The sequence below is a fragment of the Pinisolibacter sp. DMC100 genome (assembly GCF_056313705.1).
Genome location: NZ_JBQUZT010000001.1, coordinates 225,425 through 278,768, shown reverse-complemented (window position 1 = coordinate 278,768; position 53,344 = coordinate 225,425). Strand labels below are relative to the sequence as shown.

At 70.7% G+C, this 53,344-nt stretch carries 58 protein-coding genes and 1 tRNA gene (2 of these 59 cut by a window edge); 24 read left to right on the top strand and 35 right to left on the bottom strand.

Annotated elements, in window-relative coordinates:
* Together ACT541_RS01365 and ACT541_RS01360 are read left to right on the top strand one after the other, a co-directional pair.
* Positions 1–1,966 carry the 3' portion of a uroporphyrinogen-III synthase gene (locus ACT541_RS01365; RefSeq protein ID WP_476133684.1) on the top strand. The gene continues 473 nt to the left of window position 1, outside the view, so only the last 1,966 of its 2,439 coding nucleotides appear in the window; the start codon falls outside the window, past its left edge; its stop codon occupies positions 1,964–1,966.
* Between the two features lie 10 nt (positions 1,967–1,976).
* Complete coding sequence (locus tag ACT541_RS01360; protein WP_476133683.1) at positions 1,977–3,632, top strand: heme biosynthesis HemY N-terminal domain-containing protein; 1,656 nt, start codon at positions 1,977–1,979, stop codon at positions 3,630–3,632.
* Here ACT541_RS01360 and ACT541_RS01355 read toward each other — a convergent pair.
* Positions 3,601–4,401: an arylamine N-acetyltransferase family protein gene (locus tag ACT541_RS01355; RefSeq protein WP_476133682.1), complete on the bottom strand. Its 801-nt coding sequence runs from the start codon at positions 4,399–4,401 to the stop codon at positions 3,601–3,603. The genes ACT541_RS01360 and ACT541_RS01355 overlap by 32 nt on opposite strands.
* A gap of 107 nt (positions 4,402–4,508) precedes the next feature.
* Between ACT541_RS01355 and ACT541_RS01350 the strand changes: the two genes are divergently transcribed.
* On the top strand, positions 4,509–5,939 hold the full coding sequence (locus ACT541_RS01350; RefSeq protein ID WP_476133681.1) for an aminotransferase-like domain-containing protein: 1,431 nt from the start codon (positions 4,509–4,511) through the stop codon (positions 5,937–5,939).
* A gap of 94 nt (positions 5,940–6,033) precedes the next feature.
* Here the strand turns inward: ACT541_RS01350 and ACT541_RS01345 are convergent, their stop codons facing one another.
* From ACT541_RS01345 to ACT541_RS01310, 8 genes are all read right to left on the bottom strand, one after another.
* Positions 6,034–6,507, bottom strand: a complete 474-nt coding sequence (locus tag ACT541_RS01345; protein ID WP_476133680.1) for a DUF1097 domain-containing protein — start codon at positions 6,505–6,507, stop codon at positions 6,034–6,036.
* 465 nt (positions 6,508–6,972) lie between these two features.
* Complete coding sequence (gene rplS, locus ACT541_RS01340) at positions 6,973–7,353, bottom strand: 50S ribosomal protein L19 (protein WP_476133678.1); 381 nt, start codon at positions 7,351–7,353, stop codon at positions 6,973–6,975.
* A 98-nt stretch (positions 7,354–7,451) separates the two neighbouring features.
* Positions 7,452–8,171 carry a tRNA (guanosine(37)-N1)-methyltransferase TrmD gene (gene trmD / locus ACT541_RS01335; RefSeq protein WP_476133676.1) on the bottom strand — a complete coding sequence of 240 codons (720 nt, stop codon included), beginning with the start codon at positions 8,169–8,171 and terminating at the stop codon, positions 7,452–7,454.
* Positions 8,168–8,737 (bottom strand): ribosome maturation factor RimM, encoded by a 570-nt coding sequence (gene rimM, locus ACT541_RS01330; RefSeq protein WP_476133675.1) that lies wholly within the window; start codon positions 8,735–8,737, stop codon positions 8,168–8,170. Before rimM ends, trmD begins: the two co-directional genes overlap by 4 nt.
* Before the next feature lie 32 nt (positions 8,738–8,769).
* Positions 8,770–9,123 (bottom strand): 30S ribosomal protein S16, encoded by a 354-nt coding sequence (gene rpsP / locus ACT541_RS01325; protein WP_476133673.1) that lies wholly within the window; start codon positions 9,121–9,123, stop codon positions 8,770–8,772.
* A gap of 123 nt (positions 9,124–9,246) precedes the next feature.
* On the bottom strand, positions 9,247–10,752 hold the full coding sequence (gene ffh / locus ACT541_RS01320) for a signal recognition particle protein (protein ID WP_476133671.1): 1,506 nt from the start codon (positions 10,750–10,752) through the stop codon (positions 9,247–9,249).
* Positions 10,753–11,014: 262 nt separating this feature from the next.
* On the bottom strand, positions 11,015–11,989 hold the full coding sequence (locus ACT541_RS01315) for a GyrI-like domain-containing protein (RefSeq protein ID WP_476133669.1): 975 nt from the start codon (positions 11,987–11,989) through the stop codon (positions 11,015–11,017).
* Positions 11,990–12,085: 96 nt separating this feature from the next.
* Entirely contained in the window at positions 12,086–12,700 is a 615-nt protein-coding gene (locus tag ACT541_RS01310) for a class I SAM-dependent methyltransferase (RefSeq protein WP_476133668.1), read from the bottom strand.
* Between the two features lie 97 nt (positions 12,701–12,797).
* Between ACT541_RS01310 and dapF the strand changes: the two genes are divergently transcribed.
* Genes dapF through ftsY form a run of 3 tightly spaced genes read left to right on the top strand, consistent with a single transcriptional unit; the run spans position 12,798 to position 16,127 of the window.
* Positions 12,798–13,688: a diaminopimelate epimerase gene (dapF, locus tag ACT541_RS01305; protein ID WP_476133666.1), complete on the top strand. Its 891-nt coding sequence runs from the start codon at positions 12,798–12,800 to the stop codon at positions 13,686–13,688.
* A complete protein-coding gene (mtaB, locus tag ACT541_RS01300; RefSeq protein WP_476133665.1) occupies positions 13,685–14,977 on the top strand; it encodes a tRNA (N(6)-L-threonylcarbamoyladenosine(37)-C(2))-methylthiotransferase MtaB in 1,293 nt (430 codons plus the stop codon). Before dapF ends, mtaB begins: the two co-directional genes overlap by 4 nt.
* 1 nt (position 14,978) lies before the next feature.
* A complete protein-coding gene (ftsY, locus tag ACT541_RS01295; protein WP_476133663.1) occupies positions 14,979–16,127 on the top strand; it encodes a signal recognition particle-docking protein FtsY in 1,149 nt (382 codons plus the stop codon).
* A gap of 46 nt (positions 16,128–16,173) precedes the next feature.
* Here the strand turns inward: ftsY and ACT541_RS01290 are convergent, their stop codons facing one another.
* Both ACT541_RS01290 and ACT541_RS01285 read right to left on the bottom strand, forming a co-directional pair.
* On the bottom strand, positions 16,174–16,581 hold the full coding sequence (locus ACT541_RS01290; RefSeq protein WP_476133661.1) for a carboxymuconolactone decarboxylase family protein: 408 nt from the start codon (positions 16,579–16,581) through the stop codon (positions 16,174–16,176).
* Positions 16,582–16,588: 7 nt separating this feature from the next.
* Positions 16,589–17,164 (bottom strand): AprI/Inh family metalloprotease inhibitor, encoded by a 576-nt coding sequence (locus tag ACT541_RS01285; RefSeq protein ID WP_476133659.1) that lies wholly within the window; start codon positions 17,162–17,164, stop codon positions 16,589–16,591.
* A 243-nt stretch (positions 17,165–17,407) separates the two neighbouring features.
* Here ACT541_RS01285 and ACT541_RS01280 point away from each other — a divergent pair, with 243 nt between their 5' ends.
* The gene (locus ACT541_RS01280; protein WP_476133657.1) at positions 17,408–17,992 is read left to right on the top strand and encodes a GNAT family N-acetyltransferase; all 585 of its coding nucleotides are present in this window, start codon (positions 17,408–17,410) and stop codon (positions 17,990–17,992) included.
* A gap of 79 nt (positions 17,993–18,071) precedes the next feature.
* Here ACT541_RS01280 and ACT541_RS01275 read toward each other — a convergent pair whose 3' ends face one another.
* The 12 genes from ACT541_RS01275 to ACT541_RS01220 form a co-directional block, all read right to left on the bottom strand.
* Complete coding sequence (locus ACT541_RS01275) at positions 18,072–18,851, bottom strand: succinate dehydrogenase iron-sulfur subunit (protein ID WP_476133655.1); 780 nt, start codon at positions 18,849–18,851, stop codon at positions 18,072–18,074.
* Positions 18,852–18,923: 72 nt separating this feature from the next.
* Positions 18,924–20,750, bottom strand: coding sequence for a succinate dehydrogenase flavoprotein subunit (sdhA, locus tag ACT541_RS01270; RefSeq protein ID WP_476133653.1), 1,827 nt, complete (start codon positions 20,748–20,750; stop codon positions 18,924–18,926).
* A gap of 4 nt (positions 20,751–20,754) precedes the next feature.
* Entirely contained in the window at positions 20,755–21,129 is a 375-nt protein-coding gene (gene sdhD, locus ACT541_RS01265) for a succinate dehydrogenase, hydrophobic membrane anchor protein (protein WP_476133651.1), read from the bottom strand.
* Positions 21,130–21,139: 10 nt separating this feature from the next.
* On the bottom strand, positions 21,140–21,550 hold the full coding sequence (gene sdhC, locus ACT541_RS01260; protein ID WP_476133650.1) for a succinate dehydrogenase, cytochrome b556 subunit: 411 nt from the start codon (positions 21,548–21,550) through the stop codon (positions 21,140–21,142).
* A 270-nt stretch (positions 21,551–21,820) separates the two neighbouring features.
* Complete coding sequence (locus ACT541_RS01255) at positions 21,821–22,873, bottom strand: MaoC family dehydratase (protein WP_476133649.1); 1,053 nt, start codon at positions 22,871–22,873, stop codon at positions 21,821–21,823.
* A 267-nt stretch (positions 22,874–23,140) separates the two neighbouring features.
* Positions 23,141–23,932, bottom strand: coding sequence for a DUF429 domain-containing protein (locus tag ACT541_RS01250; protein ID WP_476133647.1), 792 nt, complete (start codon positions 23,930–23,932; stop codon positions 23,141–23,143).
* Positions 23,929–24,843: a pyridoxal kinase gene (pdxY, locus tag ACT541_RS01245; RefSeq protein ID WP_476133646.1), complete on the bottom strand. Its 915-nt coding sequence runs from the start codon at positions 24,841–24,843 to the stop codon at positions 23,929–23,931. Before pdxY ends, ACT541_RS01250 begins: the two co-directional genes overlap by 4 nt.
* 38 nt (positions 24,844–24,881) lie before the next feature.
* On the bottom strand, positions 24,882–26,087 hold the full coding sequence (locus tag ACT541_RS01240) for an NAD(P)/FAD-dependent oxidoreductase (RefSeq protein ID WP_476133645.1): 1,206 nt from the start codon (positions 26,085–26,087) through the stop codon (positions 24,882–24,884).
* Complete coding sequence (locus ACT541_RS01235; RefSeq protein ID WP_476133644.1) at positions 26,084–26,608, bottom strand: hypothetical protein; 525 nt, start codon at positions 26,606–26,608, stop codon at positions 26,084–26,086. The genes ACT541_RS01240 and ACT541_RS01235 overlap by 4 nt, the downstream gene beginning before the upstream one ends.
* Positions 26,609–26,630: 22 nt before the next feature.
* The gene (locus ACT541_RS01230) at positions 26,631–27,134 is read right to left on the bottom strand and encodes a hypothetical protein (protein WP_476133643.1); all 504 of its coding nucleotides are present in this window, start codon (positions 27,132–27,134) and stop codon (positions 26,631–26,633) included.
* A gap of 141 nt (positions 27,135–27,275) precedes the next feature.
* Positions 27,276–28,529, bottom strand: a complete 1,254-nt coding sequence (gene rlmN, locus ACT541_RS01225) for a dual-specificity RNA methyltransferase RlmN (protein ID WP_476133642.1) — start codon at positions 28,527–28,529, stop codon at positions 27,276–27,278.
* Between the two features lie 133 nt (positions 28,530–28,662).
* Positions 28,663–29,241 carry an invasion associated locus B family protein gene (locus tag ACT541_RS01220; RefSeq protein WP_476133641.1) on the bottom strand — a complete coding sequence of 193 codons (579 nt, stop codon included), beginning with the start codon at positions 29,239–29,241 and terminating at the stop codon, positions 28,663–28,665.
* Between the two features lie 272 nt (positions 29,242–29,513).
* Between ACT541_RS01220 and ACT541_RS01215 the strand changes: the two genes are divergently transcribed.
* Entirely contained in the window at positions 29,514–30,488 is a 975-nt protein-coding gene (locus ACT541_RS01215; protein ID WP_476133639.1) for an NADPH:quinone oxidoreductase family protein, read from the top strand.
* A 4-nt stretch (positions 30,489–30,492) separates the two neighbouring features.
* Here the strand turns inward: ACT541_RS01215 and ACT541_RS01210 are convergent, their stop codons facing one another.
* Positions 30,493–30,864, bottom strand: coding sequence for a YkvA family protein (locus ACT541_RS01210; RefSeq protein ID WP_476133637.1), 372 nt, complete (start codon positions 30,862–30,864; stop codon positions 30,493–30,495).
* 171 nt (positions 30,865–31,035) lie between these two features.
* Here ACT541_RS01210 and ACT541_RS01205 point away from each other — a divergent pair, with 171 nt between their 5' ends.
* A complete protein-coding gene (locus ACT541_RS01205; protein WP_476133636.1) occupies positions 31,036–31,548 on the top strand; it encodes an N-acetyltransferase family protein in 513 nt (170 codons plus the stop codon).
* 212 nt (positions 31,549–31,760) lie between these two features.
* Positions 31,761–32,300: an inorganic diphosphatase gene (gene ppa / locus ACT541_RS01200; RefSeq protein ID WP_476133634.1), complete on the top strand. Its 540-nt coding sequence runs from the start codon at positions 31,761–31,763 to the stop codon at positions 32,298–32,300.
* A gap of 121 nt (positions 32,301–32,421) precedes the next feature.
* Here ppa and purH read toward each other — a convergent pair whose 3' ends face one another.
* The 3 genes from purH to ACT541_RS01185 all read right to left on the bottom strand — a co-directional run bounded on the left by purH (position 32,422) and on the right by ACT541_RS01185 (position 37,530).
* Positions 32,422–34,038, bottom strand: coding sequence for a bifunctional phosphoribosylaminoimidazolecarboxamide formyltransferase/IMP cyclohydrolase (gene purH / locus ACT541_RS01195; protein WP_476133632.1), 1,617 nt, complete (start codon positions 34,036–34,038; stop codon positions 32,422–32,424).
* 188 nt (positions 34,039–34,226) lie between these two features.
* A complete protein-coding gene (locus ACT541_RS01190; protein ID WP_476133631.1) occupies positions 34,227–35,912 on the bottom strand; it encodes a heparinase II/III family protein in 1,686 nt (561 codons plus the stop codon).
* Between the two features lie 151 nt (positions 35,913–36,063).
* Complete coding sequence (locus ACT541_RS01185; RefSeq protein WP_476133630.1) at positions 36,064–37,530, bottom strand: RsmB/NOP family class I SAM-dependent RNA methyltransferase; 1,467 nt, start codon at positions 37,528–37,530, stop codon at positions 36,064–36,066.
* Between the two features lie 138 nt (positions 37,531–37,668).
* On the opposite strand from ACT541_RS01185, the gene ACT541_RS01180 reads away from it, so the two are divergent.
* Positions 37,669–37,932 carry a DUF1674 domain-containing protein gene (locus tag ACT541_RS01180; RefSeq protein ID WP_476135996.1) on the top strand — a complete coding sequence of 88 codons (264 nt, stop codon included), beginning with the start codon at positions 37,669–37,671 and terminating at the stop codon, positions 37,930–37,932.
* A 10-nt stretch (positions 37,933–37,942) separates the two neighbouring features.
* On the opposite strand, the gene folD is transcribed toward ACT541_RS01180, so the two are convergent.
* The 3 genes from folD to ACT541_RS01165 all read right to left on the bottom strand — a co-directional run bounded on the left by folD (position 37,943) and on the right by ACT541_RS01165 (position 39,561).
* Complete coding sequence (folD, locus tag ACT541_RS01175) at positions 37,943–38,869, bottom strand: bifunctional methylenetetrahydrofolate dehydrogenase/methenyltetrahydrofolate cyclohydrolase FolD (RefSeq protein ID WP_476133629.1); 927 nt, start codon at positions 38,867–38,869, stop codon at positions 37,943–37,945.
* 66 nt (positions 38,870–38,935) lie between these two features.
* On the bottom strand, positions 38,936–39,271 hold the full coding sequence (locus tag ACT541_RS01170) for a DUF167 family protein (RefSeq protein ID WP_476133627.1): 336 nt from the start codon (positions 39,269–39,271) through the stop codon (positions 38,936–38,938).
* A gap of 2 nt (positions 39,272–39,273) precedes the next feature.
* Positions 39,274–39,561: a YggT family protein gene (locus tag ACT541_RS01165; protein ID WP_476133625.1), complete on the bottom strand. Its 288-nt coding sequence runs from the start codon at positions 39,559–39,561 to the stop codon at positions 39,274–39,276.
* A gap of 280 nt (positions 39,562–39,841) precedes the next feature.
* Here ACT541_RS01165 and ACT541_RS01160 point away from each other — a divergent pair.
* Positions 39,842–39,917, top strand: a tRNA-Ala gene (locus ACT541_RS01160).
* Between the two features lie 68 nt (positions 39,918–39,985).
* On the opposite strand, the gene ACT541_RS01155 is transcribed toward ACT541_RS01160, so the two are convergent.
* Positions 39,986–40,762 carry a thermonuclease family protein gene (locus ACT541_RS01155; protein WP_476133624.1) on the bottom strand — a complete coding sequence of 259 codons (777 nt, stop codon included), beginning with the start codon at positions 40,760–40,762 and terminating at the stop codon, positions 39,986–39,988.
* Between the two features lie 171 nt (positions 40,763–40,933).
* On the opposite strand from ACT541_RS01155, the gene ACT541_RS01150 reads away from it, so the two are divergent.
* Positions 40,934–41,374 carry an Rrf2 family transcriptional regulator gene (locus ACT541_RS01150; RefSeq protein ID WP_476133622.1) on the top strand — a complete coding sequence of 147 codons (441 nt, stop codon included), beginning with the start codon at positions 40,934–40,936 and terminating at the stop codon, positions 41,372–41,374.
* Here ACT541_RS01150 and ACT541_RS01145 read toward each other — a convergent pair.
* Positions 41,337–41,768 (bottom strand): RrF2 family transcriptional regulator, encoded by a 432-nt coding sequence (locus ACT541_RS01145; RefSeq protein WP_476133621.1) that lies wholly within the window; start codon positions 41,766–41,768, stop codon positions 41,337–41,339. The two genes, ACT541_RS01150 and ACT541_RS01145, sit on opposite strands and share 38 nt — an antisense overlap.
* Before the next feature lie 227 nt (positions 41,769–41,995).
* Between ACT541_RS01145 and ACT541_RS01140 the strand changes: the two genes are divergently transcribed.
* From ACT541_RS01140 to ACT541_RS01090, 11 genes are all read left to right on the top strand, one after another.
* The gene (locus tag ACT541_RS01140) at positions 41,996–42,865 is read left to right on the top strand and encodes a protein-L-isoaspartate O-methyltransferase family protein (protein WP_476133619.1); all 870 of its coding nucleotides are present in this window, start codon (positions 41,996–41,998) and stop codon (positions 42,863–42,865) included.
* The gene (locus tag ACT541_RS01135; RefSeq protein ID WP_476133617.1) at positions 42,862–45,483 is read left to right on the top strand and encodes a hypothetical protein; all 2,622 of its coding nucleotides are present in this window, start codon (positions 42,862–42,864) and stop codon (positions 45,481–45,483) included. Before ACT541_RS01140 ends, ACT541_RS01135 begins: the two co-directional genes overlap by 4 nt.
* Before the next feature lie 20 nt (positions 45,484–45,503).
* Positions 45,504–46,466 carry an alpha/beta hydrolase gene (locus ACT541_RS01130; protein ID WP_476133616.1) on the top strand — a complete coding sequence of 321 codons (963 nt, stop codon included), beginning with the start codon at positions 45,504–45,506 and terminating at the stop codon, positions 46,464–46,466.
* A gap of 85 nt (positions 46,467–46,551) precedes the next feature.
* Positions 46,552–46,881, top strand: a complete 330-nt coding sequence (locus ACT541_RS01125; RefSeq protein ID WP_476133615.1) for a cytochrome c — start codon at positions 46,552–46,554, stop codon at positions 46,879–46,881.
* Between the two features lie 65 nt (positions 46,882–46,946).
* Complete coding sequence (locus ACT541_RS01120) at positions 46,947–47,219, top strand: hypothetical protein (protein WP_476133614.1); 273 nt, start codon at positions 46,947–46,949, stop codon at positions 47,217–47,219.
* Between the two features lie 4 nt (positions 47,220–47,223).
* Positions 47,224–47,946 carry a ferredoxin gene (locus ACT541_RS01115; protein WP_476133612.1) on the top strand — a complete coding sequence of 241 codons (723 nt, stop codon included), beginning with the start codon at positions 47,224–47,226 and terminating at the stop codon, positions 47,944–47,946.
* Positions 47,943–48,371, top strand: a complete 429-nt coding sequence (locus ACT541_RS01110; protein WP_476133611.1) for a metallopeptidase family protein — start codon at positions 47,943–47,945, stop codon at positions 48,369–48,371. The genes ACT541_RS01115 and ACT541_RS01110 overlap by 4 nt, the downstream gene beginning before the upstream one ends.
* An 88-nt stretch (positions 48,372–48,459) precedes the next feature.
* Complete coding sequence (gene leuD / locus ACT541_RS01105) at positions 48,460–49,065, top strand: 3-isopropylmalate dehydratase small subunit (RefSeq protein ID WP_476133609.1); 606 nt, start codon at positions 48,460–48,462, stop codon at positions 49,063–49,065.
* A 92-nt stretch (positions 49,066–49,157) separates the two neighbouring features.
* On the top strand, positions 49,158–49,781 hold the full coding sequence (locus ACT541_RS01100; protein WP_476133607.1) for a LysE family translocator: 624 nt from the start codon (positions 49,158–49,160) through the stop codon (positions 49,779–49,781).
* A 20-nt stretch (positions 49,782–49,801) separates the two neighbouring features.
* Entirely contained in the window at positions 49,802–50,188 is a 387-nt protein-coding gene (locus tag ACT541_RS01095) for a RidA family protein (RefSeq protein ID WP_476133606.1), read from the top strand.
* Between the two features lie 43 nt (positions 50,189–50,231).
* A complete protein-coding gene (locus ACT541_RS01090; RefSeq protein WP_476133605.1) occupies positions 50,232–51,005 on the top strand; it encodes a bestrophin-like domain in 774 nt (257 codons plus the stop codon).
* A gap of 4 nt (positions 51,006–51,009) precedes the next feature.
* Here the strand turns inward: ACT541_RS01090 and tam are convergent, their stop codons facing one another.
* From tam to ACT541_RS01075, 3 genes are all read right to left on the bottom strand, one after another.
* Positions 51,010–51,786 carry a trans-aconitate 2-methyltransferase gene (gene tam, locus ACT541_RS01085; protein WP_476133604.1) on the bottom strand — a complete coding sequence of 259 codons (777 nt, stop codon included), beginning with the start codon at positions 51,784–51,786 and terminating at the stop codon, positions 51,010–51,012.
* Between the two features lie 110 nt (positions 51,787–51,896).
* Positions 51,897–53,063, bottom strand: coding sequence for a GGDEF domain-containing protein (locus tag ACT541_RS01080; RefSeq protein ID WP_476133602.1), 1,167 nt, complete (start codon positions 53,061–53,063; stop codon positions 51,897–51,899).
* A 142-nt stretch (positions 53,064–53,205) separates the two neighbouring features.
* A protein-coding gene (locus tag ACT541_RS01075; protein ID WP_476133601.1) for an aspartate-semialdehyde dehydrogenase crosses the window boundary here: on the bottom strand, positions 53,206–53,344 show its end. 899 nt of this gene lie beyond the right edge of the window; only the last 139 of its 1,038 coding nucleotides appear in the window; the start codon falls outside the window, past its right edge; the stop codon is at positions 53,206–53,208.

Genomic DNA, 53,344 nt, shown 5'->3' with positions numbered 1-53,344 from the left:
GGGCGTCGCCGACGACCTGCGCTCCGGTCGGATCGATGCCGTCGCCGTCTATTCGCCCAAGAGTGCGGAGATACTGGTCGACGCGCTGGCGGCACGCGGCATCACGGCGGAGACGTCGAGTTTCCGCATCCATGCCATCTCCGAGGCCGCCGCCGCGCCGCTTCGCAAGGCCGGCTTCGATCGCGTGGTCGTCGCCGCCAGACCGGACGAACCCGGTCTGCTCGTCACCTTCGTCCAATCCTCCGGCGTCTCCGTCGTCGCCGAGACCACCGTCCTCGAGGGAGCATCCGACATGACGGCCAAGCACGAGCCGGAGCGCACGCCCGACAGCGCCGCGACCGAACAGCCCGCGACCGAGGCGTCGATCGAATCGACCGCGGAAGCGACGGAAACCGTCGCCGCCGAGCCGGTGCCGGAGAGCCCCGTTGAGGCCGCGAGCCCCGAGACGCCGGTCGATGCGGAGGCCGAGCCCGTCGCGGCGGCGACCGATGCGGCGCTCGAGGCGGCGGTCGAACAGGCCGTCGAGCCGGAAGCCCCTGTGGCGACCCCCGAATCCCCCAAGCCCGAGACCCCGACCACCTCCGCCCCCGCCCGCCGCGGCATCGGCGGTGGTGCCCTGACCGGCGCGGTGGTGGTGGCGAGCCTCGTCGGCGGTGCCATCGGCGTCGTCGCGCCGCGCGTTCTGGCGCCGCAGGTCGATGCCCTCGTCGGCCCGGCCGCCCCCGCGGCGCCGAGCCCGGAACTGAAGGCCGCGCTCGACCGCGTCGCCGCGCTCGAGGCGCAGGCGAAGGCCCAGGCCGCCGCGAAGCCCGTCGATCTCGCGCCGCTGGAAACGCGCCTCGCGGCGCTCGAGACGGCGCCGGCGCTGAAGATCCCGGCCGATCTCTCCGCCCGCGTCGAGGCGCTGCAGAAGGCGGCGGAAGAACGTGCCGCCGCCGCCAAGACCTCGGTCGCCGAGAGCCTCGCCGCGCTGCCGACCGACGGCACCGCCCTCGCCCAGCTGGCGACGAAGGTCGATCAGGCGATCACCGCCGCCCGCGAGAGCTCGGCCGCCGAGATCGCGCGTCTGAAGACCGAGCTCGAGGCCACCCGCGCCGAACTCGCCGCCCGCGGCAGCGACATGGGCGCCGAGGCCAAGGCCGCGCTGGCGGACGCCGCCGCTCGCCTCTCGACCGAGGCCGAGAAGCGCAAGGCCGATCTCGACGCCGCGATCGACGGCTTCCGCAAACGTCTCTCGGGGATCGAGGGGCTGCGAGCCGAGGTCGACGGCCTCGTCGGCCGGCTCGGCGGCGTCGAGACCTCGAACGCCGAGGCCAAGGCCGACCGCGGCCGCATCGCCGAGACGCTCGACCAGACCAAGTTCGCCACCGAAGGCCTCGTCGGGCAGGTCGAGACCAAGATGGCCGCCATCGAGGCCGGCGCCAAGGCGGCGGAAGAGGCGCAGGCCCGCGCCGTCCTCGCCGTGGCGCTCGCGGACCTCAAGTCGGCGGTCGACGCCGGCCGTCCCTTCGCGAGCCAGCTGGCGGTCGCCCGCCGCGCCGCCGGCACCGGCGGTGTCGCCGGCCTCGCGGCCCTCGACGCCTTCGCCGACAAGGGCGTGCCCTCGGTGACCAAGCTGCGCGAGGAGCTGCCGAAGCTCACCCGCGCCATGGCGGATGCCGAGGAGAAGCCCGCCGGCGAGGAGAGTCTCTTCGATCGCTTCACCCGCAACGCGCTCTCCGCCGTGCGCATCCGCCCGGCGGGCGAGACCGCGGGCGAGAGCCTCGCCGCGAAGGTTTCGCGCGTCGAAGGCCGCATGACCGCCGGCGACCTCGCCGGTGCGCTCGCCACCTGGAAGGCGCTGCCCGACAAGGCCCGTGCGGCGTCCGCGCCGTGGGGCGCCGCCCTCGAGGCGCGCGTCGCCGTCGATGCCGCGCTCGCCGCCGAGACCGCGGCGGTCGTCTCCAAGCTCTCTGCTCCCAAGTGAGGTCCCGACGATGATCCGGTTGCTCGTCTTCCTCGTCGCCCTCGTCGGCCTCGCCTTCGGTTTCTCCTGGCTCGCCGATCACCCCGGCGAAGCCTCCGTCTCCTGGCTCGGCCAGCGGGTGGAGACCGACACGACCACGCTCGGCATCGGCCTCGTCGTCTTCGTCGTGGTGGTGATGATCGTCGTCGCGCTCGTCCGCGCGATCTGGAACCTGCCGGGTTCGATCGGCTCGTTCTTCGGCCGCCGCCGCCGTGACAAGGGCTGGTCGGCGCTGTCGCGCGGCATGATCGCGGTCGGCGCCGGTGATCTCGGCACTGCGGGACGTGCCGCCGGCGATGCCCGCCACCTTCTCGGCGACGAGCCGCTGGCGCTGCTGCTGGAAGCCCAGCACGCCCAGCTCCTCGGCGACCGCGGCACCGCCGAACGCGCCTTCACCGCCATGCTGGAGAAGCCCGAGACCCGGGTGCTCGGCATGCGCGGCCTCTATGTCGAGGCCGTGCGCTGGGGCGACGGCGTCGCCGCCCAGCGCTGGGCCGAGGCCGCCCATCGCGCCGCGCCGCGTCTCGCCTGGGCCGGTCAGGCCCTGGTCGAATACCGCACCCGCGGCCGCGACTGGCAGGGGGCGCTCGAGGTCGTCGACCAGAACCGCCGCAACGGCGTCATCGACAAGGCCGCCGCCCGCCGTCTGCGTGCCGTCATCCTGACCGCCGACGGTCTGGAGCGCGAGGCCTCCAAGCCCGAGATCGTCCGCGGCACCGCGCAGGAGGCCCACGGCCTCGCCCCCGATCTGGTGCCGGCGGCGACGCTCGCCGCCCGTCTCGCGGCGCGTGCCGGCGAGCTGCGCAAGGCGACCCGCATCCTGGAAGCCGCCTGGAAGGTCGCCCCGCATCCCGAGATCGCCGAGGCCTATGCCCATCTCCGGGCCGGCGACGGCGCCGCCGACCGGCTCGCCCGCGTCCGCAAGCTGATCGCGATCCGCGCCAACCACGTCGAGGGAACGCTGGCGCTCGCCCGGGCGCTGGCCGACGTCAAGGACTTCGCCGAGGCGCGCAAGGTGCTGGAGCCGGTCGTCGCCGCCGGCCCGACCCGCCGCGTCTGCCTGCTGATGGCCGAGATCGAGGACGGCTCGGGCGGCACGCCCGGCGCGGTGCGCGGCTGGCTGACCCGTGCGGTCCATGCCCGCCGCGACGCGACCTGGGTCGCCGACGGCTTCGTCTCCGACCACTGGGCGGCGATCTCGCCGGTCACCGGCCGGCTCGATGCCTTCGAATGGACGACGCCCCCGGAAGACGTCGCCGCGCTCACCTGGGACGACCCGATGGACGAGGCCGACGAGGTGCTCGCCGCCTCGGGTTCGATCGTTCCGGTCGAGACCGCGCCGCGCACGCCGCATGCGCCCGAACCGGTCGTCGAGCCGACCCCGGCGCCGAAGCCGGTGGTGGTCGAGGCCGCGGCCGAACCGGCACCGGCACCTGCGCCCGTGACGCCGACCGTGATCGAGACGCCGGCGCCGGCGCCGGTGCCTCCGCCGGCCAACGACGCCGAGCCGGTGAAGCCCGCCCGTGCCGCTTCGGCGGTCGAGCCGCAGGCCCGCCTGCCCGACGATCCGGGTCCCGACGAGGCCGAAGAGCCGGTCAAGAAGCGGCGCTTCCGCCTGTTCTCCTGAGGTCCTCGACGACGAGGCCGAATTCCTGCGCCAGGATCGCGTCCCGTTCGTCGGGCGCGATCGTCCGCGTCTCGATCCGTCCGTCGACGGCCCGCTTCAGCGTGTCGCCGACGAGCAGGGTCCGCCCGCGCTCGTTCAGCCGCACGACGACCGGCTTCTGCACGAAGATCGCGTCGGGGTGGTGCGAGTTGAGATAGTTCGCCGGGGCGAAGTCGATCCATTCCTGCGGGCTCAGATCGAAGCCGTACTGATCGGCCCAGCCGCCCTCGACCAGCGCCGAGACGACGTAGACGCCGTCCGCCTCGCGGCGCAGGCGGAAGCGCTCGCCGTCGACCTCGACCGCCTCGTCGAGGCGGTCGAGCCGCATCGGCGCGCGGATGCCCCAACTGCCGAAGCCGAGATCGCAGAGCCAGTCGACGCCGTCGAGCGTCGCGACGATCGCCATGTGGGTGCGCGGGCGGCGGACGGGGTAGAACATCGGCCGCGCCGCGACGAAGCGATGGGCGACGCCGAGTGCGGTCAGCGCCAGGGCGAAGAGCCCGTTGACCTCGTAGCAATAGCCGCCGCGACCGCGGTTCAGGATCTTGTCGGCGATCGCCTGCGGATCGAGCGAGATCTCGCGGCCCATCTGCACGTCGAGATTCTCGAAGGGCACGGTGAAGAGCTGCCGCCGCATGGCTTCCGCCAGCGCCGCCGCGTCGAAACGGGCGGGCGGCACCATGCCGATACGGTCGAACCAGCGGGAAAGGGAGAAGTTCTCGGCCTGCATCGGCGCCTCCGCTCAACGGGTCGACCGGCACGCGCCGGCCGCCCCCGTCATGGACGAAACGGCGGCGAAACTGTATGGACAGTCGACGCGTCGATGGACCTGTACAGATGACGACGGAACCGCTCTATCGCCGGATCGCCGAGACGCTGCGCCGTTCGATCGCCGCCGGCGCGCTGATGCCGGGCGACCGCATGATCTCGGCCCGCCGGCTCGCCGCGCGCGAGGGTGTCAGCCTGCCGACCGCCGTCGAGGCGCTGCGTCTCGTCGAGAGCGAGGGTCTGATCCGCGCCCGGCCGCGCTCGGGCTGGTTCGTCGCCGCCCCGCCCGGCCTCGGCCCCGGCGCCACACGCAGCGCGCCGAGCCCACGTCCGGTCGAACTCGCCGGCCTCGTCCGCCGCATCTTCGCCGACGAGCGAGTGCCGCTGGTGCCGCTCGGCGCCGCGGTGCCGGATGCCTCGTTCCTACCCGTCGACGATCTGCGCCGCCGTCTCGCCGCCACCGCACGCCGTCTCGGGCCGGCGGCCGAGGGCTACAGCCTGCCGCCCGGCCGGCTCGACCTGCGCCGCCGCATCGCGCTTTCCGCAGCGGCGGCCGGCTGTCCGCTCGATCCGGGCGAGATCGTGGTGACGACCGGCGCCACCCAGGCGGTCCATCTGGCGCTCGCGGCCACGACGCGGCCGGGCGACGTCGTCGCGGTCGAGAGTCCGACCTATTTCGGCACGCTGCTGGCGCTGGAGCGGCTGGGGCTCTCGGCACTCGAGATCGCCACCGATCCCGCGACCGGCATCGACGTCGACGCGCTCGAACGGGCGATCGCGGCGCATCGGCCGGCGGCGGTCGTCGTCTCGCCGACGGTGCAGAACCCGACCGGCGCGATCATGCCGGCGGACGCCCGCCGCCGCCTCGCCGATCTGGCGAGCCTTCATCGCATTCCGGTGATCGAGGACGACGTCTACGGCGACCTCGCCGAGGAGCCGCGGCCAGCGCCGCTGAAGGCGCTCGACCGCGACGGCGGCATCATCCTGTGCTCGTCGGTCTCCAAGACCACCGCGCCGGGCTGGCGGATCGGCTGGATCGCCGCCGGCCGCTTCCGCGACGCGGTGCTCGACGCCCGTTTCGCCGACAGCTGGTCGGGCAATCCCCTGACGGAGGCGGCCCTCGCCGCCCATCTCGCCAGCGGCGACCACGAGCGGCATCTGCGCCGCCTGCGCACGGCGGTCGCCGGCAGCCGCCGCGCCATGGCCGCCCGCGTCGAGGCGGCCTTTCCGCAAGGCACCCGCGTCGGCAATCCGGCGGCGGGCTTCCTGCTGTGGGTGGAACTGCCCGAGGGCGTCGACGGCTGGGCACTGCACGAGCGGGCGCTCGCCGCCGGCATCGGCGTGGCGCCGGGGCGGCTCTTTTCGACCGGCGACGACTTCGGCCGTCACCTCCGGCTCAACGCCGCCAATCCGGTGGTGCCGCGGGTGCTCGAGGCGATCGACCGGCTCGGGCGGATGGCGCACGAGATCGGCGGTCGCGGCGAGGGTCCCCGGCGGTGACGACGCGCACCGGGTCTTCACGCGCGAAGGGCCCGGATCTCGCGATCCGAGCCCCATGGACGGGACATCCCCCGAGCCCGTTCCCCGCGGAGGATCAGGCCTTGGCCATCTTCTTGCCGATCGCCTCGGAGACGTAGCCGAGCGCCGCGCCGATCACCAGCGAGACCAGGATCATCCCCGCCTTGGTGGTGAGGGCGGAGCCGCCGTTGGCGCCGAACCAGGTCGCCGCGCCGAAGAAGGCGCCGGGGATGAAGCCGAACAGCGGGATGTTGGCCTGCAGGACCATCAGGCCGGCGGCCACGCCGACGATGACGGCGAGGACGAGGATGTTGCCGCCCCCGACGAGGCCGAACAGCAGCAGGGCGAGAAAGGCCCAGATCGCACCGCTGAGGTTGCCGGCCAGCGCCTTCTTCAGGCCGTCGAGACCACCGCCGGCCGCGTAGAAGGATCCCCAACCGATGACGCCGGCCCAGACGACGAGATCCAGGCTCGGAATTCCGATCGCGACATAGACCCAACCGATCACCAGGACGGTGATGCTGACTGCCAGAGAAACCAACAGGTTCATCGCAATTCCCCCTTGTTCCGACCCGACTTCGATCATTCGAGCGAACATGGGACGATCGGCGCACAACTGCACGCCGACGATCTCGCTCGAGAAGTCGTTGGTTCGTTGCGTAGACGCTACCGACAAAGTCTCATCGGCCGTGCGACGAAGACGTCGCGCGACTGACATCGCGGCCGATTTCGGCCGTTGTCTTCGGCAGTGCTACGGTGCGGACGCTATGAGCGAATATTGGGTGGGGCCATAGGACGAAGGTACAGAATAATCGACATGAAATGTCTTTGGACGATTTGACACACCCGCACGATTATTGGACCGATCCGGAGGGCTGGAACGTGTCCACGCACGATCGGCGGTCGTCGGAGCCTAGGCGCTCGGTCGAACACGACGGCGCAAAAAAGAAGAGAGGCCGGCGAACCGGCCTCTCCCTGTCGAATTTGTTCTGCGGCGACGAGATCGCCCGCCCGATCACTCGGCGGCGGCGGGCTTCTTGTCCTGGCGCTCGACGATGCGGGCCGCCTTGCCGGTCAGGCCGCGCAGGTAATAGAGCTTGGCGCGACGCACCTTGCCGCGACGGACGACGTCGACCGACTCGATCAGGGGGGTGTAGACCGGGAACACGCGCTCCACGCCCTCGCCGTAGGAGATCTTGCGGACGGTGAAGGACTCGTTGATGCCGGCGCCCGAACGGGCGATGCAGACGCCTTCGTAGGCCTGCACGCGGGTGCGGTTGCCTTCGACGACGCGCACGTTGACGCGGACGGTATCGCCCGGCTGGAAGGCCGGGAGGGTGCGCTTCTCGGCGATGACCGCAGCCTGTTCGGCTTCGAGCTGTTCGATGATGTTCATGGGTACCACCTGTTCGGAATTTGCGTTGCCTATACTCGATGTCCGCCGCCTTGTCATGCCCTCGTTGCAGCGTCGAGGGCCGAGACGGCGCCGATTCGTCACTTTTTGTCGCCCTTGCCCTCGGTCGTCGCGGTTGCCCGCGCCGCCCAGAGGTCCGGTCGACGCTCCCGGGTGATCGCTTCGGCCTGCGTGCGCCGCCAGCGCGCGATGGCCGCGTGATTGCCCGAGGCGAGTACCTCCGGAATGCCGCGCTCCTCCCAGACCTGCGGTCGGGTGTAGTGCGGGTATTCCAGGAGCCCGGTCTCGAAACTCTCTTCCGATCCGGACTCCGTCTTGCCCATCACCCCCGGCAGAAGGCGGACGATCGCGTCGAGCACGACCATCGCCGCCGTCTCTCCGCCGGAGAGAACATAGTCGCCGACCGAGACCTCCAGGAGGTTCCGCCCGTCGATCACCCGCTGGTCGACCCCTTCGAACCGACCACAGAGGATCACCACGCCGGGCCCCTCCGCGAGTTCGCGGACGAAGCCTTGCGTCAACGGCCGACCGCGCGGGCTCATCAGGAGCCGCGGACGTTCGTCCGTCGCCACCGAGTCCAGCGCCCGGCCGACCACGTCGGCGCGGAGCACCATGCCCGGTCCACCGCCCGCCGGCGTGTCGTCGACGTTGCGGTGACGACCCTCGGCGAAGTCCCGGATCTGCACCGTCGCGAGCGACCAGATGCCGTTGTCGAGCCCCTTGCCGGCGAGTGCCGTACCGAGCGGCCCGGGGAACATCTCCGGGTAGAGCGTGAGCACCGTGGCGGAAAATCCGGTCACGGCTCCTCACGCTCCGCGTCTCTGGCCTCGCCGCCGTCCTCGCCCGGTTCGGGCTCGGCCGCGGCGAAGAAGCCCTCGGGCGGTGCGATCACCACCCGACCGCCGGCCACGTCCACCACCGGCACGAAGGCCTTGGTGAAGGGCAGGTGGAAGCTCTTCGCGCCCTCGGTGCGGATCTCCAGGAGATCACCCGCACCGAAGTCGGGAACCGCGATCACCCGACCGCGCGACGTGCCGTCCGCCTCGACCGCCTCCAGGCCGATCAGGTCGGCGTGGTAGAAGGTCTCCTCGTCCTCCGTCTCCGGCAGCGCCGAACGCGGAATGAAGAGATCGCGGTTGGTGAGCCGTTCGGCCGCCGTGCGATCGGCGACCTCGTGGAACTTCACCACCAGCATGTCGCCCTGCGGGCGCAGCCGCTCCACCGTCAGCGTCCTGCCGTCGGGGAGGCTCAGCGGGCCGTAGTCGGCGACGGCATCGAGCGGGTCGGTGAAGGACTTCACCCGGACCTCGCCCTTGATGCCGTGCGCCGCGCCGACACGCCCGACGAGGATCGGTTCGTCGCTCATGACGTCTCGCCTCTCCTCGTGTCGACCACCGATCACTCGGCGGCCGCGGCCTCGGCCTTCTTGGCCTTCTCGGCGGCGCGCTCCTGGGCCTTCTTGCCCGGGACGGCCTTCTCGGGGTTCTGACGCGCTTCGCGCTTCAGCAGGCCGGCGGCGTCGAAGAAACGGGCGACGCGGTCGGTCGGCTGGGCGCCGACGGAGAGCCAGTGGGTGGCACGCTCGGCGACGATGGTGATGCGGTCGGCCGAGTCCTTGGCCAGCATCGGGTTGTAGGTGCCGATCTTCTCGATGAAGCGGCCGTCGCGCGGGGCTCGGGCGTCGGCGACGACGATGCGGTAGACCGGGCGCTTCTTGGAGCCACCACGGGCGAGACGGATCTTGAGCGACATGGGCTCGGTTCCTTTCTGATCACTTCGATTGCACGAGCCTCGGGTTGCCCCGAGGAATTCCGATGTCTCCTCTCCGCGTCTCCATCGCCGGCCTCGGGCCGTTCGACGGGGGGCGGAGAAAACTCACTTCTTGCGGAAGCCCGGGGGCAGCGGCCCCTTCGGCATTCCCATGCCCGGCATGCCGAAGCCGCCCGGCAGACCCGGCATGCCGCCGAGACCGCTACCGGGCATCGACGGCATCTGGCCGGACTTCGCCATCTCTTCTAGCTGGGCCGGGTCGATCTGCGGCATGCCGCCGCCGAGCATCGAGCCGAGGCCGCCGAACAGGCCGCCCTTCTTCTTGCCCATCATCTTCATCATGTCCGCCATCTGGCGGTGCATCTTGAGGAGCTTGTTGACGTCCTCGACGCGGGTGCCGGAGCCCGAGGCGACGCGACGCTTGCGGGAGGCCGCCAGCAGCTCGGGCTTGCGGCGCTCCTTGGCGGTCATCGAACGGATGATGGCGACCTGGCGGTCGAACACCTTCTCGTCGAGCCCGTCGAGCTGGCCCTTGAGCTTGCCCATGCCGGGGAGGAGACCCATGATCCCCTTCATGCCGCCGAGCTTCTTCATCTGCATCAGCTGATCGGCCAGATCGTCGAGGTCGAACTGACCCTTCTTCATCTTGGCGGCCATCTCGGCCGCCTTCTTGGCGTCGATCTCCTGCGCCGCCTTCTCGACCAGCGCGACGATGTCGCCCATGCCGAGGATGCGGCCGGCGATGCGGCTCGGGTCGAAGTCCTCGAGCGCATCGGCCTTTTCGCCGGTGCCGACCAGCTTGATCGGCTTGCCGGTGACCGCACGCATCGACAGCGCGGCGCCGCCGCGGCCGTCGCCGTCCATGCGGGTCAGCACGATGCCGGTGATGCCGACGCGTTCGTCGAACGACTTGGCGACGTTGACCGCGTCCTGACCGGTGAGGCTGTCCGCGACGAGCAGGATCTCGTGCGGCTTGGAGATCTTCTTGATCTCCGCCATCTCGAGCATCAGCGGCTCGTCGATGTGGATGCGGCCGGCGGTGTCGAGCAGGATGACGTCGTAGCCGCCGAGGCGAGCCGCGGTCGCGGCGCGTTCGGCGATCTGGGTCGGCGACTGGCCCTCGACGATCGGCAGCGTGGCGATGCCGACCTGCTCGCCGAGCACGCGCAGCTGCTCCTGCGCCGCCGGGCGGCGGGTGTCGAGCGAGGCGGCGAGAACCTTGACGTTGTGGCGTTCCGACAGACGCTTGGCGATCTTGGCGGTCGTCGTCGTCTTGCCCGAGCCCTGCAGGCCGACCATCATGATGGCGACCGGGGCGGGCGCATGCAGGTCGATCGGCTTGGCGTCGGAGCCGAGCGTCTCGACCAGCACGTCGTGGACGATCTTGATGACCTGCTGGCCCGGCGTCACCGAGCGCAGAACCTCGTGACCGACGGCGCGGTGGCGCACCTTGTCGGTGAAGGACTTGACCACGTCGAGGGCGACGTCCGCCTCGATCAGGGCGCGACGCACCTCGCGCATCGCCTCGCCGACGTCGGCCTCCGAGAGGGCGCCGCGGCGGGTGAGCTTGTCCAGAATGCCGGAAAGGCGTTCGGAGAGCGTGTCGAACATGGGGTCTTCGTCCCTTTCGGGGGGTCTTGGTCCCGGTTGATCGCCGCAATCCCGGCGTCGAACCCCCAAACGGAAACGCGCCCGCGGGCGCATCGCGCTGGCGGACGGTGACCTCCGGGGTCTGATGGCATGCCCCGGTCGGCGGGTCGGCGACGGAGAAGTCGACGAGAATGGTGGTGTCTCTAAGCGAGACGGGCGCGAGAGTCAACGCACCCGTCGACGCGTCCGCCGCGATTTCCGGGCGAAACGGCGTCCGGCCGGCTCACTTCACCAACACCCAGACGTCGATCACGGTGCGGTCTTCCTCGGAGCCGAGGGCGTTGACGTCGTAGCGTTCGAGGATCGACTTGGCCTCGAGGCCGAGCCGGCTCATCTCGTCGTCGATGCGGGCATAGACCTCCTCGAGGTCGTCGATCGGCCCGTCGTGGCGGAACTCGAGCGCGCGGCCCGCCGGCGACTTGCCGACCTTGACGCCCTTCGGCAGCTTGGCGTCGGCCTTCGGCGGAGCGGCGAGCGGCAGCATCGCCTTGAAGCCGACGTCGTCGCTGTCGCTCTCGATGTATTCGACGAGCGGCCCCTCGGTCGGCTCCAGCCCGAGCTTCTTCGCCGCGTCCGACAACTTGTCGAACACCGAGCCGAGTTTCTCCTCGGCCTTCTCCCAGGTGGTGACGCCGGTGACGAAGAGTACCGGTTTCGCCGCGAGCACGATCTCGACCGTCGCAGGCTTCGGCGCGGCGGGCGGGGCGGGTTGCTGCGTCGTCTGAGGCGCCGGCTGGGGAACGGCCGGAGGCGGCGGCGTGGGCGCGGCTGCGGGCGGCGTGGCTTCGGCGGGCTTGGCGCCGTCGGCCGGCGGCGCGGCGGGAGCGGCGGGTGCGGGCGCGGGCTCTGCCGGCTTCGGCGTCTCGGCCGGCGGCGGGGAGGGCGGCGTCTGGCTCTGGAGGACGGGAGCCTGAGCGGGCGCCGGCAGCGGCGACGGCTTCGGCACCTCGGGTACCGCGACCGGACCGGGGCCGGGCGGAATCACGATCGGCGCGACCGGTGCGGGCGCCTGCGCGGCGAGCGGTGGGCCGCTCGGCTGCGGCACCAGCACGGGGGCGGGCGTGACGGGACGGGTGGCGAGCGGCGGCTGGGTCTCGATCGCCAGAGGAACGGTCTGCGCGCCGGCTCCGCCCGTCGCCACGATCACCGCCAGCCCGAGCACCATGCCGAAGTGCTTCGATCGCCCTTCGCCCGTCATCGCCGTCACTCCGCCGATCCGGCCGTCCCGAATCGCCCGAACCATCGCACGCGGCGGGCCGCGCGACGAGGGGGCTTCCCGCCCGATTTCGCGGCGTCAGCCTAGACGACGGGGCATTTCGCGCGCCCAGGGGTGGCTCGGTCCGACCGCGGCGATGCGCTGCACCACCTTGTCGCCCTGCGCCCCCGTCGCCGCCGCCGGCAACTCGCCCTGCTCGTAGGCGACGATCACCAGCCCCTCGGTCAGCGCCGGCGAGAGCAGCTCGTTCGGTGCCAGCAGGAACTGCGGGTTCGACGGCTTGCCGTGGCGCTCCTGGCCGAGCGAGAAGGTCTCGTAGATCAGCACGCCGTCGTCGGCGAGCCGCGACCGCAGCACTGGGAAGAGCGGGCGGAAGAGATAGTTGGTCACCACGATGCCGGCGAAGCGGCGATCGGCGGCGAGCGGCAGGTCGACCCCGCCCGGCCCCTCGAGGTCGTGGGAGAGGATCTCGACGCGGGGATCGCCCGAAAGATCGGCGAGGCCGGAGACGTCGCGATCGATCGCCACGACCGGATGGCCGCCGGCGAGCGCCGCCCTCAGATGCCGTCCGGCGCCGCAGGCGAGATCGAGCACGGTGCCGCCCGCCGGCACGCCCTCGAGGAACCGCGTCACCCAGTCCGACGGCCGCCCGTGGCCGTGCGGGTTGACCATCGTCACCGCAACATCGCTCATCTGTCGCCTCGCACTGGTCTTTTCGACCGAGTTTCGCCATATGTGATGCGACCGGCGCCCGCAAGACTGCAGAGCGCGCCGCATCTCCGGAGCGACCATGACGACCGCGATCCCCTTTCGCAAGATGAACGGGCTCGGCAACGACTTCCTGGTGTTCGACGCGCGCGGCGGCGCCCCACGTCTGACGTCGGAGGAAATCGCCCGTCTCGGCGATCGGAAGACCGGTATCGGCTTCGATCAGATGATCACCATCGAGCGTTCCGGCGCCGGGGCCGACGCCTTCATGCGGATCGACAACGCCGACGGCGGCGAGGTCTCGGCCTGCGGCAATGCGACCCGGTGCATCGGCTGGGTGCTGATGCAGGAGAAGGACAAGGCGTCCGTCACCATCGAGACCCGCGCCGGGCTGCTCTATGCGTCGGACGCCGGCGAGCCCGAGCTCGTCACCGTCGACATGGGCGAGCCGCGGCTGAAGTGGCAGGAGATCCCGCTCTCCGAGCCCTTCGCCGACACCCGCGCCATCGAGCTGCAGATCGGCCCGATCGACGCGCCGATCCTGCATTCGCCCTCGGTCGTGTCGATGGGCAACCCGCACGCGATCTTCTTCGTCGACGACATCGAGATCTACGACCTCGCGGCGATCGGCCCGATGCTCGAGCATCACCCGATCTTCCCCGAGCGCGCCAACATCTCGCTGGCCCAGGTGACGAGCGACGAGAGCCTGATCCTCAGGGTGTGGGAACGCGGCGCCGGCCTCACGCGGGCCTGCGGCACGGGCGCCTGCGCCGCCGCCGTCGCCGCCCACCGCACGCGGCGCACCGGTCGCCGCGTCCGCGTGTCGCTGCCCGGCGGCGATCTCCTGATCCATTGGCGCCCCGAGGACGGTCACGTCATGATGACCGGCCCGGTCGAGACCGAGTTCGAGGGCGTGCTCGATCGCGACACCCTGACCTGGACGCGGGCACCGGCCCGAGGAGCAGCGGAGTGAGCGTCGAGCTGGTCACGCTGGGTTGCCGTCTCAACACGGCGGAATCCGAGACCATGCGCGAGCAGGCGCGTGCCGCGGGGCTGGACGACGTCGTCATCGTCAACACCTGCGCGGTGACGGCGGAAGCCGTGCGCCAGGCCCGCCAGACCATCCGCCGCGCCCGCCGCGACAATCCCAAGGCCCGTATCGTCGTGACCGGCTGCGCCGCCCAGGTCCAGCCGGAGACCTTCGCCGAGATGGGCGAGGTCGATCTGGTGATCGGCAACGACACCAAGCTCGAGGCCTCGTCGTGGTCGGCGCTGGCCGACTTCGGCATCTCCGAGAGCGAGAAGGTCCGCGTCAACGACATCTTCGAGGTCCGCGAGACGGCCGAGCACATGGTGCACGGCTTCGCCGAGCACACCCGCGCCTTCGTCCAGGTGCAGAACGGCTGCGACCATCGCTGCACCTTCTGCATCATCCCCTACGGTCGCGGCAATTCGCGCTCGGTGCCGGCCGGCGCCGTGGTCGAGCAGGTCCGCACCCTGGTCGAGCGCGGCTATCGCGAAGTGGTGCTGACCGGCGTCGACATCACCTCCTGGGGTGGCGATCTGCCGGGCACGCCGAAGCTCGGCCGCCTCGTCGGCCAGCTGCTGCGCGGCGTCGAGGGGCTCGAGCGGCTGCGCATCTCCTCGATCGACAGCGTCGAGGCCGATCCAGAACTGATCGAGCTGATCGGCGCGGAAAAGCGGCTGATGCCGCATCTCCACCTGTCGCTCCAGTCGGGCGACGACATGATCCTCAAGCGGATGAAGCGTCGCCACAGCCGCGACGATGCCGTCCGCTTCTGTGCCGACGTCCGCGCCCGCCGCCCCGACATCGTCTTCGGCGCCGACCTCATCGCCGGCTTCCCGACCGAGACGGACGAGATGTTCGAAGGCTCCCTGCGGCTGATCGAGGATTGCGGCCTGACCTTCACCCACGTCTTCCCGTTCTCGGCCCGCCCCGGCACCCCGGCGGCGCGCATGCCGCAGCTCGCCAAGACCATCGTCAAGGAACGCGCCGCCCGTCTGCGTGCGGCCGGTGAGGCGGCGCTCGCCCGCGCCCTCGACGCCGAGGTCGGCCGCATCGACCGCGTGCTGATCGAGAAGGCCGACCAGGGCCACACCGAACGCTTCTTCCCCGTGCGCGTCGACGCGGCCGGGGTCTCCAATCTGCCGATCGGCGACATCGTGCCCGTGCGGGTCGTCGGCCATGCCGACGGCGTGCTCCGGGCCGTCGCCCTCCCCATCGATGACGTGAAGGCGTGACATGAGCGAGAACGAGAAGCGCGGCCTGTTCGGTCGCCTGTTCGGCAAGGCCGCCCCCGAGGCGACCCCGGCCATCGCGCCCGTCCCGCCCGCCACGGAGCCGGCACCCGCCGAGGAAGCGGTCGAGGTGGTGGAGGACGTCGTCGTGGAGATCGCCGCGGCGCCCGCTCCGGCCGCGCTCGACATCACGACGGCCGCTCCGGTCGATCTGGCGCCGGCCGCGGCGCCGAAGCTGTCGTGGTGGCAGAAGCTCAAGTCCGGCCTCGGCCGCACCTCCTCGGCGCTGACCACCGGCATCGGCGCGATCTTCACCAAGCGCCGTCTCGACGAGGCGACGCTGGAAGAGCTCGAGGACGTGCTGATCCAGGCCGATCTCGGCCTCGCCACCGCCATGCGCATCACCGACGTGCTGCGCCGCGACCGTTTCGACAAGGAGATCGGCGACGACGAGGTCCGCGCCATCCTGGCGTCCGAGATCGAGAAGGTCCTCGCCCCCGTGGCGAAGCCGCTGGTGATCGACGGACCGGCGAAGCCGCACGTCGTCCTCGTCGTCGGCGTCAACGGCTCGGGCAAGACCACGACCATCGGCAAGCTCGCGATGAAGCTCGCTCGTGAGGGTAAGAAGGTCACGCTCGCCGCCGGCGACACGTTCCGCGCCGCCGCGATCGAGCAGCTGAAGATCTGGGGCGCCCGCACCGGCGCCACCGTCATCGCCCGCGAGCCCGGGGCGGACGCCGCCGGCCTCGCCTTCGACGCGCTGGTGGCGGCGAAGGAGAACGGCTCCGACGTGGTGGTGATCGACACCGCCGGACGGCTGCAGAATCGCACCGAGCTGATGGCCGAGCTCGAGAAGATCGTCCGCGTCATCAAGAAGAACGATCCGACCGCGCCGCACGACGTCGTCCTGACGCTCGACGCCACGACCGGTCAGAACGCGGTCACCCAGGTCGAGATCTTCGGCCGGGTCGCCGGCGTCACCGGCCTCGTGATGACCAAGCTCGACGGCACCGCCCGCGGCGGCATCCTGGTCGCGGTCGCCGAGAAGTTCGGCCTGCCGGTTCACTTCATCGGCGTCGGCGAGGGCGTCGAGGATCTCGAACCCTTCGACGCGGCCGACTTCGCCCGCGCGCTGGCGGGGCTCGAGCACTGAGAGCGGACAATGTCGTCGCGTCTGGGAAGTCGCTCCCGCCCCGGGCTCAGGCGCCCGGCGGGGTGCGGAAGCGCTCGTCGACCTCGACGCCGAGGGCGGTGACGAGACGATTGGTCTCCGCCGCCATGCCGACCACCGACACCAGCTCCATGAACTGCGCCTCGGTCATGCCCTTGGCGCGGGCGGATGCCGTGTGGGTGTGGATGCAGTAGTCGCAGCCGTGGGCGATCGAGACGGCGACGTAGATCATCTCCTTGACGAGCGGATCGATCGTGCCGGGGCCCATCACCTGTTTCAGGCTCTCCCAGGTGCGCCGGAGCGTGACGGGATCATGGGCGAGCGCCCGCCAGAAGTCGTTGACGTAGTCCGTCTTGCGGGTGGCGCGGATCTCGGCGAAGACGGCGGCCGCCTCGCTCGAGAGTTCGTCGTCGGAAAGCAGCCGGACGGTCGCCATGAGGCCCTCAGCGCGACAGGGAGATCCCTTGGGCGGTGGCGGTCTTGCCGGCGAACTTCTCGCCGCCGGCGTTGACCAGCGTCGCCACGGTCGAGCCGTCGGAGCCCTTCAGCGTGACCGTCTTGCCCTCGAGGTTCCAGGCCGAGATCTTCTGGAGTTCCAGCGTGTTGCAGCCGCGGGTGGTGGCGCGGTAGCCGCCGGCCCAGCTGGTCAGGTTCATGAAGAGCTGGCAGTTGTCGCTGCCCGAGGCCATGCGCCAGCCGCCGAGCAGGTCGGTGCGGCCGATGGCCGGGGCCTTGGCGGCATCGGGGGCGGCGATCGGCGCGACCGGGGCGGCGGGGGCCGCCGGCTGGCCGGGGACCGGCGGGGCATTGGGGTCGACCGCCGCCTGGGCGCCGGGCGGCGGCAGCGGCTGGAGGGTCGCCTGGGTGACCGGTGCGGTCGGCACGGGCGTCAGCGGCTCGTAGGTCGCCGGCGCGGGTCGCGATCCGTACGAAGGACCGTCGCTCAGCCCCATGCGGGAGCAGCCGGCGAGAGCACCGGCGAGCATCACGGCAACGGCAATCCGATCGGCGCGAATCATTGCGCAGTCTCCTCGACAACTCGCCTTCTTCTACAGCGAGGCTTTCAGCGATGCGACTCTTCTCGTGCTTTCGGGCGGAATGGCGGCGTTGCGAGCACGCTCTTCGTTGCATGGCCGAGGTGTCGCTTCTGCGCCCCATACGCAAATATGCATAGCTGCCTCTTTCCAGCCTTATTGCATTGCGAGAAGTTCTTGCAGAAACATGCTGCGATGCACCATCGCGGCGGACAAGGAGCGAGACCGATGAACGCGCTTTCCGGCGGATCGATCCGCAAGCTGTGGGTGGCCGACACGGCCGCCTTCAAGGACCACCTGATGCGGCTCGATCCGTCGACCCGCCGCAACCGCTTCGGCATGGCGGCATCCGACGAGTTCGTCGCGCGCTATGCCGAGACGAGCTTCGCGCTCGACACGCTGATCCACGGCGTCTTCGTCGGCGGCGATCTGGTCGGCGTCGGCGAGCTGCGCGCCCTCGGGCGTTCGCGCACCGAGGCGGAGGCCGCCTTCTCGGTCGAGGCCGACTGGCAGGGCCGCGGCTTCGGCCAGCGCCTGATGGACCGCGTCCTGCTCGCCGCCCGCAATCGGCGGATCGAGCGGCTCTACATGAACTGCCTCGCCTCGAACGCCCAGATGCAGCGCCTCGCCCGTCGCGCCGGCGCCGATCTCGAATACGAGGGCGGCGACGTGGTCGGCCTCGTGGTGCCGCAGACCCCGACGCCGGCCTCCTGGCTGCGCGAGGCGGTGCGCGACGGCTACGGCTGGGCGAGCGCCGTCGCCGACATGCAGAAGCGGGCGAGCCCGATGCGGCTCTTCGGCCGGGCGAACTGATCGGATCCGATCTCCTCGAAAACGACGAAGGCCCCGGCGGATCCCGCCGGGGCCTTCGCGCATCGGAGCATCGAGACCGTCAGAGACGGCGCTCGATCAGCATCTTCTTGATCTCCGCGATCGCCTTGGCCGGGTTCAGACCCTTGGGGCAGGTGTTCGCGCAGTTCATGATGGTGTGGCAGCGATAGAGGCGGAAGGGATCCTCGAGGTTGTCGAGGCGGTCGCCGGTCGCTTCGTCGCGGCTGTCGATCAGCCAGCGATAGGCCTGCAGCAGGACCGCCGGGCCGAGGTAGCGGTCGCCGTTCCACCAGTAGCTCGGGCACGAGGTCGAGCACGAGGCGCACAGGATGCACTCGTAGAGACCGTCGAGCTTGGAGCGATCCTCGTGGGACTGCTTCCACTCGGTCTGCGGGGTGGGCGTGACCGTCTGCAGCCAGGGCTCGATCGAGCGATGCTGGGCGTAGAAGTTGGTCAGGTCCGGGATGAGGTCCTTGACCACCGGCATGTGCGGCAGCGGATAGACCTTCACGGCGCCCTTCACCTCGTCCATGCCCTTGGTGCAGGCGAGGGTGTTGAGGCCGTCGATGTTCATCGCGCAGGAGCCGCAGATGCCTTCGCGGCACGAGCGACGGAAGGTCAGCGTCGGGTCGATCTTGTTCTTGATGTAGATGAGACCGTCGAGCACCATCGGACCGCAGTCGTCGCGATCGATGTAGTAGGTGTCGATCTGCGGGTTGCGGCCGTCGTCGGGGGTCCAACGATAGACCTTGAATTCCTTGAGCCTGGTCGCTCCGGCGGGCTTCGGCCAAGTCTTGCCGATCTGCACCGTGGAGTTCTTCGGAAGCGTGAGCTGAACCATTGCGGTCTCACCTCTTCAGGATGATCGTCGAGGTCCGTCGGCCGCGGGGCCGACGGGTCGAAACGGGCGGGATCAGTACACGCGAGCCTTCGGCTCGATGTAGGCGATGTCCTGCGACATGGTGTAGGTGTGCACCGGACGGTCGTCGAGCTTGACCGACTTGGTCGCGCCGTCGGCCCAGGCCAGCGTGTGCTTCATCCAGTTGGCGTCGTCGCGGTTCGGATAGTCCTCGCGGGCATGCGCACCACGGCTCTCCTTGCGGGCCTCGGCCGAGTTCATGGTGACGACCGCCTGCTCGATCAGGTTCTCGAACTCGAGGGTCTCGACGAGATCCGAGTTCCAGACCAGCGAACGGTCGGTGACCTTGACGTTCGGCAGGCCTTCCCAGACCTGCTGAATGAGCTTGACGCCCTCTTCCAGAACCTCGCCGGTGCGGAACACCGCGCAGTTGTTCTGCATGGTGCGCTGCATGCCGTTGCGCAGCTCGGCGGTGGACGTCGAGCCGGCGGCCCAACGGTACTTGTCGAGGCGAGAGACGGCGAGATCGCCGGCATCGGCCGGAAGCTCCGGCTGACGGCCGTTCGGCACCACGGTCTCCTTGCAGCGCAGGCCCGCCGCGCGGCCGAAGACCACGAGGTCGGTCAGCGAGTTGGAGCCGAGACGGTTGGCGCCGTGGACGGACACGCAGGCCGCCTCGCCGATCGCCATCAGGCCCGGGACCACCGAGTCCGGATCGCCGTTCTTCTTGGTCAGCACCTCGCCGTGATAGTTCGTCGGGATGCCGCCCATGTTGTAGTGGACGGTCGGCAGGATCGGGATCGGCTCCTTGGTCAGGTCCACGCCGGCGAAGATCTTCGCCGATTCCGTGATGCCCGGCAGGCGCTCGGCCAGGATCGCCGGATCCAGGTGGCTGAGGTGCAGGTGGATGTGGTCCTTGCCCTTGCCGACGCCACGGCCTTCGCGGATCTCCATGGTGATGGAGCGCGAGACGACGTCGCGCGAGGCGAGGTCCTTGGCCGACGGCGCGTAACGCTCCATGAAGCGCTCGCCCTCGGAGTTGGTGAGATATCCGCCCTCGCCGCGCGCGCCCTCGGTGATGAGGACGCCGGCGCCGTAGATGCCGGTCGGGTGGAACTGCACGAACTCCATGTCCTGCATCGGCAGGCCGGCGCGCAGGATCATGCCGCCGCCGTCACCGGTGCAGGTGTGGGCCGAGGTGCAGGAGAAGTAGGCACGGCCGTAGCCGCCGGTCGCCAGAATGGTCTTCTGCGAACGGAAGCGATGCAGCGTGCCGTCCTCGAGGCAGAGCGCCACGACGCCGCGGCAGGCGCCGTCGGCATCCATGATCAGGTCGATGGCGAAATACTCGATGAAGAACTCCGCCGAGTGACGCAGCGACTGACCGTAGAGCGTGTGCAGGATGGCGTGGCCGGTACGGTCGGCGGCGGCGCAGGTGCGCTGGGCGATGCCCTTGCCGTAGTCCGTGGTCATGCCGCCGAACGGGCGCTGATAGATCTGGCCGCCCTCGGTGCGCGAGAAGGGCACGCCCCAGTGCTCGAGCTCGTAGACGGCGTCGGGCGCGTTGCGCACGAGGTACTCGATCGCGTCCTGGTCGCCGAGCCAGTCGGAGCCCTTGACGGTGTCGTACATGTGGAAGCGCCAGTCGTCGCGACCCATGTTGGAGAGCGAGGCGGCGATGCCGCCCTGCGCCGCGACCGTGTGCGAACGGGTCGGGAAGACCTTGGTGATGCAGGCGGTCTTGAGGCCGGCCTCGGAGGCGCCGACGACGGCGCGCAGACCCGCGCCACCGGCGCCGACCACCACCACGTCGAAGGTGTGGTCGATGAAGGAATAGGCGGCGCCGGCGGTGCCGGGAGCCTTGACGGTGTTGTCAGCCATGGTCTCAGACCCCGAACGAGAGCTTGGCGACCGCCCAGAGCGAGCCGACCACGATGAGAGCCGCGAAGAACCAGTTCAGCACGACGCAGGCGACCTTCCACGGCTCGCCGTGGACGTAGTCCTCGATGATGACCTGCATGCCGATCTTCATGTGGATCGCGCCGGCGATGATCGTCGCCGCCAGCAGGATCGCCACGAAGGGATTGGCGAGCGCGGCGCGCGCCGAGGCGTAGGGCGCGCCGGCGTGCATGACCAGGAAGACGATCAGGAAGACGCCGAGCGGAACCAGCGCGGCGGCGGTCAGCCGCTGCATCCAGTAGTCCTCGGTGCCGTACTTGGCGGAGCCGCGGCCGCGAACCTGGGAAAGGGGGGTGCGCATGGGTGTCACCTCACTTCACGGCGTAGCCGACGACCCACAGAAGGAGCGTCAGCGGCACGGAGAGGACGATGTTGAGCTTCGACAGGAAGAAGCGGGGCTTCTCCTCGAAGGCCAGTCCGAAATCCCAGATCAGGAAGCGGATGCCGCCGATCAGGTGATGGACCAGCGCCCAGGTGTAGCCGAAGAGCACCAGGCGGCCGATCCAGGAGCCGAAGACGGCCTGAGCGGTCGCGTAGGGCGCCTGACCGGCGGCGGCTGCGATCAGCCACCAGGCCAGGAGGACGGTGCCGAAGTAGAGCGCGGCGCCCGTGATTCGATGAACGACGGACATGACCATCGTCCAGGACGGCGCATAGATCTGGAGGTGCGGCGAAAGGGGGCGCTCGACCCCGGTGCCGGCTTTCGTCTGTGTCGTCGACATCGGCCTGTCTTCGATCCCTGGGAGGTTGAAGGGGCGGTCGAACCGATCACGTCCGCGGCACGATGCCGCGGCCGGTGCGGGTTCGGGCGCACGGCTGGAAGCCTTCTAACCCCTTTGGGGGCAGTGCGTCAAAACGTCCAAAGGGATGATGACACGAGCCATGACGCCGGCGCGATCCAACACCCGCACCGGTTTCGCTGCCAGAGCGTGTCAGTGCGGATGCCGAACACCGCATGGCGCCGATGCGCCCGCGGGATGGCTCGGCCCCGATCAGCGCGGCATCAGCGCCCAATAGTCGAGATCGAGGATGACGGCCGGGTCGTATTCGCCGTTCTCGAGCTTGTAGGGCAGGTCGAGGCAGGGCCTGTCCTTGGTGGCGACGAGGCGCAGGCGCAGGGCACCGACGTCGTCGCGGCCGGGCAGTTCCGCCGTCTCCAGCACTTCCGACCAGGCGAAGACGGTCAGGCCGGCGAAGAGCGGATTGACGTGGCGGCCGCCGTTGATCGCGGCGACGTGGAAGGCGTTGCCGAGCCCGTTGAAGGACAGCGCGCGGGCGAGCGAGATGACGTGGCCGCCGTAGATCAGGCGGCGGCCGAAGCGGCCCTGACCCTCGGTGTACTGGTTGAAGTGGACCTTGGCGGTGTTCTGCCAGAGCCGCGTGGCGAGCATGTGCTCGGCCTCTTCCACCGTCATGCCGTCGACGTGGTCGATGCGCTCGCCGGCCTTGTAGTCGGCAAAACGATGTCGCGAACCGGAGAGCACGTCGTCCCAGGCGTCGCGGTCGAGCAGCGGCACGGCCGAGCCGAGCTGGTCGGGCGAGAGCGCGGCGGGGAGCTCGGGGATCAGCTGTTCGGCGACGGCGGCCTTCTCGTCGGCCTTGCGCACCATGACCCAGCGCACGTAGTCGAGGACTTCCTCGCCGTGCTGGTTGTAGCCGGTCGAGCGGACGTAGACGACGCCGGTCTTGCCGTTGGAATTCTCCTTGAGGCCGATCACTTCCGACACGGTCGACAGCGTGTCGCCGGGGTAGACCGGGGCGAGGAAGCGGCAGCCGGCATAGCCGAGGTTGGCGACGGCATTGAGCGAGACGTCGGGCACGGTCTTGCCGAAGACGACGTGGAAGACCAGGAGATCGTCGACCGGGGCTTCCGGGTAGCCGATGGCGCGGGCGAAGGCGTCCGACGACTGGACGGCGAAACGCGAGCCGTAGAGCGCGGTGTAGAGCGCGACGTCGCCATGCGTGATGGTGCGCGGCGTGGCGTGCCGGATCACCTGGCCGATGCGGAAGTCTTCGAAGAAGTTGCCCGAATTGGTCTTGGACACGGCGTCTCTCCCGGCGCGCGAGGCTGCTTTTCCTCGTGAATGGACCAAGCCGAAGAGGCCGTCCATTCCGCGAAGGTCGTATACGCTGCATCGCAACGCAAATCGGTTCGTTTTTCCGCAGACGCCTCGCGCGGCGGGGTGTCGCAGGTCTATGCGGGATCCGATGGATCGCTGCGCGATGGCGGATCCTCATCGTCCGAAGAGCCCTTGCGGGAGGGGCTCTTCGGACGAGCAGAATGCGAAACTCCGATCAATCGGAGTTCCGCATCACGCCATGATGCGGATCGGCAGGCCGCGCGGGTCGACCAGCGGCGGATCGGGGAAGGAGACCGCCTCGCCGCGGGCGACGCGACGGGCGACGAGTGCCAGCACGCAGGCGTCGATCAGATCGTCCTCGCCGGCGCCGCGCGGCGGCCGGGCGAGGCTTTCCGCGGGGAAGCCGAGGCGGGTGAGGAGGGCGCGGCGTTCGTCGAGACCGGGCGGGTTCGGCCGGCTCTTGACCTTCTTGGGCAGCGTCATCGCCGCACCGTCGTTCAGCACCGCGAAGGCGACCTCCGGGTGAGCCTCGACGAGGCGGGCGGCGTGCTCCGGCGTCATCAGCCGGTCGATCTCGCGGATCTTGGGGAAGAGGAACCAGGCCTGCTTCGAGACCTTCTTCGGCGGATCGGAGGTGGCGAGCGCCGCGGCGCAGGCCGCCGCATAGCCTTCGCGGTCATCGAGGCCGCAGCCCGCGAAGATCGCGGATCGGGCGGGGATCGAGAAGACCGAGGACTGCCGCTCGCCGAGCATCGGGCGGACGAGACGCTCTGGGCCTCGTCCCGACGGGCCGATGACGTCCGGCAGGCCGATCGGCATGTCGATCGCCGCGACGAGGGGCGCATCGGGGGCGTCGAGGAGGTCGGCGAGGCGGGGGACGATACGGATCTCGGGGACGATCGGGCCGTCGGCGGCGACGAGGCAGGCGATCCAGCCGGCGGGGCAGCCGTCGATGCCGGCGAGGCGCGCGCTCGGGCGCGCTTTCGGCCCGGCGACGCGCGCGCCCGGCGACGCGCCGCTCATTCCTCGTCCCCGACCGGTGCCGGGTTGCGCGGTGGCGGCCGGCGGCGGGTGGCGAGGCTCTGCGGCGCCTCGCCGATGCGGCGGACGGAGACCTGGGCCATCGGGTGGACGAAACGGTCCTGCTCGCGGGAGAGCGCCAGTTCGTCGAGCCCGTCGCGGGCCGATCGGGCGACCACCTCGAAGACGCCGGCGACGGCACGGGCGGTGGCGGCTTCCGTCGACAGGCCGTCGCAGAGGCGGGCGGCGAGCAGGCCGGCGAAGAGGTCGCCGGTGCCGTGGGCGTCGGTGTCGACCAGCGGATGCTCGAATTGCACGGCGCCGTCGGCGGTGACGAGCAGCGTGGCGATCGCGCGCAGCATCAGCGCCGGGGCGGAGGTGGCGACGACGATCGGGGCCGGCAGCGCGCGGGCGGCGGCGATCGCCTCGGCGGTGGTCCCGACCGGCATCTCCGCGAGCCAGCCGAGCTCGAAGCGGTTCGGCGTGGCGACGTCGGCGAGCGGCAGCAGGCGGTCGCGCAGCGCGCGGGCGAGGCCTTCGCCGACATAGAGCGCACCGCGGCCGGTCGCCTCGGCGTCGCCGATGACCGGATCGACGATCAGGCGCAGGCCGGGGGTGACGAGGCGCAGGCGCTCGATCAGGCGGGCGACGGCCTCGACCTGTTCGGCGTCGGCGAAATAGCCGGTGAGCACGGTGTCGATCTCGGCCGCCCTGGGGCTCTCGGCGATCTCGGCGAGGGCGGCGGCGAAGCCGGCGGGGTCGGGGGCGAGGCGGGTGGCGCGGCCGTGGCCGGGGTGCCAGGGCAGCCACACGGTCGGCACCAGCCAGACCGCATGGCCGAGGCGTTCGAGGGCGAAACCGGCGGCCCGCGAGCCGATGGCGCCGCGCGCCACCTGCGAGGAGATCACGAGCACCGTCGATCTCGCGTCTCCGTCCGCCATCGTATTCTGCCTCAGATGATGTTGGCCTCGACCACCGGGCGACCGGCGGCGAGCCGATCGTAGCCGAAGACCGAGAGGTCGATCGAGCGGTATTCGCCGAAGGCGATGAGTTCGGCGACCGCGCGGCCGGCGCCGGGACCCTGCTGGATGCCGTGGCCGGAGAAACCGTTGCAGAAGACGAAGTTCGTCACCTCCGGGTGACGGCCGATCACCGCGTTGTGGTCGAAGGTGTGGAAGTCGTAGTGGCCGGCCCAGGCGCGCACCATCTTCAGCGCCTCGAAGGCGGGGATGCGGGTGGCGAGACCCGGCCAGATCACGTCGTCGAACAGCGAATAGTCGACGTCGTAGTCGTCCTCGCCGACGCGCGGGTCGGCGTTCTCCTCCGGCGACACGCCGCAGATGAAATACTGGCCCTCGGGGCGGATGTAGACGCCGGACGAGATCACGGTCCCGTCGATCAGCATCGGCAGGCCCTCGACCTTCTCGCGGCAATGGACGACGAAGACGAAGCGCTTGCGCGGCTCGACCGGCAGTTCGATGCCGGCGAGCTTCGCCACGTCGCCGCCGGCCGGGCCGGCCGCGTTGACGAAGGTGCCGCAGGCGATCTCGCGACCGTCGGAGAGCGTGACCGAGGTGACGCGGTTGCCCTCGCGGGCGATGCCGGTGACGGCGGCGTGGGTGTAGACCGCGCCGGCGCCCTTGGCGGCCTTGCGGATCATGTCGAGCCACATCCAGGCGTCGAACCAGCCCTCGCCGGAATTGCCGTAGGCGGCGAGCGCGATGCCTTCGGTCGAGAGGAACGGCCAGCGGCGGGCGATCTCGTCGGGGTCGAGCAGCGCGATGTCGGAGCCTTCGGCGGTCTGGATGGCGTGGTTCGCCTGCAGGATCGGCACGCCGGCCTCGGAGGCGAGCGTCAGATAGCCCTTCTCGTGGAAGCCGATGTCGGCGTCCGGGCCGAAGCGCTCCTTCAGCGAGCGGATGACGTCGATGCCGAAGCGCGACAGGCGGATGTTCTCCGGCGTCGAGAACTGCTGACGGATCGAGGCGGCCGAGAGCATGGTCGCCGACCGGGCATAGGTCGGGTCCTTCTCGACGACGAGGACGGAGCCGGAAAAGCCGAGTTCCTTCTTGAGGAACCAGGCGGTGGAAGAGCCCATGATCGCGCCGCCGGCGATCACCACGTCGAAATGCTCGGCCACTTCCTTCTCCCTCGTCACGGGTTGGAGTTCTCTCCCGATATCCCGTTTCGCGCGGTTCCGTCATGCGTGGAGCGCGTGGCTCCTTCCACCGTGCGGGCCACCGGGCGGGGGGTCGCGAGACCGGCGCCGCGGCCGGCGACCAGCCAGTGGACGAAGCCGGCGACGAGGCCGATCGCCGCAACGACCTGGATCTGACCGACGACGAGGAGCGGCGCGCCGCCCATGACGCCGACGACGGCAATGCCGGTGGCGACCACCAGATGGGCGAAGAGCGAACGGGTGGCGGTCACCTCGCCGAGCACGATCGCCGCGGCCCAGGCCGGCCAGACCATGACGGCGAAGAGCGGCAGCAGGACGCTGCCGTGCAGCAGACCGAGGACGAGGGCGACGATGCCGTCGAGATCGCCGTCGTTCACCCGTTCGGCCGAGGCGACGGTGCCGAGGCCGAGGACGCCGATCACCAGGCTCGCCATGGCCGCGGCGGAGAAGCCGAGGCCGGCGACGAGCAGTCGCCAGAGGAGGCGCGAGAGGGAGGTCATCGTCGGGTTCCTCGCGAGATGGTCAGATGTCGGCCCAGGGGTCGCGCATCGGCGGCGGCGGGGCGGAGCGGACGGCGACGATCCAGCCGACCGAACCGGCCAGAGCACCGGCCAGCGCGTCGAGGCCGAGGAGGCCGAGGGCGGGCGCGTCGGCACCGAAGGGGACGGTCACCATCAGCTGGGCGATCACCGCGATCGCCGCGCCGGCGAGGATCCAGGCGAGACGCGAGCGCGTCGCCCGGCCTTCGGCGACGACGAAGAAGGCGGTGGCGAAGGGGGCGGCGGCGATCAGCGCGACGACCGAGGTCATGATCGGCACGACGAGCAGGCTCGACCAGCCGAAGCGGCGGACGATGCCGGAGAAGCCCGACGTGAGGCTCTCCTCGATCACCAGGCCGAAGGTGCGCAGCAGCGAACCGACCACGACCGCCACGACATAGGCGGTGACGATGCGGCCGATCCGCCCGGAGGCGACGCGGTCGGCATCGAAGGTGAGATCGTCGTAGCGCCGGAGGGGGTCGGGCATGGGAGACCACCGGTTGGGAGTTCCCGCGCAGGCGCGTCGAGGACCGACCCGGCGCGGGCGAATCGGCCCGGTCCATGGTGCGTCGCGGCGTCGACCGGTGTCCAGAGCCGCGTCCGGAGGCATCGGCCGGCCGCGACGGTCTCAGTCCTCGTCGTCGTCGCCGCCCGAGGCCATCATCGCCTCGAGCGCCAGACGCTCGGCGACCTTGAGACGCTCGGAGGCCGACTTCAGCTGACCGCAGGCGGCGAGGATGTCGCGGCCGCGCGGGGTGCGGATCGGGCTGGCGTAGCCGGCACGATTGACGATCTCGGCGAAGGTCTCGATCGTGTCCCAGTCGGGGCACTCGTAGGCCGAGCCCGGCCAGGCGTTGAACGGGATCAGGTTGATCTTGGCCGGGATGCCGCGCAGCAGGCGGACGAGCTCGCGCGCGTCGGCCGGGCTGTCGTTGACGCCCTTCAGCATGACGTATTCGAAGGTGATGCGGCGGGCGTTGGAGAGACCCGGATAGTCGCGGCAGGCCTGGAGCAGCTCGGCGATCGGGTACTTCTTGTTGATCGGCACCAGCACGTCGCGCAGGTCGTCGCGCACGGCGTGGAGCGAGATCGCCAGCATGACGCCGGTCTCGGCGCCGATCTTGGGGATCGCCGGCACGACGCCGGAGGTCGACAGGGTGATGCGGCGCTTGGAGAGCGAGAGACCGTCGCCGTCGGCGAAGATCAGCATGGCGTCGCGCACCGCCTCGTAGTTCATCAGCGGCTCGCCCATGCCCATCATCACGATGTTGGTGACGAGGCGGCCCTCGGAGGGCAGCTTGCCGTCGGCCTTCTCGGCGGCGGGGAAGTCGCCGAGGCGTTCGCGGGCGACGACGACCTGGGCGACGATCTCTTCCGCCGTCAAGTTGCGCACCATGACCTGGGTGCCGGTGTGGCAGAAGGAGCAGGTGAGCGAGCAGCCGACCTGGGAGGAGACGCAGAGCGTGCCGCGGCCCTCTTCCGGAATGTAGACGGTCTCGACCTCGACCGGGCGGCCGGCGCCGCGCGGCGGGAAGCGGAACAGCCACTTGCGGGTGCCGTCGACCGAGATCTGCTCGGCGACGAGTTCGGGGCGGCCGACGACGTAGTGTTCGGCGAGCGTCGCGCGCAGGTCCTTGGAGACGTTGGTCATCGCCGCGAAGTCGGCGGCGCCGCGCAGGTAGATCCAGTGCCAGAGCTGGTTCACCCGCATGCGGATCTTCGCCTCCTCGACGCCGACGGCGCGCAGCGCGTCGGCGAGGCGGTCGCGGGTGAGGCCGAGGAGCGAGGGCTTGGCGTCGGCGGTGGCGACGGCCTGCGGTCGCTTGACGATGGCGTCGAGCACGTCGTCGGTCGGCATCGCGGCCGTGGCGGGGCGCGTCATGGGGGTCTGTCCTCGATGGTCGGGTCTGCGGCGTCGCGCGACGCGAAAGGCGGACGGGTCACCCCATCCGCCTGAAACATCGCCCATCAATAGCCGAAAACCGCGCCGCGAGGAAGCCCGCGGCGCATTCGCGTCACTTGCATTCCTTGGCGGCGCCGTCGAGCGCGGCGGAGATGCCGGCGAGCGAGAAGACGTAGGACGTCGGGTTGCCGCGGCCGGAGGTGGCGGCGATCGACAGTTTCGAGCCCTTCTTGAGGGCGTCGAGGAAGGCGCCGACCTCGTTGTCGTGCTCGAGCCAGGCGCCGTCGGCCTTGGTGAACATGGCGAACTTCTTGCCGTCGATGTCGGCGCCGGCCTTGGAGCCTTCCTTCATCGGATAGCCGACCTGCAGGCTCGGCTCGTTGCGCACGCCCTCGGCGGGCCGCGTCGAGATGAAGAAGAAGACGTCGCCGTGATTGAGCGAGGGCGGCTCCATCTTGGTCGGCTTCGACAGGGCGAAGCAGACCTTGCCCTTGGCGGTGCCGGCGGTGAAGGCGCGCCAGTCCTTCGATTCGACGATCAACAGCGGCGAGGCCGGCGCGGCGGGGGCCGCCGCCGCGGGCTTGGCGGGGGCGGCCGGCTTGGCGGCGGCGGGCTTGCTCTCGGCCAGAGCCGAGCCGGCGCCGGCCAGCAGAATCGCTGCCATGGATGCGGCGGCGAGGGCGATCTTCATCTCGTCGTACTCCGTCTCGCGGTCAGACGCGCGGCCGCCATCGCGGGCGACCCTCGTTTGCTTCAGAAACCACGCGCATGGTTACCAGAAGGTTGCCGGGTCGTGCGGCAGACGGTCTCGACGGGGAAGCCCGTCGGTGCGTGGCCTCTGTCTGACGAGACGAGTGGGCGAAATTCGGGCGGGGCGACCTGCTTCGACCAAGGGACGGGCTGACGCGGGCGGGCGGCTTCCCCATCTTCTCCGCTCGAGAACGAGAAACGCGAGGAAATGCCATGAAGGCGATCGTCTGCCGTGCCCATGGGCCGGCGTCCCAGCTGACGTTCGAGGATCTCGCCGACCCGGTCGCCGGCCCCGGCGAGGTGGTCGTGGCGATGCGGGCCTGCGCCCTCAACTTCTTCGACACGCTGATCATCCGCGATCGCTACCAGTTCAAGCCGGAACTCCCCTTCTCGCCGGGCGGCGAGATCGCCGGCGAGGTCGAGAGCCTCGGGGCGGGCGTCTCGGGCGTCGCGGTCGGCGATCGGGTGCTCGCCTACGTCAAATGGGGCGGGGCGCGGGAGAAGGTGGTGGTGAAGGCCGCCGATCTGGTGGCCCTTTCCGAGAGCCTCGACTTCGTCACGGCGGCGACGCTGTCGGTGACCTACGGCACCGCCGTGCACGGGCTGGTCGATCGCGGCAGGCTCGCGGCCGGCGAGACCGTCGCCATCCTCGGTGCCTCGGGCGGGGCGGGGCAGGCGGCGATCGAGGTCGCCAAGGCGGTGGGTGCCCGGGTGATCGCCTGCGCGAGCGGCGCCGAGAAGCTCGAATTCTGCCGGTCGATCGGCGCCGACGAAGTCGTCGACTACGATGCCGAGGATCTGAAGAACCGGCTGAAGGCGCTTTCGGGCGGGCGTGGCGTCGACGTCGTCTACGACGCGGTCGGCGATCGCTATGCCGAGCCGGCGGTGCGGGCGACGGGCTGGCGCGGGCGTTATCTCGTCGTCGGCTTCGCCGCCGGCGAGATCCCGAAGATCCCGCTCAACCTGCTGCTGCTCAAGGGCTGCGACCTCGTCGGCGTGTTCTGGGGCGATCACATCGAGCGCGAGGGGGACGCCTTTCGCGCCGAGATGGCTCGGATCGTCGCCTGGGCGGCGGAGGGGCGGGTCAAGCCGCACATCCACGCCGTCCGCCCGCTCGCCGAGACGGCGGCGGCGATCGAGGAGATCGCCGCGCGTCGGGTCAAGGGCAAGATCGTCGTGACGGCGTGAGGGGTCACCCCTCCCGCAGCGTCTCCTTGGCCTTCACGCGATGCTCGTCGCGGATGTGGCGGCCGACCATGGCGATGGCGGCGGCGAGCACGCCGGCGTCGTCGGTCCAGCCGACGATCGGCATCACGTCCGGGATCAGATCGGCGGGCGCGACGAAATAGGCGAGCGCGGCGAGCAGCGTCCAGCGCACCGTGCGCGGCGTCTCGGGATCGAGGGCGCAGTGCCAGGCCGCGACCACGTCCTCGGCGAAGGGGATGGCGCGGGCGGCGCGCTTCAGCGTGTCCCTGAAGCCCGAGCGCACCCGCTCCTCGCGGGTCTCCTCCGGGCCGAGGATCTCGGGGTCGTTCCAGACGCGACGGTATTCGGACGCTGCCATCGAGAACCTCCTCACGCGACCGACGACGACCGCGAAACGGAACGAGAGATCGGGAGGCGGGAAGCCGGTTTCAAGGGGGCGGGGGAGCCGGCGAAGAAATTCTTCTTCCATCCGTGAAAATCCGCATCGACCCTCTTTGCGGACCCGAAAACCCGCGCTACGCTTCGTTTCATGAAACTCGGTCAGATCGGTATCAGACGCGCGGAGGTCGCGGACGCCGGTCGCATCGCCGACGTTCACGACGCGGCGTGGCGACAGGCATATCGCGGCATCATTCCGGGCACGGAGCTGGAGCGCATGGTCGCGCGTCGCGGACCCACGTGGTGGAAACGCGCGCTCGAACGGCACACGGCGATCCTCGTCCTCGAGGTCGGCGGCCGCATCGCCGGCTACGCCACGCTCGGTCACAACCGCATGCGGATGCTGCCGCACGCCGGCGAGATCTACGAGCTCTACATCGATCCCGAACACCAGGGTCTCGGCTTCGGCCGGTCGCTGTTCGCCGCCGCCAAGGCGGAGTTGCGCCGCTACGGGCTGGCGAGCTTCGCCGTCCGGGTCCTCGCCGAGAACACGCCGGCGCTGGGGTTCTGGGAGCGGATGGGCGGCAAGGTGGCGGCGGAGACCGGCGAACGGCTCGGCGAGACGACGCTCGCCGTCGAGGTCTTCGGCTTCGATCCGGAGTGATCGCCCCTCTCACGACACCGTCGAAGTGTTGGACGTCGTCCGAACGGCGACGTTTCGCCGCGCCGCGCGATCGGGTATGAGATGCCCCGAACACGGTCGCGTCGGGCGGCCGGGACTTCGTCCGTGCCGCGAGGTGCGGACGGCCGGGTGGTCGAGGGGCTCCCCGGCGGCACGCGAGACCGGGCGGGACGACCGCCCTTCGGGAGACAACCATGCGTATCGACGCCATCGCCATCGGCAAGAACCCGCCGGACGACATCAACGTGATCATCGAGGTGCCGATCGGCGGCGAGCCGATCAAGTACGAGCTCGACAAGGCCTCGGGCGCGCTGGTCGTCGACCGCTTCCTCTACACCTCGATGCGCTACCCGGGTAACTACGGCTTCGTGCCGCACACCCTGTCGGACGACGGCGACCCCATCGACGTGGTGGTGATGAACTCCCGCGCCATCGCGCCGGGCGCCATCATGTCCTGCCGTCCGGTCGGCGTGTTCTTCATGGAAGACGAGAGCGGCGGCGACGAGAAGATCATCGCCGTGCCGGTCTCCAAGCTGACGCCGCGCTACGACCACGTGCAGAGCTACACCGACCTGCCGAAGATCGCGATCGACCAGGTCCAGCACTTCTTCGAGCACTACAAGGACCTCGAGCCCGGCAAGTGGGTCAAGGTGGTGCGCTGGGGCGACGCGACCGAGGCCAAGCGGCTGATCGTCGAGGCGATGGATCGCTACAAGGCCGACAAGGCCAAGTGATCCCCTCGGGGAAGCACGCGATCCCCTCGGGGGAAGAATGCGAAAGGGCGGCCGCGAGGCCGCCCTTCTTCGTTTCGTGCCCGCCGGACGATCGGCCCCGCGCGAGGCGGGGCCGGAGGCGTCAGTGGCGGAAGTGGCGCATGCCGGTCGTCACCATGGCGATGCCGGCCTTGTCGGCGGCCTCGAAGACCTCGTTGTCGCGCATCGAGCCGCCCGGCTGGACGACGGCGGTAGCGCCCGCCTCGATCACCACTTCGAGCCCGTCGGCGAAGGGGAAGAAGGCGTCGGAGGCGGCGACCGAACCCTTGGTCAGCGGTTCGCTCTCGCCCGCCGCGGCAGCCGCGTCGGCGGCCTTGCGGGCGGCGATGCGGGCCGAATCGACGCGGCTCATCTGGCCGGCGCCGATGCCGACGGTGGCGAGACCCTTGACGTAGACGATGGCGTTCGACTTGACGTGCTTGCAGACGCGGAAGGCGAAGGCGAGGTCGGCGAGCTCGGCCTCGGAGGGCGCGCGCTTGGTGACCGTCTTCAGCTCGAGGCCGTCGACGGTGCCGTTGTCGCGGCTCTGGACGAGGACGCCGCCGGCGACCGTCTTGGCGGTGATGCCCTCGGCCGCGGCCTTGGGCAGACCGCCGGCGATGAGCAGGCGCAGGTTCTTCTTGGTCGCGACGATCGCCTTCGCCTCGTCGGTGGCGTCGGGGGCGATGATGACCTCGGTGAAGATCTTGACGATCTCCTCGGCCGCCGCCGCGTCGAGCGTCCGGTTGAAGGCGATGATGCCGCCGAAGGCGGAGACCGGGTCGCAGCGCAGGGCCTTGAGATAGGCCTCCTTCAGCGACGCGCCCTCGGCCACGCCGCAGGGGTTGGCGTGCTTGATGATGGCGCAGGCGGCGGTGCGGGCCGGGTCGAACTCGGCGACCAGCTCGTAGGCGGCGTCGGTGTCGTTGATGTTGTTGTAGGAGAGCTGCTTGCCCTGGACCTGCACGGCGGTGGCGACGCCCGGACGGACCTCGGCCGACTTGTAGAAGGCGGCCTTCTGGTGCGGGTTCTCGCCGTAGCGCATGACCTCGGTCAGCGTGCCGCCGACGGCGCGATACTTCGGCGCGTCCTCGCCGATCGCCGCGGCGATCCAGTTGGAGATGGCGGCGTCGTAGGTGGCGGTGCGGCCGAAGGCCTCGAGGGCGAGCGACTTGCGCAAGCTCAGCGTGGTGGCGCCGTCGTTGGCCTCGAGCGCGGCGAGCACGTCGGCGTAACGGGCCGGGTCGACGACGACCGCGACATAGGCGTGGTTCTTGGCCGAGGCGCGGATCATCGCCGGGCCGCCGATGTCGATGTTCTCGATGGCGGTCGCCCAGTCGGCGCCCTTCGCCACCGTCGCCTCGAAGGGATAGAGGTTGACGACCAGGAGATCGATGCCGCCGATGCCGTGGGCCTCCATGGCGGCGACGTGCTCGGGGTCGTTGCGGACGGCGAGGAGGCCGCCGTGGACCTTCGGGTGCAGCGTCTTGACGCGACCGTCCATGATCTCCGGGAAGCCCGTCACCTCGGACACGTCCTTCACCGGGAGCCCCGCGTCGGCGAGCGCCTTGCAGGTGCCGCCGGTCGACAGCAGCTCGACGCCGCGGGCGGCGAGCGCGCGGGCGAAGTCGATCAGCCCGGTCTTGTCGGAGACGGACAGCAGCGCGCGCTTGAGGGCGACGCGGTCGGGCGGGGTGATGTTCTTGACGGTGATCGACATGGGGCGCTGGGGCCTTTCGCGGAGCCGGTCGAAAACGGATCCGCGAGGCGCGGAACGGTTGCTCGTGCCGTTCGGCTCGTGTCGTCGTCGGGATCCGGAAGTCTGCGAGCGGGCGGATAGCACGAATCGCGTCCGCCGCAAACCCGACGTCCGGCGAAAGCGCCGCTTTTCCGCGGTGGACCGTGCGATCAGCGGCGCGGCACCAGCGAGCGGGTGGCGTGGACGAGGCTCCAGGCGAGCTCGCGCGGACCGCCGGGCTCGACCGTCAGGGCGATCTGCTCGGCACGGCGCAGCCCGTGGGAATCGGCCAGATGCACCGAGGGCTCGATCTGCGGCACGACGTCGACGCAGGCGAAGATCCAGGCCTCGCCGTTGGGGGCGGAGAGCCGGATGCCGACCTCGGTCGCTTCGGCGCGGACGGACGGGTGGAGATGGAAGCGCACGACATAGCCGACGTCGGCGGGCGTGCGGCCCTCCGCCGGCAGGATGCGGTCGTGGCCGTCGACGTGGTCGCCGTCGGCGGAGAGCGCGATGCGGCGCTCGTGCAGGATGCCGTAGGCGGCGGCGTAGCCGTCGTGGGCGGCGGTGACGGCGACGTCGCTGCCCTCCTCGCCGCGCGGCGTCTCGGTGCGGTCGACCGTGACGGCGTGCGGGCCGGGCACCAGCACCGGGCCGAGCAGGCGCGCGAGCAGACCCTTGTCGCGGATGCGGCCGGAGGAGTGGTCCTCGACCACCAGCGACGAATGGGCGGCGGTGGTGCGGGCGAGCGCCCGCCAGTCGCCGATCGGACGGAAGGGGGCGCCGCAGTTGACGACGAAGCGGGAATGGCCCGACGACATCTCGAAGGCGAGCGTGCCGGCATGGGCGTCGCGGGCGATCTCGACGGGCGGCGGCGTGCCGCAGTCCATGACGAGGACGGTGCCGTTCGCCTCCAGCCGCTGGTAGCCCGAATGGGAGGCGTTGCCGTGCGGCCGGCTCTGGGCGTCGTCATAGGCGAAGACGGTGGCGATGACGCCGGTCGAGGTCGACGAGGCGCCGTTGAACAGTGCCAGCGTGCCGTCGTCGTGACGGAAGAAGCGGACCATCGGCATCATTCGGTCGATCGACGACAGCAGCGCCTGCGACACCGGGAAGGAGCGTGCCGCCAGCACCTGACGGATCGGCAGGAGATCGACCAGGACCTCGACCACCGAGTTGGGATTGCGGTCGACATGGCCGCCGTCGGGCAGGATCTGGCGGGCGAGTTCCTCGTCGAGGCGGCGCGACAGCGGCCGGACCCAGCGGCGGAAGCTCTCCACCGTGACGGCGCAGGCGAGCAGCGCCAACATCACCTTGAGGCGCGGCAGACCGGCCGGCTCCTCGCCGCGGTGGATGCGCAACTGACGGAAGTGGCGGGTGATGCCGGCGAGGAAGCGGTGGTAGAAGCCCGGGTCGGCATCGGTCAGGATCATCGGCGCCTGGGTCAGCCAGGCGAGCAGGCGACGGGCGGCGATCTCCTGATCCCAGGCGACGGCGGGGAGCTGCGACTTGCACAGCCAGTCGTCGACGAGGGCGCGGGCGTTGGCGCGCGACAGCGGCGTCTCGGCGGCGCGCAGGTGGCGCATCCAGCCGAAGCCGTGCAGCGCACGCTCCCATTCGGCGCTCGGCGGTGGCACGTCGAAGGGCGAATGGCCACGGCATTCGACGATCTGGCCGGCGAAGACGAAGATGCCGGCGTAGATGTCGTCGGCCATGGTCGGATCGGCGGTGCGCAGATCCTGCGGCGCGATGGTCAGACGGTCGGCGGCGGGCTCGACATAGGTACGGGCGGCACGGATCGCCCGGATCGCCGGCGCGAGGAGGCGGCGGGCGACCAGACGGCCGACCAGACGCATTTCCGCGATTCGTCCCGCACCCGCCCGAGCCATCGACCTCACCACGGCACGACCACCCGGCACGTCTCGCGGCCGGGCACCTCGCCCCATGATCCAAGGCACTTCATCTGGGTTAACGGCGAGTTAAGCCGGCGTCGGAATTCCTCGGCGATCATTCGGCCTTTCGGCGCAATCGAGCCGCGAAGAAGCCGTCGAGACCGGCGAGCCGCGGGTCGTCGTTGGGCAGAAGATCGGGCCGGGTGCGCAGGTCGCCCTCCGGCGTGATCGCGGCCTCGAGCCCGCCGATCTCCTCGGCGCGCACGGGGACGCGTTCGAAGTCGGGGTGGCTGTCGAGGAAGGCGGCGATGCGGTCCTCGCCCTCGGCCTTCTGCAGCGAACAGGTGCACCAGACGAGGAGGCCGCCGGGCTTGACCCAACCGCTCGCCCGTTCGATCAGCCGGCCCTGGAGCTCGACCAGTTCCTCGACCGTGCCGGCCTTCTTGAGGCGGCCGACGTCGGGGTTGCGGCGCAGCGTGCCGGTCGCCGAGCAGGGGGCGTCGAGCAGGATCGCGTCGAAGGGCGCGTCGGGTGTCCATTGCTCGAGGTCGGCGGCGCGGGTGGTGACGTCGCCGAGGCGCAGGCGGGCGACGTTCTGCTTCAGCCGTTCGAGGCGATGGGGCGAGAGGTCGACGGCGGTGACGTGGGCGCCGCGGGCGGCGAGCTGGGCGGTCTTGCCGCCCGGCGCGGCGCAGAGATCGGCGACCGACAGGCCGGCGACGTCGCCGAGCAGGCGCGCCGGCAGCGCGGCGGCGGCGTCCTGCACCCACCATTCGCCCTCGGTGAAGCCGTCGAGCTTGTCGACCGGCCCGTGCGGCACGAAGCGGACGCTGCCGGTCGGCAGCACGATGCCGCCGAGGCGGGTCGCCCAGCCCTCGGGGTCGGACTTCACGGTCAGATCGAGCGCCGGCTCGATCATGTGGGCGGCGCCGAAGGCGCGGGCCGTCTCCTCGCCCCAGGTCTCGCACCACGCCCGCCACAGCCACAGCGGCGTGACGAGGCGGGTGGCGTCCTGATCGGCGAGGATGGTCTCGCGCTCGCGGGCGAGGTTGCGCAGCACGCCGTTGACCATCGCCTTCCACGGCCGGATGCGCTGGTCGCGATCGGCGAGCGTGGTGGCGATCGACACGGCGGCGTGGTCGGGCACCTCCATGAACAGGAGCTGCGCCGCGCCGACCCGCAGGATCTGGCGCGCGCGCGCCGCCTTCGACGGCAACGGGCGGGTGAGGAGCCGCTTCAGCGCGTCGTCGACGAGGCCGAGGCGGCGCAGCGTCGTCGAGACGATGGCGCGGCAGAGCGCCCGGTCGGCCGGCGGCATGTCGGCCCAGGCCGGGATGGTCGAGCGGTGGTCGAGCACCTGGTCGAGCGGCCGACCCTCGTCGAGCGTCGCCGACAGGATCTCGACCGCCTGGGCGCGGGCGGCGACGCCGGGCTCCTCGCGACGGGCGGGCGCGGTGGTCTTCCTCGCCTCTCCCTTCGCGGCGTCGCGCGGCCGACCCTTCGGGCCGGGGCGGTCGCGATGCGGCGAGGAGGGCTTGCCGCCGGGGCGGCGGGGGGCGCGCGGGCGTCCGTCTTCGGTCATGCGGGGCTCGGATCTCGTCGGTTCGGCGGCGCGTGGGGGCGGCCGGAGGCATGTCTGGGGCGTCGGGCGTGGTTCGACGCCGGTCGGAGCCCATGCTATCACTCCGATCGCAGCCGGGATCAAGGAGCCGAGGCGATGATGGGCGCGGAAGACCAGCCGAAGAGCGAAGCGACGAGCGCGGGCGAAGCCTCCGCGGCGGAGACCGCACCGGCGCGTCCGCGTTTCGAGGATCTGCCGCCGGCCGCCCAGCGGGCGCTGCGCGAGGCCGAGGAACGGCGCCGTCTCGCCGACGAGGCGGCGGCGGCCGCCGCCCCCGCGCCGAAGGAACTGCGCGGCCGCGACGGCCCCGAGCCGGTGCGCTACGGCGACTGGGAACTCAAGGGCATCGCCAGCGACTTCTGATCGCGCCGGCTCAGCGGCCGAACAGCCGTTTGTCGAGTTCGGCGAAGAACGCCGGCGGCGTCAGGCCGCGCCGCCGATGGGCGGCGATCAACGTGTTGGCGAGCAGGGTGGCGACCGTCATCAGGCCGACGCCGCCGGGCACCGGCGTGATGGCGCCGGCCACCTCCTTCGCCGTGTCGAAGTCGACGTCGCCGACGAGACGGGTCTTGCCTTCGCCCTTCTCGGGGGCGGGGATGCGATTGATGCCGACGTCGATCACGGTCGCGCCGGGCTTCACCCAGTCGCCGGGGATCATCCGCGGGCGTCCGACCGCGGCGACGAGGATGTCGGCGCGCCGGCAGACCTCGGCGAGGTCCCGGGTCTTGGAATGGGCGATGGTGACGGTGCAGTTCGCCATCAGCAGCAGCTGGGCCATCGGCCGGCCGACCAGTTCGGAGCGGCCGACCACCACCGCGTCGAGGCCGGCGAGCGGCCGACCGACCCAGTCGAGCATCATCATCGAACCGTAGGGCGTACAGGGCACCAGCCCGGGGCGCCCGGCGGCGAGGCGGCCGGCGTTGACCTCGGTGAGGCCGTCGACGTCCTTCAGCGGATCGATCGCCGCGATCACCCGGCCGGCGTCGATGTGGCGGGGTACCGGGAGCTGCACCAGGATGCCGTCGACCGAGTCGTCGCGGCCGAGGGCCTCGACCAGCGCGATCAGGTCGCTCTCCGACGTGTCGGCCGGCAGGCGATGCTCGAAGGAACGCATGCCGACTTCGACCGTCTGCTTGGCCTTGGAGGCGACGTAGACGGTGGAGGCGGGGTCCTCGCCGACCAGCACCACCGCGAGGCCGGGGGCGGCGCCCTGGGCGGCGGCGAAGCGGGACACTTCTTCGGCGACGGTCTTGCGCAGGGCCTCGGCGCGGGCCTTGCCGTCGATGATGGTTGCGGTCATGGAAAATCCCCCGTCGCTGCCGGCCGCGGGCGGCCGTCGGTTTGGCGATGGTCGCGTGGGTTCGCGTCAGCGCGACGATCGGGCCGCCAACGCGGCCAGGGCCGCGGCGAGCGTCGGACCGTCGCCCTCGACGTGAAGCACCTTCACCCGGCTGGTGTGGCCGGACACGACGTCCACCTTCGATCGGGCGACACCAAGGCATTCGGCGACGAGCCGTGTCAATGCCGCATTCGCCGCACCGTCGGCGGGAAGCGCCCGGACGTGGGCGATCATCACCTCGTTGCCGTCGGCGAGCGTCTCCAGCACCCCGAGCGCGTCGCGGGAGGCGCGTGGCGTCAACCGCACCCTGAGGCGCACGCCTCCCGCGCGCGCCTCGATCGCCGCGGCGGGGGCGGTCGCCATGATCAGCGAATCAGCATGCGCAGGTACTGGCGCACCAGGAAGATGGCGAGGAAGACCACGAGCGGCGACAGGTCGAGGCCGCCGAGGTTCGGCAGGAAGCGGCGGACGGGCGCCAGCACCGGCTCGGTCATGCGGTAGAGCGCGTCGCCGATGGCGGCGACCGCGCGGTTGCGCGAATTGACCACGCCGAACTGATAGAGCCACGAGAAGATGATCGCGGCGATCAGCACCCAGCCGTAGAGGTCGAGCACGAGATCGAGGACGAGGATGATGGGCGTGACGAGAGCCATTGCGCGTTTCCCGTTTCAACGAGCCTCTGATGTAGCGACGGGGGGCCGACTTGCCAAGACGTCGCGGGGTTTCGCGACGGCAGGCCCCGACGCGAGACCGTCGACGGCCGCTCGGCGGGATCATCGGTGGGCCGGGGCGACACCGTCGGCCGAGGGTGCATGCGGCGTCGTGGGCGGGACGGTGTGCGCGGCTCGCGAGGAGTGCTTGACAGTCTCGGGCGGGTGCCGTAAACGGCCGGCATCCGACGCGGGGTCCCCCATGACCCCGCCCGAAACGGTCGGGGCTGTAGCTCAGATGGGAGAGCGCTGCAATCGCACTGCAGAGGTCAGGGGTTCGATTCCCCTCAGCTCCACCAATTCTCCCGACGAGCCGCTGGTCTCAGCGGCTTTTTTTGTTGCCCGCACGACGGCCTGCCGACACCCGTCACTCGCTCTGCCCGAAGACCGCCGGGTCGTGGGGCGTCGCGGCGATGTCTTCGCTCGCGCGGTCGCGGGTCGGTGGGGTGTGGTCGCCGGACCAGACGCCGCGGCGGGCGGTGCGGGCCTCTTCGAGCGCCGCTCGGCCCCAGTCGCCGCGCTCGGGGGCGGGGAAGGCCTGGCCCATCCGGATCATCCGCTCGGCGAGATCCTCGCCGTCGACCCGGCAGTCGGCGACGACGACGGCGCCGGGCGCGGTCGCGAAGCGGCGCAGGCAGGTGACCGATCGGTTGGCGAGATAGTTCTGCAGCGCGGCGCGACCGCCGAGGCCACAGGCGATCTTGGCGCCGCCGGCGCCGTTGCAGACCTCGCCGCGGCCGACCGGCCAGACGCCGTCGAGGCGCACGCGAATGCCGCGTGCGTCGAACACCGTCGAATCGACCGCCATGTAGGGCGGATCGAGCCGGATCTGCTCGGCGAAACCGTCGGTCGCCACGTCGACGGGGGCGAGCGGGTCGAGCGGATCGGCGCGGAAGGCGGAGAGCCTGCGGGCGGCGGTCTGGCGCTCGACGGAGGCGACGGCGGCGCGCGGGGGCTCGCGGGTCGCGGCAGGTGGTGCGGGTGTTTCGCGGACCGGGTTCGTGGAGCCGCCACGGATCACCAGGATCAGCGGCACGGCGACGGCGATCACCACGAGACCGACGGCGATGCCGGCCAGCGGCAGCCGGCGGCGGGGCGTCTCGGGACTGACGGCCGGGCGGGCGGCCTCGGGACCAGTCGGCATCGCGGGCGTCGTTCCGGCGCGTCGGGGAAAGGAGCGTGCCTTGATAGCACGACCCGTCGTCGATGAAATCCGTCCGGCGCGGCGCCGGCGGCAGGGATCGTTTGTCGACGCCGCCGCCGCGGCGGACTATAGGTCGGAGGGCGGCGCTCCGGCCGTCGACGGACGAGACCCATGCAGACCAACGCCTGTACCAGCGGCGCCCTGCGCATTCTCGCCGCCTGCGCCCGCGGCGCCGGCGAGCCTCTGACCATGCCCGAGATGGCGAGCCGGCTCGGCATGACCGAGGCGCTGGTGGTCAAGGCCTGTCACCGGTTGATGCGGGCGGGCTATCTCGTCGGGTCGCGCGGGCGCGGCGGCGGCTATCGTCTGGGCCGGCCGGCCGATGACGTCACCGTGCTCGAGGTGGTGTCGCTGTTCGAGAACAAGTCGGAGCTCTTCCCCTGCGGCCTCAGCCCGGACGGCGCCTGCCGGGTCGCCCGTGTCTGCCGGCTGCGCGAGATCTGCGCGACCGCGTGGGGGGCCTGGGAGGGGCGGCTGGCGGCCGCCACCATCGCCTCGATCGTCGCCGGCGACGTCACGCCGCCGTCGGCCCGAGCCCCAGCAGAAGCCTGAGGGCGCCGTCGTCGGCGATCACGTCGCCGATCGTGTGATCGTCGAGCACGGCGAGAAAGGCGGCGTTGGCGTCGTCGAAGATGGCGTTGAGCCGACGCTCGTCGTCGTCGCTCGCCTCGGCGGTCTGACCGGCGCCGAAACTCTCCTGCGTCAGGCGGACGATCTCGCCGATGGTGATCGCCTCCGCCGGTCGGGCGAGGCGGAAGCCGCCGCCACGGCCGCGGACATTGACGAGATAGCCCCACTGTCCGAGCTGGTGGACGCATTTCACCAGATGGGTGCGCGAGATGCCGTGGGCTTCGGCGACGTCCTGCACGCGCACCAGGTTCGGCGCCTCGAGGGCGGCGAACATCAGGGTGCGGAGGGCGTAGTTGGTGTAGGCGGTCAGGCGCATCGGGGTCTCGGCTCGATCTCGCGCGAAGCTACACCGCGCGGGAGCGTCGCGCCATCGCCGTGGCGGGCCGCGGCGGGTGCGTCGTGATGCAAGGACACCACAGATGCGCGAACTCGTTACCGCTGCGTCAGCGACCGATTGACGGGTTTCGAGCCGGTCAACATCCTGAGGAATGTTTCGCGATCGTGCCGGTCTTCCGCGCGATTCGCCGCTCGGGAGGGGATCGAATGGACCGACGTTCGTTGCTCGCCGGTGCCGCGGCCTTCGCCGCGACCGCCTCGTTGCGGTCTTACGCCCGCGCCGACGTGCCCAAGCCCTACGACTGGAACGTCACGCCGCCGATCGGCGACGAGAAGAGCTTCGTCCAGTGGATGGTCGCCAACCGCGGCGAGGACCCGAAGTATCTCGCCGAGCGCTTCCAGCGCTTCCAGACGATGATCGCCAACCGCGATCTCTGGGAGGCCCGCAACAAGCGCGCCTTTCTCATGACGCCGCGCGAGGAATTCGTGCTGCCGGCGAATCTCGCTCGCGCCTACGAGCACGCCTTCCTCGACATCGGCTGGGGCGTCACCATCTCCGGCCCGTTCCTGGTCGGGCGCATGACCTCGACGATCGATCCGAAGATGGGCGAGAAGGTGCTCGAGATCGGTACCGGCTCGGGCTACCAGTCGGCCTATCTCGCCAATCTGACCGACAAGGTCTTCTCGATCGAGATCATCAGGCCGCTCGCCGAACGCACCCGCTCGATCTACGACAAGCTGATCGCGCGCGGCTATTCCGAGTTCGCCGCCATCAAGTCGAAGAACGCCGACGGCTACTACGGCTGGGAGGAGGAAGGGCCCTTCGACAAGATCGTCGTGACCTGCGGCATCGACCACATTCCCCCGCCGCTCCTGCAGCAGCTGAAGCCGGGCGGCATCATGGTCATTCCGGTCGGCCCGCCGGGCGCCCAGCGGGTGCTGAAGGTGACCAAGGAGATCGCTGCCGACGGCACGGTCACGGTGCAGCGCTCGGACATCTACAACGGCAAGATCGTGCCCTTCGTGCCCTTCACCAAGCTCGAGGGCGAGGCCATCCAGGGCACGCACAACAAATGACGAGCTTCGACGAGCGCCGACACTGGAGCCTCTATCTCGCGGTCGGCCTCGTCGCGGGCGCGGTGATCGCGCTGCAGATCGGCATCATGCGCCTCTTCTCGGTGGGGAGCTGGGCGCATTTCGGCTCCTTCGTCGTGTCGCTCGCCATGCTCGGCTTCGGCCTGACCAGCGCGGTGATGAGCGTCGCGACGGGCTGGTTCGACCGGCACTGGCGCGGCGTCTCGACCGCCGCGCTGCTGGCCTTCGGGCCGCTGACGGTCGCCTCGAACCTCGCGGCGCAGCAGGTGCCGTTCAACGCCATCTTCATGCTCTCGGACCCGATGCAGAAGTGGCGGCTCGCCGCCAATTTCGGGCTCTATCTGCTGCCGTTCCTGGCGGGTGCCGCCTTCCTCGGCGTGGTGTTCCAGCAGGCGCGGACGTCGTTCAACCGCTTCTACTTCGCCGATCTCGCCGGCTCCGGTCTCTGCGGTCTCGTCTTCCTCGCCGCGATGTGGGTCTTCCCGCCGGAGGATCTCGTCACGGTGCCGCTCGTCCTGTGGGCGGCGGGGTCGCTCGCGTGGTTCCTCGCGCTCGGGCTCGGGCGCGAGGCGGGGGCGCTGCTCGCACTGGCGATCGTCGCGACGGTGGGGCATCACGTGCTGCCGCAGGCGGCGGGGCTGACCAAGCTCGCGACCTCGGACTACAAGGGCGTCGCCTATGCCCGCAAGTTCCCGGACGCGAGCCGCGTGCTCGAACGCAACTCGCCCTTCGGCCGGGTCGAGGTCTATGCGAGCTCGTACCTGCACTTCGCGCCCGGCCTCTCGGACAATGCCGCCTTCAACCTGCCGGAGATGCCGGCCAACGCCTATCTCGGCCTCTATGTCGACGGCGAGGGGCCGAGCGGGGTGATCGGCCGACTGCCGGAGAAGCAGACCGCCTATTTCCGCTATCTGCCGATGGTCTATCCCTATCTCCTCAGCCAACGACCGAAGACCTTCGTCACCCAGTTCGGCGGCGGCATCTCGACGGCGGTGGCGCTGGCGTCGGGCTCGTCGACGGTGACGGTGGCGGAGGGCAATCCGACCATTCTCGACGCCTTCCTGAACGATCCGGTGCTCCGGACCTTCACCGGCGACGTGCTGCGCGATCCGCGCGTCGAGGTGATCGACCGCGAGGGGCGGCTGTTCCTCGGCCACACCGACCGCCGCTTCGACGTGATCGATCTGAGTCTCGCCGACAGCGCCGGTCTCTCCAGCCCCGGCGGCTTCTCGATCGTCGAGAAGTTCTCCTACACGCGCGAGGCCTTCGCCGCGGCGATGCGGGCGCTGGAGCCGGGCGGCATCTTCTCGGTCACGCTTTGGAACAAGGAGGAGCCGCCGAAGTCGGTCCTGAAGCTCTACGCGACGCTGGCGCTGGCGGCCGGCGACGTCGAGCCGGCGAGCCGGGCGACGAGCTTCTACGCGGTCTCGACCTATCTCTCGACCACCACGGTGTTGTGGCGGCGCGGCGGCTTCTCGGCCGCCGACGTCGCGAAGCTCCGGGCGCATTCCAAGGCCATGTCCTTCGACGAGGTGGCGGCGCCCGATCTCGTGGTCGACACCGCCGAGCTGCCGAAGCTTCTCGCCGACTACCGCGCCCAGATCTTCGGCGACGGCAAGCCGGCGGCCGACGCTCCGCCCGGCGCCGATGCGGCCGGCGGGCCGGAGGCGGGTCCGGAGGACGGGGCCGGCGCGATGCCGTCGACGCGGCTGGCGCGCTTCGCCTGGAACGCGCTGCTCCACGGCGGCTGGGACGAGATCGCCCGCGACTGGGTGTTCGACGCCCGTCCGCTGACCAACGATCGGGCCTATTTCGCGGCCTACGTGAAGCCCGCCGATCTCGGCCGCGTCACCGACCGGCTGGAGATCCTGCAGGACGAATGGGGCTATCTGCTCTTATGGGCGACGCTGGCGGTCGCCTGCGTCGCGGCGGCGGTGCTGGTCGCCTTCCCCGTGGTCTTCGGCTGGCGGACGATCTTCTCGGCCTATCCCGGCAAGGGGCTGACCATCCTGTTCTTCGCCTGCCTCGGGCTCGGCTACATCATGGTCGAGGTCGGGCTGATCGCCAACTTCGTGCTGGCGCTGTCCAACGCCACGGTCTCGGCCTCGGTGCTGATCACCGGCATGCTGGTCTTCTCCGGCCTCGGCAGTCTCGTCTCGGAACGCATCCAGGCGCGGGCGCGGCGGATGCTGCCGCCGATCCTGGCGGCGATCGGGGCGATCCTGATCGTCTACGGCCTGGCGCTCGACCGCGTCCTCGATCTGATCGGCGGCTGGTCCTATGCGGCGCGGCTGGTCTTCTCCTTCGTGTTGATCTTCCCGCCGGCCTTCCTGATGGGTTTCCCGATGGCGACGGCGATGGGCTGGCTCGCCCGCCTCGGCAAGGAGCCGATGTTCCTGTGGGCCTGGGGCATCAACGGCTGCTTCTCGGTGATCGGCGCGGCGATCGTGCCGATCGTGGCGACGAGCTTCGGCCTCGGTGCGGTGCTGTTCATCGCCGGCGCGGCCTATCTCTTGGCGGTGCCGGCCTTCTTCGCGGTGCTGGCGCCGGTCGCGAGCGACGATGCCGCCGTCGGCCGGACGGTCGGCGCCCACGGCTGAGGCATTCCTCGGAGGCGGTCATGGTCGATGCCTCGCAGCCCTTCTCGCCCGACCGCCGCCGGCTCCTCGCCGGCGCGGCGGCGCTCCTCGCGGCGGGCGGTTCGGCGCGCGCCGAGGGACGGGCGACGACGGCGATCGTGCCCTTCGAGACCTCGGCCTTTCCTTACGACGGCGAGATCCCCGATCGCGGCGGGCCGTTCCTCGACGTCGTCCGCGACGGCCGGCGCGGGCATACCTCGCCGCGCGGCGGGGTCTATTTCGAAGACCCGACCTATGCCGCGCGCGACGTGCTGATCGCCGCCCCCGCGGGGCTCGATCCGGCGCGGCCGCTCGCCCTCGTCGTGTTCTTCCACGGCAACCGGGCGCGCCTCGACCGCGACGTGATCGCCCGGCAGGGGGTCGCGCGCCAGCTCGCCGCCTCGGGGCTCAATGCCGTTCTCGTCGCGCCGCAGATGGCGGTCGACGCGCTCGACAGCAGCGCCGGGCGGTTCTGGACGCGCGGCCACTTCGCCCGCTTCCTCGCCGAGGCGGCGACGAAGGCGGCCGCGGCGCTGGGCCGACCGGGGCTCGAGGCGGCGCTCGGGCGGGCGCCGGTCTTCGTCGTCGCCTATTCCGGCGGCTATCTGCCGACGGCCTTCGCGCTGGAGCGCGGCGGAGCGGGCGAGCGCATCGCCGGGGTGATCCTGCTCGACGGGATCTATGCCGAGGAAGGGCGGTTCGCCGACTGGATCGGCCGGCGGGGACGCGCCTTCTTCTTCTCCGCCCATTCGCCGTCGACGCGGGCGGCGAACGCGACGTTGCGGGGGCTGCTGACGGCGCGCGGCGTGGCCGTGGCGGACGGGTTGCCGAAGGCGTTCTCGGCCGGCGAGGTGCGGTTCCTGGCGACGCCGGCCAACGTCGTCCACGACGACTTCCTGACGCGCGCCTGGATCGCCGATCCGTTGGCGGCGGTGCTGTCGCGGATTCCGGGCTTCCCGCGGTAGCGGCGGATGCGCAGAACCCCGCGCTGGTGGATCGACCGCGGCGCGCCTAGATTCGATCCAGGGACGGCAACGGCGGGAGGACATCATGGCCCACGGCGGTTCGACCCTTCTTCTCGCAGGCGCGACGCTCCTCCTCCTCGCCGCATCCGCGCTCGCCGACGGTTCGCCGGAGCGCGGCGCGGTACTGGCCAAGCGCTGGTGCGCGGCCTGTCACGTGGTGGCGTCCGACCAGACGACGGCCTCGGCCGACGCGCCGAGTTTCGCGGCGCTCGGTGCCTCCGGACGGATGACGCCGGACGTGCTCGCCGACTATCTGGCGATGCCCGGCACGGTGCACGGGCGGATGCCCGACTTCCAGCTCGGCCGCGGCGACATCGCCGATCTCGTCGCCCACGCCAAGGCGCAGGCGCATTGAAGACCGATGCCGCGCCCTTGCGGAAGGCGCGCGCGATCCCCATTCTCGCCCTCTCGGAGGGCGCGATGAACCGACGCGATGAGATCGAAGCGGAACGGCGGCGCGAGGCCGAGGCGGCGTTGGCCGGCGTGACGCGCGACGGCGAGGTGATCGGCACGTCCGGCGCCGCGCGGGTGCTGCGCGAGACAGCCGAGAAGGTCGGCGGTCATTTCGCCGGCTCCGATGCCGCGGCCGACGACGCCGTCGAGGTCTGGGGCAGGCGCATCGGCCGCGCTCTGGCGCTCGTCGTGGCGATCGGCCTCCTCGTCCATCTCGTCACCACCTATGTCCTGCGCTGATGCCATGAGCGAGCGGCGCGACGATCCGATCGACGAACGTACCCGCGAGCGCGCCGAGGCCGCCGTGCGCGCCGCCGGTCTCGCGCCGCGCGGCGTCGTGGTCTTCGGCGCCGAGGACGAGGCTCCCGCCTTCGACGACGGTCGGCCGGCGCGATCGGCGCTGCTCGTCGGCTGGCGCGGGCGCGAGGGCTGGGCGGGTTTCGCGACGTCGCCGGAGCGGACGGACGGGCTGCCCCATCCCCTCGACCGTTGGTCGGAACGGGTGATCGGCGGGATCGCGTCGGAGCTCGGCGCCGCGGCGGTCTTCCCCCATCGCGGCCCGCCGTGGTGGCCGTTCCAGCGCTGGGCGATGCGGGCGGAAGGGCTCGCCCAATCGCCGACCGGCATGCTGATCGACGCGACGCTCGGCCTCTGGCACGCCTTCCGCGGTGCGCTCCTCTTCGACCGGGTGATCGGGCGCGAGGCCGCCCCGCAGGACGCGCCCTGCACGACCTGCCGCACGCGTTCCTGCCTCGTCGCCTGTCCGGCGGATGCCTTCACCGGCGAGGCCTACGACGTCGGGCGTTGCCGCGGCTTTCTCGAGAGCCATGCCGGCGGGCTCTGCCGCACCGACGGCTGTCGGGCGCGCGATGCCTGCCCGGTCGGCCGTGCCCATCGCTATGCGCCCGACCAGATCCGCTTCCTCATGAGCGCCTTCCGCGCCTCGCTCCCGGAGACCTTCACGTGACCAAGCCCGCCGCGATCCTCGACTGGACCCATGTGACGGCCCCCGATCTCGATGCCTTCGAGGCGCTGGCGCATCAGACCTATGCTGGCCTGCCGGAGGAGTTCCGCCGGCTGACCGGCGAGGTGATCATCGCCATCGCCGAATTCCCCGAGGACGAGGTGCTGGAGGAGATGGAGATCGAGAGCCCGTTCGATCTCCTCGGCCTCTTCCAGGGCATCGGCCTGCCGCAGGGTGGGGCGGTGGCCGAGACCGGGCGCCTGCCCAATCGGATCTGGCTCTATCGCCGCCCGATCCTCGACTGGTGGGCCGAACACGGCGAGAGCCTGGGGGCGATCGTCTCCCACGTGCTGATCCACGAGATCGGCCATCACTTCGGCTTCTCCGACGACGACATGGACGCGATCGAGGCGCTGGTCGCCGACTGACGTCGAAGCGGCGCGAACCGCCTTCGGGGCTTTGACGGCCCGCCAAAACACGGCTAGAAGCCGGTCAACGGATTTCGGAGGTCTTCCCATGGACAAGTTCACGACGCTGACCGGCGTTGCCGCGCCGCTGCCGATCGTCAACATCGACACGGACATGATCATCCCCAAGCAGTTCCTGAAGACGATCGAGCGCACGGGCCTCGCCCGCGGTCTCTTCTTCGAACTGCGGTTCAACGAGGACGGTTCGGAGAAGCCGGACTTCGTTCTGAACAAGGACAGCTGGCGCAAGGCGCAGATCATCGTCGCCGGCGACAACTTCGGCTGCGGTTCGAGCCGCGAGCACGCGCCGTGGGCGCTGCTCGACTACGGCATCCGTTGCGTGATCTCGACGTCCTTCGCCGACATCTTCTACAACAACTGCTTCAAGAACGGGATCCTGCCGATCCGCGTCTCCCAGGCCGACCTCGACAAGCTGATGGACGACGCCAACCGCGGCGCCAACGCCACGCTGACGGTCGATCTCGCCGCGCAGGAGATCCGCGGTCCGGACGGCGGCACCGTCAAGTTCGACATCGACCCGTTCCGCAAGCACTGCCTGCTCGAGGGCCTCGACGACATCGGCCTGACGATGCAGAAGGGCGAGGCGATCGAGGCCTACGAGGCGAAGACCGCCTCGGCGCGCCCCTGGGCTTGATTTCGGCTTCACCGCCGCAGAAGATCGCGAAGGGACGGCCATGGCCGTCCCTTCGACGTTTCTGGACACGACTTCCACGGAAGGACGCTGCGATGGATCTCGGAATCTGGCCGATCTTCGTGCCCGCCGCCTTCGCCATGAACATGTTCCCCGGCCCCAACAACGTGCTGGTGATGAGCCATGCCGCCCGCCACGGGCTCGGCACCGCGGTTCTCGCCGCGGGCGGGCGCTTCCCGCCCTTCGCGGTCTTCGTGCTCGCCGCCGCCATCGGCCTCGGCGCGCTGCTCGCCACCTCGGCCGAGCTCTTCGCGGCGCTGAAGTTCGTCGGCGCGGCCTATCTGATCTGGCTCGGCGTCGAGATGATCCGGGCGAAGCCCGCCGCGGACGAAGAGGAAGGGGCGACGAGCCTCAAGGCGCTGTTCTCGCGCGAGTTCTTCACCGCGGCGACGAACCCCAAGGCGATGCTGGTCTTCGGCGCCTTCTTCGCGCCCTTCGTCGATCCGAGCCGCCCCGCCTTCGGACAGATCGTCACGCTCGGTGCGGTGGCGCTCGGGCTCGAATTCGTCGCCGTGATGCTCTATGCCATGGCCGGATCCCACGTCGGCCGCTTCGCGCGCTCGCCCCGGGGGCTCGTTCTCGTCGAACGGATCTCGGGCGGGGCGCTGATCGCCGCCGGCATCGCGCTTCTCTTCGCTCGTCGCCCGGCGAGCGCCTGATCGATCGAAAGGATGTTCCCATGACCGCTCGTCGTCTGATCTCCTCCGGTTCCGCCTTCGAGAAGGTGGGCGGCTATTCGCGCGCCGTGGCGCAGGACGACTGGTGCTGGGTCTCCGGCACCACCGGCTACGACTATGCCGCGATGCAGATGCCCGAGAGCCTCGAGGCGCAGACCCGCAACGCCATGAACACCATCACCAAGGCGCTGAACGAGGCGGGCTTCCACCTCGCCGACGTGGTGCGGGCGACCTACTACGTCACCGAGGCCGCGATGATGGACGCGGTGTTCCCGATCGTCGGCGAGTATTTCGCCGACGTGCGCCCGGCCGCGACGATGATCGTCTGCGGTCTGGTCAAGCCCGAGATGAAGATCGAGATCGAGGTCACCGCCAAGCGCAAGGCCTGATCGCATACCCCGTCCGGTCGCCGCGGCGAGGGGGAGAGAATCGATGTGGAATCAACTCGGGCAGGCGAGCGATCTCGTCGTGCTGACGCTGCTCGCCTCGATCGCCGCCGTGATGGCGGTCGTGGTCGCGGAACTCGCCCATCGCTTCCTCTTCGTGCGGCGGCTCGACGAGGTCGATCCCCACTCCAAGCAGTTCGAGGTGGTCCACGGGAGCCTCCTCGCCTTCATCGCCTTCATGCTGGCGATCTCGGTGGCGGAGGTGCGCTCGAACTTCGGCGTCGCCGACGACGCGGTGTCGCGCGAGGGCATGCACGTCGCCTCCTTCGCCCGTGACATCGGCGAGCAGGAAACCGTCTGGGCGGGCGAGACGCTGGCGCTGTTGCGGCGCTACGTCGAGGTGGTGACGACCGACGAATGGCCCCGGCTCGGCGCGGTCGAGCCGCGCCTGTCACCCGAAGCGCAGACCCTGCTCGACCGGTTGCGCGGCAAGCTGCGCGACCTGAAGGTCGGCGACGTGACCCGCAGCGCGCTCTTCGCCCGCCACGATGCGCTCGAGCTCGATCGTGCGATCCGCTTCGAACACGCCACGCGATCGATCCCGCGCGTCTTCTGGCTGCTGATCGGCGGCTTCCTGGTCGGCGCCATGGTGATGAACGGGCGCTATCGCCAGACCTTCTTCACCCGGACGCTGGTCGGGGTGCATTTCGCCGCCATCGGCCTGTCGGTGGCGCTGATCGTCATCCTCGACGCGCCGTTCCGCGGCGAGACCTCGATCGCGCCCGCCCCGCTGGTCGAGGCGCTCAAGCGCTTCGTCTGACCCGTCAGGCCGCCCGGACCGCGACGAAGAACAGACGCGGGAAGCGGAAGAGCACCCGGCCGTCGACGGTGCGCGGATAGGCCGCCGCGATCTCGGCCTCGTATTCGGCGCGGAAGGCGGGGCGCGCCGTCTCGTCGAGGGCGTCGAGGAAGGGGCGAAGGCCGGTCGAGGAAATCATCTCGACGATCGCCTCGGGGCCGGCGAGCGGGTGGACGTAGGTCGTCCGCCAGACGTCGACGCGGGCGGCGAGCGGCGCCAGGAGATCGTAGGTCTTCTCGATCGAGGAAATCCGCGTGCGGGAATCGACCACGTCGGCGAGGGCCGCCGCGAAGGCCGGCCGGCGGGCGACGTCGCGCATGCGGGCATGGCTCGGCTCGTCCTGATTGTCGGGCATCTGCACCGCCAGGACGCCGCCGGGGGCGAGATGGCCCATCAGCCGCGGCAGCAGGGTGTCGTGGTTCGGGAGCCACTGCAGCGCGGCGTTGGAGAAGATCAGGTCGACCGGCTCCTCGGGCGCCCAGGTCGCGGCGTCGGCCTCGGCGAACCGGGCGGCGGGCAGGCGTGCGCGCGCCTTGTCGAGCATCGCCGGGGAAGTGTCGATGCCGAGGACGTCGGCCTGCGGCCAGCGCGCGACGAGCGGCGCGGTCGAGGCGCCGGCGCCGCAGCCGAGATCGACGATGCGCTTCGGCGCCGCGATGTCGATGCGGGCGAGGAGATCGGCGATCGGCCGGTCGCGCTCGTCGGAGAAGCGGGCGTAGAGGGTGGGGTTCCAGTCGGCCATGGCGGGCTCCGGGCGTGAACCGCTCCGGTCGGCCGGCGCGGGGCGGCGTGCCCGGAGACGATCGCCTTCTACCATCCCGCCGGCGCGCCTGCCACGGCGGCCGTGCGTGGTCACGCCGTCGTGTCGTCGCCCGCCTCGAGCGCTGGATCGTGCAGCCGGCAACGATCGCCGCCGTCGTGCTTGGCGGCATAGAGCGCGACGTCGGCCCGGCGGATCAGCGCGGCGAGATCGATCGCCTCGGGCGGGCAGATGGCGATGCCGGCGCTGACCGAGACGTGGAGCGGCCGATCGCCGATCCGGTGCTCGGTTCGCGACACCGCGGCACGGGCACGTTCCGCCACGGCGAGGGCCGTCGCCGCGCCGGCGCCGGGCAGGAAGAGGATGAACTCCTCGCCGCCGAAGCGGGCGACGACGTCGTCGCGGCGGACGGAGGCGGCGATGTCGGCGGCGATCGCGCGCAGCACGACGTCGCCGAAGGCATGGCCGAACTCGTCGTTGAGGCGCTTGAAGCGATCGGCGTCGAAGACGACGACGGCATCGTCGGCTCGCGGCGCCGCCGGGGTCGTGTCGTAGAAGGCGCGCCGGTTGGCGATCCCGGTCAGCACGTCGGTGCGGGCGAGGCGGTCGAGCTGGCGGTTGCTGCGTTCCAGCACCAGGATCACCGCGAAGAGGGCGACCATCAGCTTGAGGGTGACGACCAGGATGAAGCCGGTCGACGGCATCACGAGGGTCTGTCGCCCGGAGGCGAACTGGACCGCGAGGACGGCGCAGGTCACGCCGACGGCGGCGAAGACCAGCGCCGCGGGATCGCGCGCCGGCAGCGGTTCGCTCCGTCGGTCCATCCGGAAGCGGACGGCGAGGACCAGATAGGCGACGGCGCCGATGCCGTTGAAGACCGTCGCCCGCAGCGCGTCCTGCGTATGGAAGCCGGTCGCCAGTCCCACGGCGAGCACGACGAGGGGAACGAGGTGGACGAGCGGCGACCACCGCATGCGCCGCCGGCTGCTCAGTTCGCAGGCGCCGACGACCAGCAGCGTGTAGCCGAAGAGGCCGAGCGTGAGATTGACGAGGCTGAGCGCCGCATGGTGCGGATGGTCGACCTCGGCCAGGCCGGCGAGCGTCGAGCCGAGCGCCTGGGCGAGGTAGCCGGCGGCCATGGCGCCGGTGCCGAGCCCGTCGCGTGAATGCCAGCGGACGTAGGCCAGCGCCGTTCCACCCGCCAGATAGGAGGTCTTGAGGACGAACAGGACAGTGGCGAGGTCGAGGTTCGCGGTCATGGGCGGGATCCCGTCGGCGTTGCCGGAGATTCGCGCCGTCCGATGTCGCCGCGGCGACGGGCCTCGTGCTCGGCGCGGGGTGGACATGCGATCGGCGCCCCGAGAGGCGCCGATCCTGTCTCGTCGACGGCCGTCGCGCCGATCAGGCGGCCTTGCCGGCCTTGGGCGTGATCAGCTTGCGGTTGATCAGCACCTCGGCGATCTGGATGGCGTTGAGCGCCGCGCCCTTGCGCAGGTTGTCGGAGACACACCAGAAGGCGAGGCCGTTCTCGACGGTCGTG

Bases quoted from the DNA above. Each gene is read 5' to 3' on its own strand.
- rimM (WP_476133675.1), bottom strand. From the start codon at position 8,737: ATGAGCGACGAACCGATCCTCGTCGGGCGTGTCGGCGCGGCGCACGGC.
- ACT541_RS01360 (WP_476133683.1), top strand. From the start codon at position 1,977: ATGATCCGGTTGCTCGTCTTCCTCGTCGCCCTCGTCGGCCTCGCCTTC.
- ACT541_RS01345 (WP_476133680.1), bottom strand. From the start codon at position 6,507: ATGAACCTGTTGGTTTCTCTGGCAGTCAGCATCACCGTCCTGGTGATC.
- sdhC (WP_476133650.1), bottom strand. From the start codon at position 21,550: ATGTCGACGACACAGACGAAAGCCGGCACCGGGGTCGAGCGCCCCCTT.
- ACT541_RS01280 (WP_476133657.1), top strand. From the start codon at position 17,408: ATGAACGCGCTTTCCGGCGGATCGATCCGCAAGCTGTGGGTGGCCGAC.
- ACT541_RS01215 (WP_476133639.1), top strand. From the start codon at position 29,514: ATGAAGGCGATCGTCTGCCGTGCCCATGGGCCGGCGTCCCAGCTGACG.
- ACT541_RS01155 (WP_476133624.1), bottom strand. From the start codon at position 40,762: ATGCCGACTGGTCCCGAGGCCGCCCGCCCGGCCGTCAGTCCCGAGACG.
- ACT541_RS01220 (WP_476133641.1), bottom strand. From the start codon at position 29,241: ATGAAGATCGCCCTCGCCGCCGCATCCATGGCAGCGATTCTGCTGGCC.
- ACT541_RS01115 (WP_476133612.1), top strand. From the start codon at position 47,224: ATGAGCGAGCGGCGCGACGATCCGATCGACGAACGTACCCGCGAGCGC.
- ACT541_RS01165 (WP_476133625.1), bottom strand. From the start codon at position 39,561: ATGGCTCTCGTCACGCCCATCATCCTCGTCCTCGATCTCGTGCTCGAC.
- ACT541_RS01310 (WP_476133668.1), bottom strand. From the start codon at position 12,700: ATGAGCGATGTTGCGGTGACGATGGTCAACCCGCACGGCCACGGGCGG.
- ACT541_RS01230 (WP_476133643.1), bottom strand. From the start codon at position 27,134: ATGCCCGACCCCCTCCGGCGCTACGACGATCTCACCTTCGATGCCGAC.
- rpsP (WP_476133673.1), bottom strand. From the start codon at position 9,123: ATGTCGCTCAAGATCCGTCTCGCCCGTGGTGGCTCCAAGAAGCGCCCG.
- sdhD (WP_476133651.1), bottom strand. From the start codon at position 21,129: ATGCGCACCCCCCTTTCCCAGGTTCGCGGCCGCGGCTCCGCCAAGTAC.
- ACT541_RS01135 (WP_476133617.1), top strand. From the start codon at position 42,862: ATGACGAGCTTCGACGAGCGCCGACACTGGAGCCTCTATCTCGCGGTC.
- ACT541_RS01250 (WP_476133647.1), bottom strand. From the start codon at position 23,932: ATGAGCGGCGCGTCGCCGGGCGCGCGCGTCGCCGGGCCGAAAGCGCGC.
- ACT541_RS01315 (WP_476133669.1), bottom strand. From the start codon at position 11,989: ATGACGGGCGAAGGGCGATCGAAGCACTTCGGCATGGTGCTCGGGCTG.
- ACT541_RS01140 (WP_476133619.1), top strand. From the start codon at position 41,996: ATGGACCGACGTTCGTTGCTCGCCGGTGCCGCGGCCTTCGCCGCGACC.
- purH (WP_476133632.1), bottom strand. From the start codon at position 34,038: ATGTCGATCACCGTCAAGAACATCACCCCGCCCGACCGCGTCGCCCTC.
- ACT541_RS01350 (WP_476133681.1), top strand. From the start codon at position 4,509: ATGACGACGGAACCGCTCTATCGCCGGATCGCCGAGACGCTGCGCCGT.
- leuD (WP_476133609.1), top strand. From the start codon at position 48,460: ATGGACAAGTTCACGACGCTGACCGGCGTTGCCGCGCCGCTGCCGATC.
- ACT541_RS01145 (WP_476133621.1), bottom strand. From the start codon at position 41,768: ATGCGCCTGACCGCCTACACCAACTACGCCCTCCGCACCCTGATGTTC.
- ACT541_RS01100 (WP_476133607.1), top strand. From the start codon at position 49,158: ATGGATCTCGGAATCTGGCCGATCTTCGTGCCCGCCGCCTTCGCCATG.
- ACT541_RS01090 (WP_476133605.1), top strand. From the start codon at position 50,232: ATGTGGAATCAACTCGGGCAGGCGAGCGATCTCGTCGTGCTGACGCTG.
- ACT541_RS01210 (WP_476133637.1), bottom strand. From the start codon at position 30,864: ATGGCAGCGTCCGAATACCGTCGCGTCTGGAACGACCCCGAGATCCTC.
- ACT541_RS01180 (WP_476135996.1), top strand. From the start codon at position 37,669: ATGGGCGCGGAAGACCAGCCGAAGAGCGAAGCGACGAGCGCGGGCGAA.
- sdhA (WP_476133653.1), bottom strand. From the start codon at position 20,750: ATGGCTGACAACACCGTCAAGGCTCCCGGCACCGCCGGCGCCGCCTAT.
- ACT541_RS01290 (WP_476133661.1), bottom strand. From the start codon at position 16,581: ATGGCGACCGTCCGGCTGCTTTCCGACGACGAACTCTCGAGCGAGGCG.
- tam (WP_476133604.1), bottom strand. From the start codon at position 51,786: ATGGCCGACTGGAACCCCACCCTCTACGCCCGCTTCTCCGACGAGCGC.
- ppa (WP_476133634.1), top strand. From the start codon at position 31,761: ATGCGTATCGACGCCATCGCCATCGGCAAGAACCCGCCGGACGACATC.
- ACT541_RS01080 (WP_476133602.1), bottom strand. From the start codon at position 53,063: ATGACCGCGAACCTCGACCTCGCCACTGTCCTGTTCGTCCTCAAGACC.
- folD (WP_476133629.1), bottom strand. From the start codon at position 38,869: ATGACCGCAACCATCATCGACGGCAAGGCCCGCGCCGAGGCCCTGCGC.
- rplS (WP_476133678.1), bottom strand. From the start codon at position 7,353: ATGAACATCATCGAACAGCTCGAAGCCGAACAGGCTGCGGTCATCGCC.
- ACT541_RS01285 (WP_476133659.1), bottom strand. From the start codon at position 17,164: ATGATTCGCGCCGATCGGATTGCCGTTGCCGTGATGCTCGCCGGTGCT.
- ACT541_RS01185 (WP_476133630.1), bottom strand. From the start codon at position 37,530: ATGACCGAAGACGGACGCCCGCGCGCCCCCCGCCGCCCCGGCGGCAAG.
- ACT541_RS01130 (WP_476133616.1), top strand. From the start codon at position 45,504: ATGGTCGATGCCTCGCAGCCCTTCTCGCCCGACCGCCGCCGGCTCCTC.
- ACT541_RS01120 (WP_476133614.1), top strand. From the start codon at position 46,947: ATGAACCGACGCGATGAGATCGAAGCGGAACGGCGGCGCGAGGCCGAG.
- ACT541_RS01095 (WP_476133606.1), top strand. From the start codon at position 49,802: ATGACCGCTCGTCGTCTGATCTCCTCCGGTTCCGCCTTCGAGAAGGTG.
- ACT541_RS01150 (WP_476133622.1), top strand. From the start codon at position 40,934: ATGCAGACCAACGCCTGTACCAGCGGCGCCCTGCGCATTCTCGCCGCC.
- dapF (WP_476133666.1), top strand. From the start codon at position 12,798: ATGACGACCGCGATCCCCTTTCGCAAGATGAACGGGCTCGGCAACGAC.
- ACT541_RS01125 (WP_476133615.1), top strand. From the start codon at position 46,552: ATGGCCCACGGCGGTTCGACCCTTCTTCTCGCAGGCGCGACGCTCCTC.
- ACT541_RS01190 (WP_476133631.1), bottom strand. From the start codon at position 35,912: ATGCGTCTGGTCGGCCGTCTGGTCGCCCGCCGCCTCCTCGCGCCGGCG.
- ffh (WP_476133671.1), bottom strand. From the start codon at position 10,752: ATGTTCGACACGCTCTCCGAACGCCTTTCCGGCATTCTGGACAAGCTC.
- ACT541_RS01170 (WP_476133627.1), bottom strand. From the start codon at position 39,271: ATGGCGACCGCCCCCGCCGCGGCGATCGAGGCGCGCGCGGGAGGCGTG.
- ACT541_RS01235 (WP_476133644.1), bottom strand. From the start codon at position 26,608: ATGACCTCCCTCTCGCGCCTCCTCTGGCGACTGCTCGTCGCCGGCCTC.
- ftsY (WP_476133663.1), top strand. From the start codon at position 14,979: ATGAGCGAGAACGAGAAGCGCGGCCTGTTCGGTCGCCTGTTCGGCAAG.
- rlmN (WP_476133642.1), bottom strand. From the start codon at position 28,529: ATGACGCGCCCCGCCACGGCCGCGATGCCGACCGACGACGTGCTCGAC.
- ACT541_RS01275 (WP_476133655.1), bottom strand. From the start codon at position 18,851: ATGGTTCAGCTCACGCTTCCGAAGAACTCCACGGTGCAGATCGGCAAG.
- ACT541_RS01355 (WP_476133682.1), bottom strand. From the start codon at position 4,401: ATGCAGGCCGAGAACTTCTCCCTTTCCCGCTGGTTCGACCGTATCGGC.
- ACT541_RS01205 (WP_476133636.1), top strand. From the start codon at position 31,036: ATGAAACTCGGTCAGATCGGTATCAGACGCGCGGAGGTCGCGGACGCC.